59 protein-coding genes (1 of these 59 running past the window's edge) are annotated in these 57671 nt (G+C 38.1%); 25 read left to right on the top strand and 34 right to left on the bottom strand.

What is annotated here, in order from left to right; translation table 11 throughout:
• The 4 genes from WBF63_RS01870 to WBF63_RS01855 form a co-directional block, all read right to left on the bottom strand.
• Positions 1 to 1113, bottom strand: the 5' end (the start) of a protein-coding gene (locus WBF63_RS01870; protein WP_424367993.1) for a carboxypeptidase regulatory-like domain-containing protein. It extends 3210 nt beyond the left edge of the window; 1113 of the gene's 4323 nt are visible here — the first part of the coding sequence; the start codon lies at positions 1111 to 1113; its stop codon lies beyond the left edge, outside the window.
• Between the two features lie 140 nt (positions 1114 to 1253).
• Positions 1254 to 2396: a helix-turn-helix domain-containing protein gene (locus WBF63_RS01865; protein WP_424368058.1), complete on the bottom strand. Its 1143-nt coding sequence runs from the start codon at positions 2394 to 2396 to the stop codon at positions 1254 to 1256.
• A 137-nt stretch (positions 2397 to 2533) separates the two neighbouring features.
• Positions 2534 to 3049, bottom strand: a complete 516-nt coding sequence (gene purE / locus WBF63_RS01860) for a 5-(carboxyamino)imidazole ribonucleotide mutase (RefSeq protein WP_424367992.1) — start codon at positions 3047 to 3049, stop codon at positions 2534 to 2536.
• Between the two features lie 47 nt (positions 3050 to 3096).
• A complete protein-coding gene (locus WBF63_RS01855) occupies positions 3097 to 4233 on the bottom strand; it encodes a 5-(carboxyamino)imidazole ribonucleotide synthase (protein ID WP_424367991.1) in 1137 nt (378 codons plus the stop codon).
• Positions 4234 to 4335: 102 nt separating this feature from the next.
• Between WBF63_RS01855 and WBF63_RS01850 the strand changes: the two genes are divergently transcribed.
• Complete coding sequence (locus WBF63_RS01850; RefSeq protein ID WP_424367990.1) at positions 4336 to 6168, top strand: ABC transporter ATP-binding protein; 1833 nt, start codon at positions 4336 to 4338, stop codon at positions 6166 to 6168.
• A gap of 7 nt (positions 6169 to 6175) precedes the next feature.
• On the opposite strand, the gene WBF63_RS01845 is transcribed toward WBF63_RS01850, so the two are convergent.
• Positions 6176 to 6619: a hypothetical protein gene (locus WBF63_RS01845; RefSeq protein ID WP_424367989.1), complete on the bottom strand. Its 444-nt coding sequence runs from the start codon at positions 6617 to 6619 to the stop codon at positions 6176 to 6178.
• A 117-nt stretch (positions 6620 to 6736) separates the two neighbouring features.
• Between WBF63_RS01845 and queG the strand changes: the two genes are divergently transcribed.
• Positions 6737 to 7690 carry a tRNA epoxyqueuosine(34) reductase QueG gene (gene queG / locus WBF63_RS01840; RefSeq protein WP_424367988.1) on the top strand — a complete coding sequence of 318 codons (954 nt, stop codon included), beginning with the start codon at positions 6737 to 6739 and terminating at the stop codon, positions 7688 to 7690.
• A gap of 4 nt (positions 7691 to 7694) precedes the next feature.
• Positions 7695 to 8207 (top strand): hypothetical protein, encoded by a 513-nt coding sequence (locus WBF63_RS01835; RefSeq protein WP_424367987.1) that lies wholly within the window; start codon positions 7695 to 7697, stop codon positions 8205 to 8207.
• Here WBF63_RS01835 and WBF63_RS01830 read toward each other — a convergent pair.
• Positions 8204 to 9091 (bottom strand): helix-turn-helix domain-containing protein, encoded by an 888-nt coding sequence (locus WBF63_RS01830; protein ID WP_424367986.1) that lies wholly within the window; start codon positions 9089 to 9091, stop codon positions 8204 to 8206. The two genes, WBF63_RS01835 and WBF63_RS01830, sit on opposite strands and share 4 nt — an antisense overlap.
• Positions 9092 to 9277: 186 nt before the next feature.
• Here WBF63_RS01830 and hemA point away from each other — a divergent pair, with 186 nt between their 5' ends.
• The 4 genes from hemA to hemE are packed head-to-tail and all read left to right on the top strand — an operon-like array spanning position 9278 to position 13177.
• The gene (gene hemA / locus WBF63_RS01825; protein ID WP_424367985.1) at positions 9278 to 10522 is read left to right on the top strand and encodes a glutamyl-tRNA reductase; all 1245 of its coding nucleotides are present in this window, start codon (positions 9278 to 9280) and stop codon (positions 10520 to 10522) included.
• Positions 10522 to 11439, top strand: coding sequence for a hydroxymethylbilane synthase (gene hemC / locus WBF63_RS01820; protein ID WP_424367984.1), 918 nt, complete (start codon positions 10522 to 10524; stop codon positions 11437 to 11439). Before hemA ends, hemC begins: the two co-directional genes overlap by 1 nt.
• Positions 11436 to 12107, top strand: coding sequence for a uroporphyrinogen-III synthase (locus WBF63_RS01815; RefSeq protein ID WP_424367983.1), 672 nt, complete (start codon positions 11436 to 11438; stop codon positions 12105 to 12107). Before hemC ends, WBF63_RS01815 begins: the two co-directional genes overlap by 4 nt.
• A gap of 44 nt (positions 12108 to 12151) precedes the next feature.
• A complete protein-coding gene (gene hemE, locus WBF63_RS01810) occupies positions 12152 to 13177 on the top strand; it encodes a uroporphyrinogen decarboxylase (RefSeq protein ID WP_424367982.1) in 1026 nt (341 codons plus the stop codon).
• Positions 13178 to 13225: 48 nt separating this feature from the next.
• Here hemE and WBF63_RS01805 read toward each other — a convergent pair whose 3' ends face one another.
• The 7 genes from WBF63_RS01805 to WBF63_RS01775 all read right to left on the bottom strand — a co-directional run bounded on the left by WBF63_RS01805 (position 13226) and on the right by WBF63_RS01775 (position 18072).
• Complete coding sequence (locus WBF63_RS01805; protein ID WP_424367981.1) at positions 13226 to 13606, bottom strand: GreA/GreB family elongation factor; 381 nt, start codon at positions 13604 to 13606, stop codon at positions 13226 to 13228.
• Between the two features lie 226 nt (positions 13607 to 13832).
• Complete coding sequence (locus tag WBF63_RS01800) at positions 13833 to 14177, bottom strand: T9SS type A sorting domain-containing protein (protein WP_424367980.1); 345 nt, start codon at positions 14175 to 14177, stop codon at positions 13833 to 13835.
• A gap of 120 nt (positions 14178 to 14297) precedes the next feature.
• A complete protein-coding gene (gene tsf / locus WBF63_RS01795) occupies positions 14298 to 15119 on the bottom strand; it encodes a translation elongation factor Ts (RefSeq protein WP_424367979.1) in 822 nt (273 codons plus the stop codon).
• A 115-nt stretch (positions 15120 to 15234) separates the two neighbouring features.
• Entirely contained in the window at positions 15235 to 16011 is a 777-nt protein-coding gene (gene rpsB, locus WBF63_RS01790) for a 30S ribosomal protein S2 (RefSeq protein WP_424367978.1), read from the bottom strand.
• Between the two features lie 124 nt (positions 16012 to 16135).
• Positions 16136 to 16522, bottom strand: a complete 387-nt coding sequence (rpsI, locus tag WBF63_RS01785) for a 30S ribosomal protein S9 (protein WP_424367977.1) — start codon at positions 16520 to 16522, stop codon at positions 16136 to 16138.
• Between the two features lie 2 nt (positions 16523 to 16524).
• Positions 16525 to 16980, bottom strand: a complete 456-nt coding sequence (gene rplM, locus WBF63_RS01780; RefSeq protein ID WP_424368057.1) for a 50S ribosomal protein L13 — start codon at positions 16978 to 16980, stop codon at positions 16525 to 16527.
• A 165-nt stretch (positions 16981 to 17145) separates the two neighbouring features.
• The gene (locus WBF63_RS01775; protein ID WP_424367976.1) at positions 17146 to 18072 is read right to left on the bottom strand and encodes a T9SS type A sorting domain-containing protein; all 927 of its coding nucleotides are present in this window, start codon (positions 18070 to 18072) and stop codon (positions 17146 to 17148) included.
• Between the two features lie 156 nt (positions 18073 to 18228).
• Here WBF63_RS01775 and WBF63_RS01770 point away from each other — a divergent pair, with 156 nt between their 5' ends.
• From WBF63_RS01770 to WBF63_RS01760, 3 genes are all read left to right on the top strand, one after another.
• A complete protein-coding gene (locus WBF63_RS01770; RefSeq protein ID WP_424367975.1) occupies positions 18229 to 20646 on the top strand; it encodes an alpha-ketoacid dehydrogenase subunit alpha/beta in 2418 nt (805 codons plus the stop codon).
• 127 nt (positions 20647 to 20773) lie between these two features.
• Positions 20774 to 20980, top strand: coding sequence for a hypothetical protein (locus tag WBF63_RS01765; protein ID WP_424367974.1), 207 nt, complete (start codon positions 20774 to 20776; stop codon positions 20978 to 20980).
• Positions 20968 to 21291, top strand: a complete 324-nt coding sequence (locus WBF63_RS01760; RefSeq protein WP_424367973.1) for a hypothetical protein — start codon at positions 20968 to 20970, stop codon at positions 21289 to 21291. Before WBF63_RS01765 ends, WBF63_RS01760 begins: the two co-directional genes overlap by 13 nt.
• Before the next feature lie 19 nt (positions 21292 to 21310).
• On the opposite strand, the gene WBF63_RS01755 is transcribed toward WBF63_RS01760, so the two are convergent.
• A complete protein-coding gene (locus tag WBF63_RS01755; RefSeq protein WP_424367972.1) occupies positions 21311 to 22189 on the bottom strand; it encodes a cation diffusion facilitator family transporter in 879 nt (292 codons plus the stop codon).
• Between the two features lie 49 nt (positions 22190 to 22238).
• Positions 22239 to 23870 (bottom strand): L-glutamate gamma-semialdehyde dehydrogenase, encoded by a 1632-nt coding sequence (gene pruA, locus WBF63_RS01750; RefSeq protein WP_424367971.1) that lies wholly within the window; start codon positions 23868 to 23870, stop codon positions 22239 to 22241.
• A 368-nt stretch (positions 23871 to 24238) separates the two neighbouring features.
• Here pruA and WBF63_RS01745 point away from each other — a divergent pair, with 368 nt between their 5' ends.
• The 3 genes from WBF63_RS01745 (at position 24239) to WBF63_RS01735 (ending at position 27918) form a co-directional block, all read left to right on the top strand.
• Positions 24239 to 24412 (top strand): hypothetical protein, encoded by a 174-nt coding sequence (locus WBF63_RS01745; protein ID WP_424367970.1) that lies wholly within the window; start codon positions 24239 to 24241, stop codon positions 24410 to 24412.
• Positions 24413 to 24480: 68 nt separating this feature from the next.
• Complete coding sequence (locus WBF63_RS01740; RefSeq protein ID WP_424367969.1) at positions 24481 to 25269, top strand: GLPGLI family protein; 789 nt, start codon at positions 24481 to 24483, stop codon at positions 25267 to 25269.
• 21 nt (positions 25270 to 25290) lie between these two features.
• Complete coding sequence (locus tag WBF63_RS01735) at positions 25291 to 27918, top strand: hypothetical protein (protein WP_424367968.1); 2628 nt, start codon at positions 25291 to 25293, stop codon at positions 27916 to 27918.
• Here the strand turns inward: WBF63_RS01735 and WBF63_RS01730 are convergent.
• From WBF63_RS01730 to WBF63_RS01650, 17 genes are all read right to left on the bottom strand, one after another.
• Positions 27915 to 29165, bottom strand: coding sequence for a type IX secretion system plug protein domain-containing protein (locus WBF63_RS01730; RefSeq protein ID WP_424367967.1), 1251 nt, complete (start codon positions 29163 to 29165; stop codon positions 27915 to 27917). The genes WBF63_RS01735 and WBF63_RS01730 overlap by 4 nt on opposite strands.
• 87 nt (positions 29166 to 29252) lie before the next feature.
• The gene (locus WBF63_RS01725; RefSeq protein ID WP_424367966.1) at positions 29253 to 31403 is read right to left on the bottom strand and encodes a DUF7619 domain-containing protein; all 2151 of its coding nucleotides are present in this window, start codon (positions 31401 to 31403) and stop codon (positions 29253 to 29255) included.
• 54 nt (positions 31404 to 31457) lie between these two features.
• On the bottom strand, positions 31458 to 31739 hold the full coding sequence (locus tag WBF63_RS01720) for a GNAT family N-acetyltransferase (RefSeq protein ID WP_424367965.1): 282 nt from the start codon (positions 31737 to 31739) through the stop codon (positions 31458 to 31460).
• 60 nt (positions 31740 to 31799) lie between these two features.
• Positions 31800 to 32192: an OsmC family protein gene (locus WBF63_RS01715; RefSeq protein ID WP_424367964.1), complete on the bottom strand. Its 393-nt coding sequence runs from the start codon at positions 32190 to 32192 to the stop codon at positions 31800 to 31802.
• Entirely contained in the window at positions 32192 to 33088 is an 897-nt protein-coding gene (locus WBF63_RS01710) for a pirin family protein (protein WP_424367963.1), read from the bottom strand. Before WBF63_RS01710 ends, WBF63_RS01715 begins: the two co-directional genes overlap by 1 nt.
• Before the next feature lie 66 nt (positions 33089 to 33154).
• A complete protein-coding gene (locus WBF63_RS01705; RefSeq protein ID WP_424367962.1) occupies positions 33155 to 34039 on the bottom strand; it encodes a pirin family protein in 885 nt (294 codons plus the stop codon).
• Positions 34040 to 34107: 68 nt separating this feature from the next.
• Positions 34108 to 34704, bottom strand: a complete 597-nt coding sequence (locus WBF63_RS01700) for a Crp/Fnr family transcriptional regulator (RefSeq protein WP_424367961.1) — start codon at positions 34702 to 34704, stop codon at positions 34108 to 34110.
• A 120-nt stretch (positions 34705 to 34824) separates the two neighbouring features.
• Positions 34825 to 35967, bottom strand: coding sequence for an acyl-CoA dehydrogenase (locus WBF63_RS01695; protein ID WP_424367960.1), 1143 nt, complete (start codon positions 35965 to 35967; stop codon positions 34825 to 34827).
• Between the two features lie 67 nt (positions 35968 to 36034).
• Complete coding sequence (locus WBF63_RS01690; RefSeq protein WP_424367959.1) at positions 36035 to 36526, bottom strand: CvpA family protein; 492 nt, start codon at positions 36524 to 36526, stop codon at positions 36035 to 36037.
• Positions 36526 to 37683 (bottom strand): cysteine desulfurase family protein, encoded by a 1158-nt coding sequence (locus tag WBF63_RS01685; protein WP_424367958.1) that lies wholly within the window; start codon positions 37681 to 37683, stop codon positions 36526 to 36528. Before WBF63_RS01685 ends, WBF63_RS01690 begins: the two co-directional genes overlap by 1 nt.
• Positions 37684 to 37694: 11 nt before the next feature.
• Positions 37695 to 38153: a hypothetical protein gene (locus tag WBF63_RS01680; protein WP_424367957.1), complete on the bottom strand. Its 459-nt coding sequence runs from the start codon at positions 38151 to 38153 to the stop codon at positions 37695 to 37697.
• A gap of 101 nt (positions 38154 to 38254) precedes the next feature.
• Positions 38255 to 39070, bottom strand: a complete 816-nt coding sequence (locus WBF63_RS01675; protein ID WP_424367956.1) for a DUF4846 domain-containing protein — start codon at positions 39068 to 39070, stop codon at positions 38255 to 38257.
• Between the two features lie 124 nt (positions 39071 to 39194).
• Positions 39195 to 40895, bottom strand: a complete 1701-nt coding sequence (locus WBF63_RS01670; RefSeq protein ID WP_424367955.1) for a ribonucleoside-diphosphate reductase subunit alpha — start codon at positions 40893 to 40895, stop codon at positions 39195 to 39197.
• Between the two features lie 24 nt (positions 40896 to 40919).
• On the bottom strand, positions 40920 to 41894 hold the full coding sequence (locus WBF63_RS01665; protein WP_424367954.1) for a ribonucleotide-diphosphate reductase subunit beta: 975 nt from the start codon (positions 41892 to 41894) through the stop codon (positions 40920 to 40922).
• Between the two features lie 396 nt (positions 41895 to 42290).
• Positions 42291 to 43862 carry a ribonuclease Y gene (rny, locus tag WBF63_RS01660; RefSeq protein ID WP_424367953.1) on the bottom strand — a complete coding sequence of 524 codons (1572 nt, stop codon included), beginning with the start codon at positions 43860 to 43862 and terminating at the stop codon, positions 42291 to 42293.
• Between the two features lie 252 nt (positions 43863 to 44114).
• Positions 44115 to 44411, bottom strand: coding sequence for a cell division protein ZapA (locus tag WBF63_RS01655; protein ID WP_424367952.1), 297 nt, complete (start codon positions 44409 to 44411; stop codon positions 44115 to 44117).
• Positions 44408 to 44707: a hypothetical protein gene (locus WBF63_RS01650; RefSeq protein ID WP_424367951.1), complete on the bottom strand. Its 300-nt coding sequence runs from the start codon at positions 44705 to 44707 to the stop codon at positions 44408 to 44410. Before WBF63_RS01650 ends, WBF63_RS01655 begins: the two co-directional genes overlap by 4 nt.
• Positions 44708 to 44851: 144 nt before the next feature.
• Here WBF63_RS01650 and WBF63_RS01645 point away from each other — a divergent pair, with 144 nt between their 5' ends.
• The 4 genes from WBF63_RS01645 to WBF63_RS01630 are packed head-to-tail and all read left to right on the top strand — an operon-like array spanning position 44852 to position 50017.
• Positions 44852 to 46546: a M23 family metallopeptidase gene (locus WBF63_RS01645; RefSeq protein ID WP_424367950.1), complete on the top strand. Its 1695-nt coding sequence runs from the start codon at positions 44852 to 44854 to the stop codon at positions 46544 to 46546.
• Entirely contained in the window at positions 46497 to 48935 is a 2439-nt protein-coding gene (locus WBF63_RS01640; protein ID WP_424367949.1) for a TonB-dependent receptor, read from the top strand. The genes WBF63_RS01645 and WBF63_RS01640 overlap by 50 nt, the downstream gene beginning before the upstream one ends.
• 9 nt (positions 48936 to 48944) lie before the next feature.
• Positions 48945 to 49367 (top strand): hypothetical protein, encoded by a 423-nt coding sequence (locus WBF63_RS01635; RefSeq protein WP_424367948.1) that lies wholly within the window; start codon positions 48945 to 48947, stop codon positions 49365 to 49367.
• An 8-nt stretch (positions 49368 to 49375) separates the two neighbouring features.
• Positions 49376 to 50017, top strand: a complete 642-nt coding sequence (locus tag WBF63_RS01630; RefSeq protein ID WP_424367947.1) for a hypothetical protein — start codon at positions 49376 to 49378, stop codon at positions 50015 to 50017.
• A gap of 58 nt (positions 50018 to 50075) precedes the next feature.
• Here WBF63_RS01630 and WBF63_RS01625 read toward each other — a convergent pair whose 3' ends face one another.
• Complete coding sequence (locus tag WBF63_RS01625; protein WP_424367946.1) at positions 50076 to 51068, bottom strand: N(4)-(beta-N-acetylglucosaminyl)-L-asparaginase; 993 nt, start codon at positions 51066 to 51068, stop codon at positions 50076 to 50078.
• Between the two features lie 151 nt (positions 51069 to 51219).
• On the opposite strand from WBF63_RS01625, the gene WBF63_RS01620 reads away from it, so the two are divergent.
• The 8 genes from WBF63_RS01620 to WBF63_RS01585 all read left to right on the top strand — a co-directional run bounded on the left by WBF63_RS01620 (position 51220) and on the right by WBF63_RS01585 (position 57397).
• Positions 51220 to 51762: a nucleotide exchange factor GrpE gene (locus tag WBF63_RS01620; protein WP_424367945.1), complete on the top strand. Its 543-nt coding sequence runs from the start codon at positions 51220 to 51222 to the stop codon at positions 51760 to 51762.
• Positions 51763 to 51867: 105 nt separating this feature from the next.
• Positions 51868 to 52989, top strand: a complete 1122-nt coding sequence (gene dnaJ / locus WBF63_RS01615) for a molecular chaperone DnaJ (protein ID WP_424367944.1) — start codon at positions 51868 to 51870, stop codon at positions 52987 to 52989.
• Positions 52990 to 53105: 116 nt separating this feature from the next.
• On the top strand, positions 53106 to 53939 hold the full coding sequence (locus WBF63_RS01610) for a 1,4-dihydroxy-2-naphthoyl-CoA synthase (RefSeq protein ID WP_424367943.1): 834 nt from the start codon (positions 53106 to 53108) through the stop codon (positions 53937 to 53939).
• 63 nt (positions 53940 to 54002) lie between these two features.
• The gene (locus tag WBF63_RS01605) at positions 54003 to 54212 is read left to right on the top strand and encodes a DUF2683 family protein (protein WP_424367942.1); all 210 of its coding nucleotides are present in this window, start codon (positions 54003 to 54005) and stop codon (positions 54210 to 54212) included.
• On the top strand, positions 54202 to 54468 hold the full coding sequence (locus WBF63_RS01600; RefSeq protein WP_424367941.1) for a Txe/YoeB family addiction module toxin: 267 nt from the start codon (positions 54202 to 54204) through the stop codon (positions 54466 to 54468). The genes WBF63_RS01605 and WBF63_RS01600 overlap by 11 nt, the downstream gene beginning before the upstream one ends.
• Positions 54469 to 54480: 12 nt before the next feature.
• On the top strand, positions 54481 to 55731 hold the full coding sequence (locus WBF63_RS01595; protein ID WP_424367940.1) for an MFS transporter: 1251 nt from the start codon (positions 54481 to 54483) through the stop codon (positions 55729 to 55731).
• A 63-nt stretch (positions 55732 to 55794) separates the two neighbouring features.
• Positions 55795 to 56688: a 1,4-dihydroxy-2-naphthoate octaprenyltransferase gene (gene menA, locus WBF63_RS01590; protein WP_424367939.1), complete on the top strand. Its 894-nt coding sequence runs from the start codon at positions 55795 to 55797 to the stop codon at positions 56686 to 56688.
• Positions 56689 to 56716: 28 nt separating this feature from the next.
• Positions 56717 to 57397 carry a metal-dependent hydrolase gene (locus WBF63_RS01585; protein ID WP_424367938.1) on the top strand — a complete coding sequence of 227 codons (681 nt, stop codon included), beginning with the start codon at positions 56717 to 56719 and terminating at the stop codon, positions 57395 to 57397.
• Positions 57398 to 57514: 117 nt separating this feature from the next.
• Here the strand turns inward: WBF63_RS01585 and WBF63_RS01580 are convergent.
• Positions 57515 to 57671: T9SS type A sorting domain-containing protein (locus WBF63_RS01580; RefSeq protein WP_424368056.1), on the bottom strand; the 157-nt coding region annotated here is incomplete at its 5' end.

Raw genomic sequence — 57671 nt, 5'->3', positions numbered from 1 at the left:
TGTTTCCGGATGCATTTCGGCCAATGTTTCAGTTGTGTTTCCAAAAGTTCTGAGAATTTTATAACCTATCACTTCATCTTGTAAAACCCCACCATTTTCTCCATAATCTACTTCGTCCCAAGAAATCACTGTTTGCAAAGATGTATTTTGTGTGAAATTCACATTTCTTGGCGCACCCGGAGTCGTTTCATACCCGAAAAAAGTAATGGGCGTATCATAAGCCATTCCATCTCCAGAAGCATTATAAGGTAAAAAACGATGTGTATAGGAACCTTCGCCTGGAAGCGTGTCAGTATAGTTCATGCTTTGTCCAGCCGAAGAAGGAAGATCTGCAATTTGCACAAGATTCATAGGATGCGTACCGCGATAAACCTTAACTCCTGTCATATTGGAAAGTGAATTTCCTGCAACATCGATTGTGGGATTGGTCCAAGTGAAATTAGCTTTGAACTCGGTATCGATCTCGGTTTCTGCAGAGAAATCCGTAATGCTTCCAGGTGCTGTATCGACCAAATTCGGTTTGAACTCGATGTCATCTACTACAAACATAAAAGCTTGTGATACGCAATTAATCGCCAGATGTTTTGCTCCGGCAGGAATTTCAAATTCGTATTTTGTCCAAACTCCAGTAGAGGTAGTAGTAGAAATAAATGTGAAATTATTCGGATCTGAATCTGTGGTAGAATAACCTACTTTAAAAGTATCTAATCCCGCAAAAGTGGCTGTACTTTTGGCATAAAACGAAAAAGTCCCGCCCGGATGTGTTGCCAATTCATCTGAAATCAACCAGTCATTGCTGGGTCCTGTATAGGAAGAAATACTCGCAAAGTATTTTCTTCCAGAACGTGTGTCATATCCGTCAAGTGTATTCGGCGGGTCGGTTTCAGACGGAGTATAAACTATAAATCCCAGAGGCCCTCCCTTGCCAGGGAAACTCTGAAACGGACCTGCCGTGTTAAATCCGTCCAAGTCAAGAGATGTCCATCCCGTCAAACCGGTCTGAGCAAAATCGGCATGCGATTCCACATCATCTTTAAACGGTTGAAGTTGCGCTTGCAGCCATCCCGAAAGGGAAAATAGCAAGAGCAACAAAAAAATGTTTTTGTGTTTCATGTGTTTCATTTTTATAAAATTTTTAATGAAGTATTTATAAGCAACAAATTAATTGGTTTGGCGTCGTCTTCCCAAATTTTACAACTCCGTTTCGTCCCAAACGAATATGTATAATAATCATTTTATTGATTTACAATTAATTAATTCTTTAAAAACTGTTTTCTATAAACAGATGGTGTGACTCTTTCAATATCTTTAAAGAATTTGTAAAATACAGACATGGACTTAAAACCGGATTGTGTGGCAATTCCTTCGATTGAAAAATGCTGCATGTTTTCATCTGATAAAAACGTCTTACTCTCCTCGATTCGGAACTCGTTTATATAGTTATAAAATGTCTTATTTAAATTTTTGTTGAGTGCTGAAGAGATGGCGTTTCTACTTTCAGAAATTGCCGAAGCCAAATCATTTAAACTTAAATTCGGATTTCTGTATAATTTTTTTTCTTTCATCACCTTTTCAATTTTTGTTATGATTTCTTTTTCTTTCAAATCTTCATTTCCTTCCAAAGCATCTGGTTTAACTTGGGAAACAATTTCTTCCTGAACATTTAAAACAGCTACATTTTGTGACAATCCTAAAACATTTTCATTCTTTCTAAAAATTGCCGGATATTTATATATGATAAGCGTTATATAAAATAAACTGATGGCAATTACCGCATGGTAACCCATGTATAAAAGGTAAGGATTCAAAAAAGAACTTCTCATCAAAGTTGAAATTCCTCCTATGATAAAAACCACTGCAAAACTGATGTTGATCTTTTTAAACCATTCCAATTGACGGCTTTCAATATCTGAATATTCTTCTTTCAGAGATCTTTCTCTTAACTTCAGTAATTGATTGGTTTTGATAAAATAAAAAGGACCTTGGAGCGTAGCCAAATAAGCACATATTATTTTTCGCCATTTGTATAACTCATGGTTCCGCATTTCTTCAATTGAAAAATCATTGATTGCGTATAAATAAAGGGTAAAAAGGATGTATACGTAAATCGGTAAAAAATGGAGATGATCTGATTTCTGGAATTTTGGATAGTCATGAAACATATATTTCGCATAGAGAAATACAGGCGGAAATAAAGTCAAAGCCAACATAGGACCAATAAAAGTAGTTACCGTAACACTAAAAAAAGGCTTCTGGGCAATGAATGCAAAAAACCAATAACATGAAAATCCCCATGAAAAAACAAGCAGAGCCAAAATATTGTTGGAAAAAGGCTTTTGCTTTTCTTTCAACAACAAACAGATGCTAAGTATAGCTTGAGAAGCTCCAAATAACATCAATACAGAAAAATATGATTCAATAACCGATAACATAGCCAATACACTGAATGAACAGCTTTTTCTAGGTTAGGATAGGTTAGGGAAATTCTATTAAAGTTAAGCTAAATTGAGTTCAATCTCTAAAGATAGACTTTTTACTCCTCTTGATGCCGGTCAAACTCATTTTTGAATTCCCATTTGACCTTTTCAATTTTCTCTTCAACTGATTTGGTTAAATTTTGCTGGTATTCAATTAATCGATTCGAAATTTCTTCATCAAAACTTCCAATCATTTTTCCGGCAAGAATTCCCGCATTTTTGGCTGCATTCAAAGCAACTGTTGCTACCGGAATTCCGTTTGGCATCTGTAAAATCGAAAGAATAGAATCCCAGCCATCGATGGAATTGGAAGATTTAATCGGAACACCGATTACAGGAACCGAGGTCAAGGAAGCCACCATTCCGGGCAAATGAGCTGCACCGCCTGCGCCTGCAATGATCACTTTCAGTCCACGTTCCTTTGCAGATTTTGCATACTGAAACATACGCTCGGGCGTACGATGAGCCGAAACGATCGTCAGTTCATAGTCGATTCCAAATTCGTCCAAAATTTCAGCTGCCTGTTTCATAATTGGCAAATCACTGTCGCTTCCCATGATGATTCCTACCATAATTTTGTTTAAAGTTTAAAGTTCAATGTTTAAAATTGGCTGTTAACTTAGATTTTATTGCCTGCCGATTTTACCCGAACGGTTTTATTTACTTTGTCAATGTTTGATTTCAGTTTGCTTAAATCATTTCCGACCAATGTAATATGTCCCATTTTTCTTCCGGGACGGGTTTCTTCCTTAGCGTACCAATGCAAATAAACACCCGGAATTTTCAATATCTCATCGAGATTTTCAATTTCGGCCACTCCGGATTCGCCTTCAGCGCCAATCAAATTTACCATCGCCGAAGTGGAAAATAATTCGGTACTTCCCAATGGCAAATCTGCCAAAACTCTAAGCATCTGATCAAATTGCGAACTTTGCGCAGCTTCAATCGTGGAATGTCCGCTGTTGTGCACACGACAAGCCGTTTCGTTCACCCAAATAGACCCGTCTTTGTTCAGAAACATTTCCACCGCAAAAACGCCGGGCGAATTCAATTTTTCAACTACTTTTCTGGCGATTTCTTCTGCTTCTTTCGCTTTCGTTTCACTCAATTCCGAAGGCATTAATAAATAGTCCAACTGATTGTATTCCTGATTAAAAGCCAGTTCCACCACCGGATAATTCACAAGATTTCCCCTGCCGTCCGCTACGACAACCACCGCAATTTCTTTGTCTAAATCAGCTGGTGTTTCATAAATGGAAGGAACTCTTAAAATTTTCTCGGTTTCGTTTCGGGATTGCAAAAACTGCACGCCACGACCGTCATATCCACCTTTTTTGGCTTTTTGAAAAACGGGAAATTCGGTTACTACACAAATCAATTCTTTCCAGTCATCCAGTTCAAAATATGGCGCAGTCGGAATATCATTGTTCACATAAAATGCTTTCTGAACCGATTTATCCTGAATAATCGCCAAAGCTTCGGGGTCGGGAACTATCCTTTTTCCTTGCGCTTTCAGTTCGCGAAGCGCATCCACATTTACGTGTTCGATCTCAATCCCGATGGCATCCAGATCTTTTCCAAAATCAAGCACCGTCTGATAATCAGCAAAATCTCCCTGAACAAAATGATGTGCATGCTTGGAACAGGGCGCATTGGCCGAAGGATCCAGAATATGAATTTCGTAAGGATATTGCAATGCGTTTTGTAAAAACATATAACCCAATTGTCCACCGCCAAGAATTCCAATTTTCATCATATTGCGAAGTTAATTCTAATAGTTTAAAGTTTCAAGATTTACAGGTGTTGAAATTCGAATTTCGGGATTCGATTTATTACCTTTGTTCAAATTTGACCGTTAATGAGCTTGTTAAAAAGAGCAATTCAATATACCAAACCTTATCGTTCGTCTTTTTTCATTGCCATTGTATGCAATTTTATGTATGCGATTTTCAATGTTCTGGCACTCGCTTTTATGATGCCGATTCTGAACATTCTTTTCGATGAAAAATCAGAACCGATTACAGAAAAACCTGTTTATTCGGGTAAAATTCTGGAGTTGAAAGATTTCGCTTCGGATTATTCGGCTTTTTATATGCAAGAAATGGCCGATGAAAGCGGTCCGATTAAAATTCTTTTGATTTCTTGTATTGCTTTTATCATCCTTTTTTTCTTCCGAAATATTTTCAGCTATATGTCTGAATTTTTCCTGATTGATTTGCGTTCAGGTGTTTCAAGAGATTTCCGAGTGGATATTCACAATAAAATTCTGGCACTTCCTGTTTCTTATTTTACTGAAAAGAAAAAAGGCGATATGCTCGTCCGGATTTCAAGTGACGTGGGCGAAGTGGAAGGAAATATCTTGAACGGATTGGTGGAAATTATACGCAGTCCTATTATGATTATCGTATTTGTAACTTCCTTATTTATAGCAAGTTTTCAACTGACATTGTTTGCGTTGATTGTTTTCCCGATTATGGGAACTTTAATTTCATTAATCGGAAAAAGTCTGAAACGCGATGCCGGAAAAGCGCAAGTAGAATTGGGAAATATCATGTCTTATGTGGACGAAACCCTGAATTCACTCAAAATTATCAAGATTTTCAATGCCGATGGGCAAATTACCAAAAGATTTGATGCTTCGATCAATCGCTACCGGAAACTACTTCAAAAAGTAATGAAAAAACGTGCATTAGCTTCGCCTACGAGCGAATTTCTTGGCGCAATCACCATCGGGATGATTGTATTTTTCGGCGGAAAATTAAGTTTGGAAGGAAACGGATTAAAAGGTTCGGAATTCATTTTTTACATCGGAATTTTTTATACTTTACTTGATCCGATTAAACGTTTTTCGCGCTCACTTTCCGACATTCAGAAAGGACAGGTTTCTGCCGATCGGATATTTGAACTTCTGGATACTCAGGTTTTGATCAAAGACAATGAAAACGCCATTGATTTCCCGGAATTCAAAGAGAAAATTGAATTTCAGAATGTGAGTTTCGGATACGACGATAAAAATGTCATCAAAGATTTCAATCTCATTATCAAAAAAGGAGAAAATGTTGCATTGGTTGGACCTTCTGGAAGTGGAAAATCCACCATTGCCAATCTGGTAACGAGGTTTTATGATGTGCGCGAAGGAAGAATTCTGATTGATGGAATCGACATTCGCGATATAAAATTAAAAGAATACAGAAAATTATTTGGACTGGTAACCCAAGACAGCATTTTGTTCAATGATTCGGTTTATAACAATATTGCTTTGGGTGATGAAAATCCTTCCGTTGAAAAAGTGAGTTCGGCTTCTAAAATTGCCAATGCAGAAGAGTTCATCGAGAAATTACCGCAAAAATACGATGAATCGGTAGGTGAAAGCGGCGGTAAATTATCGGGCGGACAAAAACAAAGACTGAGCATTGCAAGAGCCGTTTACAAAAATCCGCCGATTATGGTTTTGGACGAAGCCACTTCTGCGCTCGATACGCAATCCGAAAAGTTAGTTCAGGACGCGCTTGACAATATGATGGCCAATCGGACTTCGATTATCATTGCGCATCGCCTTTCGACCATTGTCAATGCAGATAAAATCATCGTGATGGAAGAAGGCAAAATAAAAGAGTCCGGCTCGCATGCCGAACTCCTGGATAGAAATGGAATCTACACCAACTTAATCCGATTACAAAATCTGGATTAATTTTTAATTATTGTCGCGTGAATTCCAACACAACATTCTGACCTTCAAAGGTGGTTTCGGTCGTGAATTTATTGTTGCTTTGGAAGTTAGCGGTTGAACTATTGCTTTCGCCTGAGTTGTCAAAAGTAACTGTGTAAACATCATCGTTTTTTGACCAGGAACCTGTTTCAGCTTCTCCCGGAAGACATTCGTCCGGTACAATCCCCTCTACAAATGTGTCCACTCGTAAAGAATAATCATTCATAAAATTATATTCATTTTGCAAGGGACAATAGGCAATTTCAGAAACTTGGTCAAAAACACTTACTCCGCCCATAAATACATCAGTGACTTTCCATTTCCCTACAATTACATCGACATTATTGTCAGAAGAATCGTCATCGTTATTACACGAAAGGTTTAGAAATCCCATTAGCAGAAGAGGTAAGATCAAAAATTTCAAATTTTTCATTTTTCTAGTTTTTGGTTTAACTGTTATCATCTAATTTTTCAATCAGAATTCGATTTAGGCTATAACGATATTTTTTAATCCTATATTTCTACCTTTGCATAATTATAAGACAGTTTTGTGGAATTTTTAACAAAGTCAATTCAGCCAAAATCGAATGCAGAACGAATTAAAAAACGTGCGTTGGAATTGGGTTTTCTGGATTGTGGAATCGCCAGGGCAGATTTTCTGGAAGACGAAGCACCACGATTAGAAGCCTATTTAAAAGAAAATCGCAACGGCAAAATGTCTTATATGGAAAATCATTTTGATATGCGTTTGGACCCGAGGTTGCTCGTGGAAGGAGCCAAATCGGTGATTTCGCTGAGCTATAATTATTACCCCGAAAAGATTCAGAGACAGGATTCATACAAAATTGCCAAATACGCCTATGGAATTGATTATCACTTTGTTGTAAAAGACAAATTAAAAGAACTTTTGGATTTTATTCAAGAAGAAATCGGTGAAGTAAATGGCCGTGCTTTTGTCGATTCAGCACCTGTTTTAGAGCATGCATGGGCTCAAAAAGCCGGAATCGGCTGGGTAGGAAAAAACAGTTTAACCCTTTCCAAACAAAAAGGTTCATTTTTCTTTTTGTCCGAATTAATTCTGGATATAGAGTTGGATTATAACATCCCAACTCCTACTGACCATTGTGGTTCCTGCACCAAATGCATTGATTCCTGCCCTACGGAAGCCATTCTTCCCGATAAAAAAATTGACGGGAGTAAATGCATTTCCTATTTCACCATTGAATTAAAAGATGAAATCCCATCTGAAATGACCGGAAAGTTTGATGATTGGATTTTTGGTTGTGATGTCTGTCAGGATGTTTGTCCTTGGAATCGCTTTTCATTGCCACATAACGAAGAAAAATTTCATCCGAAAGAAGAATTATTGACTTATTCCAAATCAGATTGGCAAGAAATCACCGAAGATGTTTTCCGAAAAATTTTTCAAAAATCTCCTGTTAAAAGAACTAAATTTGAGGGTCTGAAACGGAATATCAATTTCGTTTCCGGACTTAAATCCTAAAATTATGAAGAAAATATTTCTATTGATTTTTTTTCTGTTGATCCAATATTCATTTGGACAAATTTCTACCACACGTATGAACGAAATCCGTTTACAATCTAGTTTGGCAGATATTGAGAATGCATTGGGTCAAAAACTTGATCTTTCAAAAAAATTGGAAGAATGGTTTTATTCGACAAAAGTAACGCACAAAGGCAGTGAATTTCTTTTGAATTTTTCGGAATATTCTGATGAAAATAATCAAATGAAAATTCAACTTTTCGAAATTTCAACTCAATCAGCATCCGTTAAAACCCTTTCAAATATAGGTGTAGGAAGCAGCCTTGAGGATTTATGGAAGGCTTACAAAAATTACAATATTTCGATTTGGCGTTTATGGGACGATAAATCAGAAAAGTATTCAACTACCGAGCGGGTTTTTCAACTAAATGACTATGAAGCCGGAACTGCTCTTTATTTCTACCTTAGAAATGATAAAATTTATAAGATTACACTTTCTTTTTCAGAAGGTTGTTAAACCTGCTTGGCAAACTGTTTGGGTGTAATTCCATATTTCTTTTTAAATGCAGCGATAAAATGGGATGGATTTTCATATCCGATTTCAAAGGCAATGTCTTTTACCTGAAGCTCTCCTTTTTCCAGTTTTTCTCGAGCTACTTCCAATTTTTTATCGAGTACAAAACCATAAACAGTCGTACCATAAACCTGTTTGAAACCTTCTTTCAGCTTATATTCCGTCAAACCCGAAATCTCTGAAAGTTCTTTTAAAACCGGCGGATTGTCCAATCTTTCCAATAAAATATCTTTGGCTTCTTTGAGTTTCCGCGCATCTTTTTCATTGTCCAAAAAAGGACAATTTTCTTTTTGATTGGCTTCAGATTCGGAAAAATAAAGCGTGAATAACTCATAAACTTTCCCCAAAACATAAAGATTTTCAAAATGAGAAGAAAGGTTATGATTTTCAATTTGATTTAAAACCATTCGAACCGTAGTCGAAAATGCCTGCTGATTGTAATATTTCCCGGGAGATTTACTGCTGGTCAGAAATTCTGCGCGAATGTTATGGCTGGAAAACAGATGGTGCAATTTCTCCACTGAGACAAAGACCATACAAACTTTGGAGTCCGCATTCAGACTCAGGTTCAGCGGCAATTCCATGGTGGGATTATAAATCAGAAAACTCAAACCATCGTTCAGCCCTATTTTATAATTACCATTGTTAAAATGAAAAGTCATCCCACCTTTGGTACAAAAATAAAACTGAATGAACCTTTGATCGATTTTCCGTGTCAAAGTATCGGTAAACGCAGTATGATTGTCCACATAAGCAACATAGACGCCTTCGTCCGGCCAATATTCGCTCACCTTACTTTTATAGGTATTTTCCAGTCTGTTATCCATAAATTACTTCTGAATTAATTACTTACAAAAATACAAAAAGCTTTACAGAATTAGCTTTCCTATCAAAATTCATTTCATTTGTTTAGAATTAATCTAAAAAACCCGATTTCGCCAAATAGAGGTATTTTTCACAATCGAGCGTTACTTTAACTAAGCAAAGCCCTTTATTTTTGTGTGTTGAATTTTATGATGAAGCACAATTCACAAAAGGATTTTTATGCAATTGGTGTCAGCTATGAAAAAGCAGATGCAGAAACCCGTGGTAAATTTACGTTTTTCCCGGAATCAGTCGAACCTTTTTCAGAAGAAGCCAAAACATTGGGAATAGACAACTTTTTTGTGGTTTCTACTTGTAACCGTTCTGAGTTTTATGGATTTGCAGACAGTGCAGAAACGATGATGGAACTCTATTGTGAACATACAAATGGTTCGCTCGAAGAAATGAAATCTGTGGTTTCAATTCAGAAAAATGAAGAAGCGATTGACCATTTGTTCAAGGTTTCAGCCGGATTGAAAAGTCAGATTTTAGGAGATTTCGAAATCATCGGACAAATCAAAACCTGGTTCAAACGCTTTAAAAAACACGATTCTTCCGGTGCATTTCTGGAAAGACTGATCAATACCGCCATTCAGATCAGTAAAAAAGTAAAGACCCAAACCACGCTCAGCAATGGTGCTGCGTCGGTTTCTTTTGCGGCTGTTCACTATATTTTGGCAACGCAGTCAGAAATTTCACAAAAGAACATTCTGCTGTACGGAATCGGTAAAATTGGACGAAATACTTGCACGAATTTAGTTAAACACACTCAAAATGACCATATTACGCTCATCAACCGAACCAAAGAAAAGGCGGAATTGATGACCGAAAAATATGACGTTCTGGTTAAAGATTTTTCTGAACTGAAAGATGTTCTGAAATCTACAGACATTTTGATTGTCGCTACCGGAGCGGAACAACCTACGGTCACAGAGGAAATGATTCCGTTTGACAAGGAAATGACCATCATTGATTTATCGGTGCCGGAAAACGTGGCGCACACATTGGGTTCAAGAGAAAATATTCAGCTGATCAATGTAGACGGACTTTCCAAAATGGTAGATGACACGCTGGATTCGAGAAAAAATTCAGTTCCAAAAGCTTTGGAAATCATTTCCGAATGCAAAACCGAATTTGACGAATGGCTCAAAACACGCGAATATGTTCCTGTGATTCAATCTTTTAAAGAACGATTGGAGTTTTTACAGGAATTTGAATTAAAAAACCTCCAAAAGAAAAATCCAAAAATAAACGGAACAGAAACGGAGGTTGCTCAGAAATTAGTTCAAAATCTGACCAATCAATTCGCCTCTTATTTGTTGGAAAACCGTGAAAATGCGGATGAAACCATTGCCATGATGGAAGAAATTTTCAGGTTAAAAACGGATTCATAATGAAACCCATCAGAATTGGTACACGAAAAAGTCCGCTCGCTATGTGGCAGGCAGAATGGGTACAAAGAAAATTAAATGAAAAAGATATTTCGACTGAAATCATTCCCATTTCTTCTGAAGGTGATTTAAATCTGAAACAACCCATTTATCAGCTTGGGATTACCGGTGTTTTTACCCGTTCGCTCGACATTGCGCTTCTCAATAATCAGATTGACATTGCTGTTCACAGTTTGAAAGACGTTCCGACTTTACTTCCGGACGGAATCGAGCTCAAAGGATTTATGAAACGTGGAAATCCGAATGATATTTTGGTTTATAAATCGGACGGAATTTTTGAAAAAGAAAAAAGAACCATCGCAACCGGAAGTTTACGCAGAACTTCATTTTGGCTGAATAAATTTCCACAGGATTCCGTGGTGGATTTACGGGGAAATGTACAATTGAGAATTCATAAATTGGTCGATTCTGACTGGGATGGAGCGATTTTCGCTTATGCCGGATTGGACCGAAGTGAAATTCTAAATGAACTGAAGGCAAAAGGATTGAAATACCAAATTTTGGACTGGATGATTCCTGCACCTTCACAAGGAATCGTAGGAATTACTTCGAAATCGGAGTTTGAAATGCCGGATATTTCCGATGAAAATTCAAAAATAGCTGCAACCATCGAACGTCAATTTTTAAATGTGCTGGAAGGCGGATGTACGGCTCCGATTGGAGCGTATGCCGAAATCACGGATGGATCTGTAAATTTTAAAGGTTCTATTTTGTCTTTGGACGGAAAGCAAAAGATTTCGATTGAAGAAAATTTTTCAACTTCAGCTTTTGAAAACAAAGGAAAAGAATTGGCGGAAAAATGTCTGACAAAAGGTGCCGGAGAATTGATCAAAGAAATCAAAAAACAAATTCAAAATTGAGGAAAATCCTTTTCACAAAAGAATTAGACGTCAACCAACTGAAAAAAAGTCTGGCCGAAAATCTGGATTTTGAAATTCTCCCTGCTTTGAGAATTGAAATTTATTCGAAGGAAAAATTTACACCCAAAATCAATCCAAACACCCATAAATTTATTGTTTCCAGTCAAAATTCGGTCAAAGCAATTGAGGATTTAAAGTTGGATGGCGAATTTTATGTCGTTGGAAAAAACACAGCCGGGAAATTAGAAGAATCCGGATTTAAGGTGATTCATTTTGAAAATTATGCTTCGGAATTGGCCGAATATATTCTGAAAAATGAGGAACCTCAAAGTTGGAATTTCTTTTGCGGGAACCATCGCCGGGAAACATTGTTTGAAAAACTCGTTCCAAACGGACATTCTCTGAATGAAATCATTTGTTATGATTCCATTCCGAATCCCTCAGAGATTGATTCAAATCATTTTGATGGTTTTGCTTTCTTTAGTCCTTTGGCGGTGAAAACCTTTTTTTCCAATAATACGATTCCCGTAAATTCGGTCATCTTCAGCATTGGAAATACGACCACGGAAGAGATTAAAAAGCATACAAAAAATAGGATTAAAACGGCTGAAATTCCTTTATTGGAAAAGGTTGTAAAGAAAATAAACGAATACTATATCACATCGTAAATAGTAAATACTGATTTACAATATACATTATACAATTATAAAATATGACACCGAAAAATGATTTATTGCTGAGAGCATTGCAAGGAGAAGAACTGCAAAGACCACCTGTCTGGATGATGCGCCAAGCCGGCCGCTATTTACCGGAATTCATTGCTTTGCGTGATAAATATGACTTTTTCACCCGTTGTCAAACCCCTGAACTGGCAGCAGAAATCACGGTTCAACCCATCAGAAGATTTCCGCTGGATGCCGCTATTTTATTTTCAGATATTTTGGTTATTCCGCAAGCGATGGGAATGGATTTCGAGATGAAACACAATGTGGGTCCCTGGTTGGAAAATCCAATTCGTACACCTGAACAGGTCCGAAACATTCAGGTTCCGGATGTGGACGAAACATTGGGTTATGTTTTTGAAGCGATTAAGCTTACGAAAAACGAATTGCACAACGAAATCCCATTGTTTGGTTTTGCAGGCTCCCCCTGGACGATTTTGTGCTATGCTGTAGAGGGAAAAGGATCGAAAGCATTTGACGTTGCCAAAAGTTTTTGTTTTCAGCATCCTGTTGCTGCCCATGAACTTTTACAAAAAATCACCGATACGACCATTGCTTATTTGCTGAAAAAAGTGGAGCAAGGTTGTAATGTAATTCAGGTTTTTGATAGTTGGGGCGGAATGCTTTCACCCAAAGATTATGATGAGTTTTCCTGGCCTTACATTGAGCAAATTGTCAATGCCGTAGCAGAAAAAGCACCGGTCATCGTTTTTGCCAAAGGTTGCTGGTTTGCACTTGAAAAAATGACGCAATCCAAAGCTTCTGCACTCGGTGTGGACTGGACAGTAACACCTCAAACTGCAAGGGCGCTTACGCAAAACAAAATCACGTTGCAGGGGAATTTTGATCCGTCAAGATTGCTTTCTCCGCCCGAAACCATTCAGCAAATGGTAAAGGAAATGATTGATGGATTCGGGCCGTCAAAATACATCGCAAACCTGGGACACGGAATTTTACCAAATGTTCCAGTTGAGAATGCGCGTGCTTTTATTGAAGCGGTGGTGAATTATAAATAGCCCTTCGACAAGCTCAGGGTAACAAGTATAAACTTATTGGATTTAGATCTATTCGACTAAATGTTCATTTGAAACTTTTAAAATTTTCAAAGTCATTTTGCCGCCTGGCATTTCCCACTCCACTTCGTCGTTTTCAGAGAATCCAATTAAAGCAGTTCCCAAGGGTGCGAAAATGGAAATTTTCTGGACTTTGAGATTTGATTCTTCCGGTAAAACCAATTGAATTTTCATTTTATTTTTGGTTTTGACCACTTCGAATTCAACTTCAGAACCCACGCGAATGATTTTCTTGTTCAATTCTTCTTCTTTGATTACGATGGCACGATCTAGTTCTTCTGAAAGCTGATGTCCTTCTTTTGGGTTTCTTTTAATCAGATCACGAAGTGCTTGGTATTCTGAAAGTAATATGATGGGTTTTAAATTGTTCATTTTAAATAATTTAGGGTTATACGTAAAATAAAATTTACATTCCGATGGAATGTAAAACTACGGGTAAAAAATATTGATTTCCCTCGTTTGCTTAACGAGAGACTTATATAATAAAGGCTTTGTCGTGCGCCAGCAAAACAATCCTTTCTGAACTAAAGGAATGAGTAAATGCATTTAATATGTAGGCCGAAACTGACATATCTATTAATTCAGAGTGATTTAAAAATTATTGCTTGATTAGAGTGGCAACTTCAGAAGTGTTGTCATCAAAGATAACACGAACCATGTACTTTCCTTTTTTCAGGTTTCGCACATTAAGATCAATCGCTTTGGAAGGAGAATTGTAAGACTGCGTGAAAACTTCACTTCCTATGATGCTATAGATTGAAACAGCTTTAACGTCTGCCAAGCTTCCCTGAATCGTGATTTTAATATCGGAAACAGCAGGATTGGGAGAAATTGTTAATTTTTTATCATCTACCGAATTGGAAATAGATATTCCGTCCTTGGATTGTGCGTACACATTCAAGGCGGAAAAGCTTAAAAACAATAAAAGTAGAATTCGTTTCATCTCTATTCGTACAAAATTAGATTATAATTTTCTAATTTCCAATATCTGTACCAAATTAATTTTAATAAATAAAAAATGCAGCACTAAAAGCACTGCACTTTCTATTATATGTTGAAATAATTACAAGCTGTAACGAGCATAGCCAATAACTTCCAAGTCTGGATTTACTGATTTTACATGTTCTGCAACTGAAATTTTTGCTTCTTTGATAAATGGTTGGTGAACCAAAGTGTTTTCTTTGAAGAATTTTTGCAATTTTCCTTTTGCGATGTTCTCAATCATATTTTCAGGTTTACCCTCCTGACGCAACTGATCTTTTGCAATTTCCAATTCTTTTTCAACGATATCAGAAGAAACTTCGTTTTCATTTAAAGCTACAGGATTCATAGCTGCAACCTGCATTGCTATTTCTCTTGCTACTTCTTCAGCTCCGTCAACTTTGGCTGAAAGGGTTACAACTGCTCCGATTTTATTACCTGCGTGTATATATGCGTTTACAAATGGACCTGACAGAGTTTGGAAAGTACCGATTTCGATTTTCTCTCCGATTACCCCAGTTTGTTCCGTCATCTTTTCAGAAACGCTGATTCCGTCGATATCTGCCTTCAGGAATTCTTCTTTGTCTTCGTATCCCAACGCCATATCAGCTAATTTCTGGGCCAAAGCGATGAAGTCTTCATTTTTTGCAACGAAGTCTGTTTCACAGTTCAATGAAATGATTACACCTTTTGTGTTATCTGCATTAACTTTTGCGATCACAGCCCCTTCCGTACTTTCTCTGTCAGCACGGTTTGCAGCTACTTTTTGTCCTTTTTTACGAAGGATTTCGATTGCTTTGTCAAAATCTCCACCTGCTTCTTCCAAAGCCTTTTTGGAGTCCATCATTCCGGCTCCGGTTGCATTTCGAAGTTTACTTACTTCTGCGGCAGTCGCTTTATACATCGTTTAATTTATTTTATGGTTAATATTGAATTCTAAAAATAAAAAGTAGTTCTTCCATAAGCGAAAGAACTACATTAATTTATGATTAATTCTGATGATAAATCATCTTAGAACTTTATTCAGCTTTGTTCGATTCTTCCGCTTGTTGAGCATCAGCTCCTTCAAGTTCTGCTTTTGGCTCGTCTTTGCCTTTATCCTTTTCAGCTTTTCTGGCAGACAATCCTTCTTTGATGGAATCTGTTACATGCTGCAAGATGATATCTACCGATTTTGAAGCGTCGTCGTTTGCAGGAATTGCATAATCAACTTCACGCGGATCTGTATTGGTATCAACCATTGCAAAAATCGGAATTCCTAATTTTTGAGCTTCCGCAATAGCAATGTGCTCTCTTACAGTATCAACGATGAAAACCGCAGACGGAATACGTGTCATATCTGCAATTGAACCCAAATCTTTTTCAAGTTTTGCTCTCTGACGGTCAACCTGAAGTCTTTCTTTTTTGGAAAGTGTTTCAAATGTTCCGTCTTTTTTCATACGGTCGATAGAGTTCATTTTCTTCACCGCCTTACGGATTGTAACGAAGTTTGTAAGCATACCTCCCATCCATCGTTCAGTGATGTAAGGCATTCCTACAGATTCTGCATGTTTTGCAACAACTTCTTTTGCTTGTTTTTTGGTCGCTACGAAAAGGATTTTACGCCCTGAGGAAGCAATTTTACCCAAAGCATTGGAAGCTTCTTCCAATTTCACTGCAGTTTTGTGAAGGTCGATGATGTGGATTCCGTTTTTCTCCATAAAGATATAAGGAGCCATATTTGGATTCCATTTTCTTGTCAGGTGACCGAAGTGTACTCCGGCTTCCAACAATTCTTTTACATTTGCTTTTGCCATTTTCTTTGTTTTTAGTTTACGTTCCGCCTAATCAGCAAGCAATGTTTGAGTGGTTGAGATTATCGCGCCAAAAACATTTAGATGCTAAACCAACCGGAAAATGGTTTGAATTAATTTTAAAATATTAACGTTTAGAGAATTGGAATCTCTTACGTGCTTTCTTCTGACCGAATTTTTTACGTTCAACCATACGTGGATCACGAGTCAGTAATCCTTCTGGTTTTAATTGTAATCTGAATTCAGCGTCAACATCGCAAAGTGCTCTTGAGATACCTAGACGAATGGCTTCTGCCTGTCCTGTGATACCACCACCGAATACTTTTACGTCAACGTTGTATTTTCCTTTTGTTCCGGTAATTGCCAATGGCTGTTCTACTTTATATTGTAAAACACCGGTAGTGAAATAATCTTTCAACTCACGGCCATTGATGTAGATTTCGCCGTTTCCTTCCTGCAAATAAACTCTTGCAACAGAAGTTTTTCTTCGGCCAATTTTGTGAACGATTGCCATAATTATAAATATGCGTTAATGTCTATTGATTTTGGTTTCTGACCTTGATGTGGATGCTCCTCTCCTGAGTAAACATATACATTTGACAAAATCTGCGCACCCAATTTGTTTTTTGGAAGCATTCCTTTTACCGCCTTTTCAATCAAACGGATAGGGTCTTTGTCAAATAATTGTTGAGCCGTCAAACTTCTCTGTCCTCCTGGGTAACCTGTGTGACGGATGTATAATTTCTCGTCCCATTTTTTTCCGGTCAACTGAATTTTATCGGCATTTAATACCACCACGTAATCTCCACAATCAGCATGCGGGGTAAAACTTGTTTTGTGTTTCCCTCTTGCCAATTTAGCAACTCCTGATGCCAATCTACCTAAACTTAGGCCGGCAGCATCTACCTGAATCCACTCCTTTTGTGCGGTTTCTTTGTTAGCCGATATTGTTTTATAACTCAACGTATCCACTGTATTGATTTTTAATAATTTATATATTTCTGAATGAAAATTCGGGTTGCAAATGTAGGAATTCATTTTATCTTTCACAAATGCTTTTAGTAAATTTTTCAATTTACACAAAATAAAAATGCCCTGAAGAACAGGGCATTCTATATTTAGATGAGTAAATACTAATTATTTAACAACAACTTTCTTAGTTAAAGTTTCTTTTCCAGCCTGGATTTTCACGATGTAAACACCTGATGGAAGTGCGCTCATGTTTACCTGAGTAGTAGCACTGTTAGGGCTTGATTTCAATACTTGCTGACCTGCAGTATTAAATACAGCGATGTTCGTAATGTTTGATTTAGCTGAAATGTTTACGTTGTCTTTAACTACTGTAGGGTAAACAGAAATTGTAGCACCCGAAACATCAGAAACCCCTAGAGGACCTTCATAAAATTTGATATTATCAAAATACATAGAGTTTCCGGCACTTGCAGAATAGTAGTTAAAACCGTTCAATTTGCCTTGGTAAATAGGATCATCACCAAAAGGCAAATCAGATCCTGTCCCAAATGACAACAATTCTCCATTCATATAAACTCTAACGATATCATTATCAATATCATGCTCCAAAGCTATATTGAACCATTCTTCCTCGTTATAAGGAAATTGATAAGCTGTACCTGCTGTAGTAAAAGAGAACATTCCTGGAAGTGGTGGTGTATCCGTTTGGGTAGGGTCAATACCTATATAACACTGATAAGCCCAGTTACCTGTTGTTCCTAAACTAGCCAAATCATGCTGGGCGTTGAAATATCCTGAAGCTCCAAAATCAATATAAATATCCATGCTATATGTCCATAATCCTGATGTTTTCATCCCTACATCCAAAATCGGATCTTGAATTTCATCATTTCCAATGAACCCGGACTGAACTCCAGAACTAGCTACATCATTCGAAACAATCAAATTTTCAGCACCACTAGTACCTGACCAGTTAGTCCAATGACCTCCAAAATATGATCCTAATGGATAAGTTTCAAAATCTTCTGTTAATTGCGCATTTGCGGAAAAGCCAATTACTAATGACATGGCCAAAAAATAGATTTTTTTCATATAATTCTTTTTTAAATTGTTTTTAAGTAGTGTAAAGGTATTAAAAGTTTTGAACTTACAAAACTCAATGCCGTTAAAAATTATCATTTGAAGCATCTATTTTTCAAAATTTCTTTTTCAATCATATTTAGTATTTTTGTGCACAACTTTATAGATATGCAAACAAAATCAGAAAACAGGCTTTCATTTCAAGAGTTCAGATCCCGGCTACTTAAAGATTATAAAACCGCATTACTCTCACGCGAAACAAGTCTTTTGGGCAGAAGGGAAGTTCTTACGGGAAAAGCCAAATTTGGAATTTTCGGAGATGGTAAGGAATTACCCCAAATTGCTATGGCACATGTATTTAAAAACGGAGATTTCCGTTCCGGATACTATCGCGACCAGACGTTTATGTTTGCAATCGGACAATTAAAAATTGAAGAATTTTTTGCTCAATTATATTCCAATACCAATCTGGAAAAAGAACCTGCTTCGGGCGGTCGTCAGATGACATCGCACTTCGCAACCCGCTCCCTCAATGAAGATGGTTCCTGGAAAAAATTAACCGAACAAAAAAATTCGAGCGCAGACATCTCTCCTACTTCAGGACAAATGCCTCGTTTGCTGGGACTTGCTCAAGCTTCTAAATTTTATAGAAATCATCCCGAAGCGGATACTGAAAATAATTTCTCATTGAGCGGAAACGAAATCGCTTTCGGAACCATTGGTGATGCCAGCACTTCCGAAGGCCCATTCTGGGAAACCATCAACGCTGCCGGTGTTTTACAAGTCCCAATGATTATTTCCATCTGGGATGACGGCTACGGAATTTCGGTTCCCGCCAAATACCAACGTACCAAATCCAATTTGAGTGAACTTCTTTGCGGATTTCAAAGAGATGGTGAACAACGTGGATATGAAATCATCACCGTTAAAGCATGGGATTATCCGGCTTTGATTGATGCCTATCAACGTGCCGAAAAATTAGCAAGAGAAGAACATATTCCTTGCATCGTTCACGTCAGAGAATGCACCCAACCACAAGGGCACTCTACTTCAGGTTCGCACGAACGATACAAATCAGAAGAACGTTTGGACTGGGAAAAAGAATTTGATGGAATTGTGAAATTCAAAGAATGGATTCTGAATTTTGATGCAGGCGAGGAAAAAATCGCAACGGCCGAAGAATTAGAAGCACTCGAAGCTGAAGCAAAAAAAGAAGTCAAAGAAGCGCAAAAACAAGCTTGGGAGGACTATCTGAATCCCGTGATTTCTTTGAAAAATACGGCAATTGAACTTTTAGAGAAATTGGCCAATGAAAGTTCAAACAAATCTTTCATCGAAACCGAAATCAATTCATTAAAAGCCAAACAAACACCTTTCAAAAAGGATATTTACAGTGCTATCAGAAAGGCATTCCGACTGACACGTGGCGAAACCAATTCTTCTAAAACCGAATTAAAAAATTGGTATGACGAGCGAATGAAAATTGAAGAAGATATTTATTCGTCTCATTTACACAGTCAGTCGCAATGGAGCGCGACCCATGTAGAAAAGGTAAATCCGGAGTTTTCAGATCAACTGGAAGACGGACGTGTTGTTTTGCGGGATAATTTTGACAAAATCTTTCAGAAATATTCAAATGTCTTGGTTTTTGGTGAAGACGCCGGAAACATAGGAGACGTAAACCAAGGTTTGGAAGGACTTCAGGAAAAATATGGTGAAAGCAAAGTGGCCGACACCGGAATTCGCGAAGCTACGATTTTGGGACAAGGAATCGGAATGGCAATGCGCGGACTGCGTCCAATTGCGGAAATCCAATATCTGGACTATGTTTTATATGCTTTACAATTGATGTCTGACGATCTGGCAACTGTTCAATACCGCACCAAAGGCGGACAAAAAGCACCGGTCATCATCCGTACGCGCGGACACCGTTTGGAAGGAATCTGGCATGCCGGCTCTCCAATGGGTGGAATCCTGAATCTGGTACGGGGAATTTACGTTTTGGTTCCGAGAGATTTGACCAAAGCCGCCGGATTCTACAACACTTTGTTACAATGTGACGAACCGGCCATCGTAGTGGAAAGCCTGAACGGATACCGATTGAAAGAAAAAATGCCGACGAATTTAGGCGAATTCACTACGCCAATCGGTGAGGTGGAAATCACCAAAGAAGGTTCTGATGTGACTTTGGTGACTTATGGTTCCACTTGGCGCATCGTAACGGAAGCCGCCAAAGAACTGGCCCAATTGGGAATTGATGCGGAAGTAATCGATATTCAGTCTTTATTGCCGTTTGACATCAAACACGAAATCGTGGAAAGTCTGAAAAAGACCAATCGACTGGTCGTGATTGACGAAGATGTTCCGGGAAGTGCTTCGGCTTTTATTTTGCAACAAATTCTGGAAGAACAAGACGGTTATCATCATTTGGATAGTAAGCCACTGACCATTACAGCCAAACCACACCGTCCGGCTTATGCTACCGACGGGGATTATTTCTCCAAACCATCGGTGGATGACATTGTGGAAAAGGTTTATGAATTGTTTAGAGAAGCAAAACCAAATGAATTTCCGGAATTGTTTTAGACAAATAAATTATTAGATATAAATCCGTCTTTATGGCGGATTTTTTGTTTAGAAGAAATTGTGTTGCGTGAATTTCAAATTAAAAACAAAACAGTAAATACGTATATTTGTTATAAATCATTTGGTTATGGAAATTCAGGAAAAAAAATCATTGTTACAAAAAAGGCTTGCCAATGTGGAAAACCCGGCTGTTTTGGATGAGATTGAAGAAATTCTAAACCGGAACGAGCAAAAATATTTTGATTTCGATAAGGCGTTCTCTGAAGGCTATACAGTAGAGGAATTCAGACAAGAAATTCATAAACGCATAAAATCTTGGGATTGGAAAAAGTAATCATTGAAAAATCCGTAATGGATTATTTTGACGGTTTAATTTTTAAACTTTTTGAAGAAGAATATTTTGGTTTTTTAGATGCTTCACTGAATTATGTCGACAAAATTTTAGACTTTCTTCTGAGAGATTTACCTGACACTCCCCACAAAATATCTCCATCAGAATTAGTAAGTTATGGAAGTTATTATACTTTTCACAAAGCCAATAACACCACTACTTGGTTTATATTTTTTGAAATCAAAGAAGATAAATTCGTAGTGAGAAAAATTCTTAATAACCACCAACCTGAAATCAGGTTTATGAACCTTTAAATTCAGAGTTCTCAAAACCCTAATACACCTCTACCCGATCCGGTTCGGTATGAACCAAAACATCGGCGACTTGTGGAATTTTTCGTTGGATTTCATCTTTTAAGTCGTGGGCGATTTTGTGACCTTCAATCACTGAAATATTCCCCTCTACAATCATGTGCAAATCCACATAATAATCCATTCCCATCTTTCTAACATGACATTTTTCGGTGTCAATTACACCCGGAACGGTCAGTGAAATTTCGCGGATTTTCCGGATCAAATCATCGTAAATCTGTTCATCTGAAATCTCACTCAACACTGGTTTGAAGATTTTATAGGCGTTGAAAATGATAATTCCCGAAGCCAAAAGCGCCGCCACATCATCCGCTGCTTCGTATCCTTCGCCAAGAAAAATCGCAAAGGAAATCCCGATAAAAGCCATCACCGAAGTAATTGCATCGCTTCGATGGTGCCAGGCATCGGCTTTCAACGAAGAACTATTGGTCTGTTTGCTTTTTCGGATGACGTATTGAAAGGAAAGTTCCTTGAATAGAATAATTCCGCCCAGAACATAAAGCGTGAAAACTTTGGGTCCCTCGTGCGGTGTTTTGATATTCTGAATGCTTTCGTAGGCGATCACCGTGGCAGAAACTACCAAAAATCCGATGACCGCAAAAGTGGACAAAGTTTCAAAACGACCGTGCCCATAAGGATGATTTTCATCGGCCGGTCTTGTGGAATATTTGAGTCCGACCCAGACTAAAACCGACGAAAAAACATCGGCAGTGGATTCGATCGCATCAGCAATCAAAGCATAGGAATTTCCCAAAACACCGGCAATAAATTTGACAACGGCAAAGAAAATATTGCCGACGATGCTGAAAACGGAAGTCCTGATGGCGGTTTTGGAACTCATTATAAAAAAACCTGTCAGGTTTCAGAAACCTGACAGGTTGTATTATTTGTTAGTCTTTTGCTAAAAACGGGTATCGATAATCTTTTGCCGGAACAAAAGTTTCTTTTACAGTACGAACGGAAACCCATCGCAATAAGTTCATCGCAGAACCGGCTTTATCATTGGTTCCCGAGCCTCTCGCTCCACCAAACGGTTGTTGACCTACAACGGCTCCCGTTGGTTTGTCGTTGATATAGAAATTCCCAGCAGCATTTTCCAGTGCTTTGATTCCTTGACTCAACACATAACGGTCTTTGGCAAAGATGGCTCCGGTCAATGCATAATCAGAAGTTGTATCTACCAATTCCAAAGTTTTTTCCCAGTTTTTATCTTCGAATACATAAACCGTCAAGATTGGGCCGAAGATTTCTTCCACCATACTTTCATAATGTGGGTCTGAAGCCAAAATCACGGTTGGCTCCACAAAATATCCGACTTTTTTGTCGCATTTTCCTCCGAAAATAATTTCGGCTTTTTTGGATTTTTTTGCACGGTCGATATAACCTTTACATTTATCAAATGATTTCTCGTCAATCACAGCCGTTACAAAGTTGGAAAAATCTTCAGGCGACCCCATCGTGATGGTATCCAATGCCTTTTTCATTTCTTTTTCCACTTTTGGCCATAAAGATTTTGAAATATAAGCTCTTGAAGCAGCCGAACATTTCTGTCCTTGGTATTCAAAAGCACCTCGAACCAATGCTGTCGCAACCTCCTGTGCATCGGCTGATTTATGTGCTACCACGAAGTCTTTTCCTCCGGTTTCACCAACAATTCGCGGATAAGTTTTATGTGTATCAATATTATCACCGATTTGTTTCCAAAGAGATTTGAAAACGGCAGTAGAACCTGTGAAATGCAATCCGGCAAAATCCGGGTGTTCAATTACGGTTTTGGCAGTTTCAGCACCTCCAGTCAATACCATATTGATAACGCCATCAGGCAAACCTGCTTCTCTGAAAACTTCCATTATAACTTCTGCCGAATAAATCTGTTTGTCAGATGGTTTCCAAACCACCACATTTCCCATCAAAGCCATAGAAGCCGGAAGGTTTCCGGAAATAGCTGTAAAGTTAAACGGTGTAATGGCAAAAGTAAATCCTTCCAACGGACGATATTCCACACGGTTCCAAACTCCTTCCGAAGATATTGGTTGGTCGGCATAAATCTGTGTCATGAATTCTACGTTGAAACGTAAGAAATCAATCAACTCACAAGCAGAGTCGATTTCTGCTTGAAAAGCGTTTTTGGATTGACCGATCATCGTCGCGGCATTGATTCTTGCGCGATAAGGTCCGGCCAATAAATCAGCGGCTTTCAGGAAAATGGCAGCACGGTTTTCCCAAGACATATCGGCCCAGTTTTTTCGGGCTTTCAAAGCAGCATCAATCGCATCTTTCACATCTTTTTGGGTTCCTTTGTGGAAATAACCTACGATGTGCTGATGGTCATGCGGCGGAGTAATTGGCCTTTTATCTCCTGACTTTACGATTTTACTTCCTATATATTGGGGAACTTCAATTTGTTGTTTGCACATCTTTTTATAGGTAGCAAGCAATTCTTCACGCTCGGGCGTGCCCGGCGCATAAGATTTCACTTCTTCATTGGCTACAAAGGGTACCTGATAAATTCCTTTTGGCATAACGTATTTATTTTGTTGTTTTTAAACTGATTTTTGAGATGCAAAGGTACAAAGGATTTTTGTTTACCTGTCTGACGATAGGCAAAAAGTTTCAGGTTTGAATTTTAAAGTTACCTATATCGATTAGAGTTGATTTCATATTAAAACTTTTATACGAAAATCTTGGTATTTTTAAACAAAGTCAGATTTTTCAATTCGTAAAATTTTGTCGTTTCATTTTTTTTTTTTCATTTTTAGGCAGAAGATAAAATTTAACAGGCGCCAACTTAAAATTTCACTTCACTCAAATTATTGTTAAATTTAAATTTTTTATCAAATGAAAAAAATTGATTTTACTATGTGGCTTTGGGCTACTCGGAACTTTTGCTATGGCAGGAAATGAAATGGAGAAAAATGCTGTTATTGCTGAAAATGAAGAAGTTTGTATACCTGCAAATTTATCTTGTGGAGTAACTGTTGAAGTATGTGGTTATACTACTCCAGAGATAATTGCAGCGACTTTAGCAGCAGAGAAAAAACATTGCCCTTTTGCACCACAATAAATAAGAACCTATTTAAAAGCCACATAATTATTTTAAAATCTTGAGGCTTTTAATATTAATATTATATTATGCTTAAATACGTTTTGTTTACATTTTTAATTCCTATCTCAATTTCTGCACAAAAAAGTGAGTCTTTCATATATTCCTATTATTTTCAATTAGATTCAACAGACGTAAACCATTCGGGGGAAGACGTTATGCTTTTAGAAGTAAAAGGAGAAAAATCTATTTTTCATAGCGTTTATACATTAGAAGCTAATTTGTTTTATTTTGGGAACCAAGAACAAATTATGGTAAGCGGATTAGATCTTATAAACAACCCTAAGCCTCGATTGGAGTATGCCATACACGCTAATCTGAAAAATGATTCTCTTGAGATATTTCAGGATTACATCACCTACAAGTTCCAGTATTATGAACAGAACCCTGAAATTGTATGGAAAATTGAGAATGAACAAAAGCCCTATATGGATTATACTGTTCAAAAAGCGGCCACCACATTTAAAGGCAGAAAGTATATTGCTTGGTTTACACCAGAAATACCGATATCTTCAGGACCTTATAAATTCAAAGGATTACCCGGATTAATCGTAGAAATTTATGACCCCAAAAAAACCCATCATTTTAAATTAATTGAAGTAGGCAGTAAAATAAAAATTCCGGAAGATTATTTTAGGAATTATTCTATAATAACAAAAAAAGATTTTGAGGATTTCCTTCACCGCTACAGGACAGATATATATGGTGGACTTCCTGAAGGTAGTGTTAGGTTTTCTGAAGAAGATGAAAGAAGATTAAAAGAAAATATGGAAGAACGAAATAGGAAAAGAAATAACCCTATAGAATTAGAGGATTGATTTTCTTAATCTTTTGTGATATTGAAACCATTATTCATTTTTTTTCTAATTATTTTCTCGGTAAAGTCTTTTTCCCAGGTCATTATTTCAGGACAGGTTCTTTCTAAAGATTTAGAATCTGTTTCCCACGCAAATGTCACGATTACAGATTCTGTGGGTCTGATATTGGCTTATGACATTACCGACAAAAACGGGAAATTCAGCATAGCTTTGGACTCAGAATTAGCAACTTTGAAATTAAATGTTCGAGCTCTAAACTATTCCTTTCATTCAGAAATAATGGAAAATAAATCCCAAGAATTTGAAATCCATTTATTTCCTGAAATCACTGTTTTAAACGAAGCCGTAATCAAACAAAGACCTATCAGACAGAGGGGAGATACTATTAATTACGATGTTTCCGCTTTTCAAGAACAAAAAGACCGTGTAATCGCCGATGTTCTGAAAAAAATGCCAGGAATAGAGATTGAGCCCGGCGGCAGGATTCTCTATCAGGGGAATCCTATCAATAAATATTATATAGAAGGCATGGATTTACTCGAAGGAAAATACAGACTTGCCAACGATAACCTTCCTGCAGATGCGGTTTCACGTGTACAGATTCTGGAAAATCACCAACCCATCAAAATATTGGATAGTGTAGTGCATAGCAATCAAGCTGCGCTGAATATACGGTTAAAAAAGAATATTACCACCACTGGAACAGCCGAATTAGGTGCCGGCTTTACTCCTTTGCTCTGGAAAGCAAATCTTACACCTATGTTTTTTTCAAAACAACAGCAGATGATAGCTTCCTATCAGGGAAATAACATAGGAGAAGATGTTTCTTTGCAACTTCGGACTTTGACACTGTCAGACTTAATGAACCAGAGCGAAACACAGACTCACTATAATTGGCTAAGCGTATCAAATGCGTTAACTCCACCAATTCCGGAAAAAAGATGGCTGGACAATGAAGTCCACTTGGGAACGGTTAATTTTCTGACCAAATGGAAAAACGACTATGATTTTCGGGTAAATGCCGCTTATTATAACGATTACCAAAAACAACTTTCGAATTCTAAAACCACTTATTATTTTCCTTCCGATACGATTTCGATTGTAGAAAATCGAAGAAATTCGAAGTTGACCAATCATTTGAACACTAAATTTTCATTGCTCAAAAACAACAAATCCAATTATTTTCAAAACGTCCTGGAGTTCAAAGGAAATTGGGAAAACCAACATGGAATGCTCTATAATCTGACTGATTTAATTGATCAAAAAACCTATAAACCTTCGTATTCAATTTCCAATCGTTTTAACACCATTCTTCCAGTCGGAAAACAATTTATAACAGTTTCATCCCATATTTCTTACGAATCCAAACAAGAAAACTTAAGCATCGTTCCTGGTCAGTTTACAGAAATGCTCAGTGATTTAATTGAGACGTTTGAAAATCGACAAACGGTTGATTTTGAAAGATTTTATTTGGAAAACCATGTGGGAATCACCAAACAATTGGGTTATTTTACATTGGCTCCCAAAATAGGAAGTCAATTTATTGCTCAAAATTTCGATTCTCAATTAGGAAATCAGGACGGAGCCTTGGTCGGTGAATCTTTTCAAAATGATCTGAATTGGAAGCAATTTAAAAACTATTTTGATTTGAATGTACAATTCAAAAAAAGAAATTGGAAAGTCAGTTTAGATCTTCCCGTTCAATACTATTTGTTTGCCATTTCAGACCCAAATTTGGAGAAAATTTCTACCGAGAGGTTATTGGCCCTCCCCAGCCTGTCCATCGGTTATCAACCCAATTCTTTCTGGGTTATGAATCTGAACGCCAATCTTGACAATCAATTTGGTAACATTAACAATTTCTATTTTGGGTATTTATTGCAAAATTACAGGTCCTTGGAAAGAATCAACACCAGTATTCTCCCCCATACTTTTTCTCAAAATTACAGCGTTTCAGTCAACTATAAAAACCCTATCAAATCCTTGTTTGGTAGTTTGAATTATCGTTTTTCGAATTCAAAAAACAATTTAATTTACAACCAAACGATGGATGAAAACGGAAATTCTATTTTAGTAACAGAAGAAAATGACAATTCGTCAATTAACCATTCTGTTTCCGGAAAAATAAGTAAGTACTTTAGTGATATTCGTTCTACTGTTGGTTTCAATACAAATTATACGACACAAAAACAGGCACAAGTTTTCAATGGTGAGCTTATTTATTTTCGGAATTATGGATGGATCATGGGTGCTAAAATTAACACAAATCCTTGGGATTGGTTTTCTTTTGAATATGATGGAAAAGTCTTACTGAATCAAAATCAAATCAATAAGCATCCTGCCCATAAAATAAATTCTTTTCAACATTCATTTTCCCTCAACTTCTATCCTTTTGACAATCATTTCTTCCAATTTCGGACAGATTATTATAGAAATGACTTTAATTCAGATAAGCACGAAACAATATTTTCAGATCTGAAGTATCGATTTACATTTCCAAAAACCAAGATCGATTTGGAAGCGAGATGGACCAATATTTTTAGCCAAGATTATTTTACAACTGTATCGAATTCTTCCATCTATTATTCACAGCAAACCAGCAAACTCAGGCCTTCAGAATTCTTCTTGAGCATTAAATTCTCTTTTTAATTCCTGGTGTTGACTTCACCGTAACCCATCAAAACATCATAACGAACACCCCAAGGACGGTAATAAAATAAACCCTGGTATTGATTTTCGGTTTGCCAGAAACTTCCATTTACAGAGGAATAGCTGACAGCTTGGGTCGTTTTGTCTAAAACGGCGTACTGGTAATTATAATAGCCTTGCTTTAGCAAAACCATCACTTCCCAATAATTGGAGTCGGCCAATTTCAAACGGTATTCTGGCGAAAGTTGCCAATTATTAAAAGCTCCTACTACGTACAATTCTTTGGTTCCTCCGGCATCGTCAAATTCATCCAACGCAAAATGAACCCAAGTATAATCAGCCTGAGAGCCCGATAAATTCTGGTCCGACAAATTAACATTTCGGACATAAAAAGCCCCATTTACATCGGGTTCATCAAAATAGCCGAGGTTCCATTTCTGGAAATCGGGACGTAAAACCGTATGGTATAAATTTTCATCCTGAAATATCCTTTCCGTGCTCATCGCAGGAACATTAATGTTTTTGGTGTCAAACCATAAATATTCGCTGTTTCCTTCAAAAAGATGATTCTGATCGCGATAAGTTAGCTGACTGCTTTTGATAAAAGAAGGTTTTCTAATGGTGAGATTATCTTCCCAGTTTCCATTTTTCATAATGAAAAGCGTGGCGCCGTCGGGCGTTTCGGTCAGATTTTCTTGACCACTACTGACAATCACGTTCAGTCGCTGGTTCAAATTCCCCGTTCCGATTCCTCTTTCTGCCTGCATTCCGACTGTCACTTTCCGGTCTTCATAAAGTGCAAATCTTCTGGTAAAAACAGGATTATTTTCGTCGCGTGTATAAACTTTTATGGCATAATTCCCCGGCAATTTCAATCGCATATTCTGATTGGGAATCATCAACCGATAATTTGTATAATTCTGATATGTATTAAAAGAATTTCGGTAATCCCGAATGTAATCAGAACTATATCCGTCCAGAAATTCAGATTGAAAAACCCCCGAAGGCGTCCAATCGGCATTGTAATGTTCGATTTTATAATTGTATTCCTGAAATCCAGCGTCTAAATCATCAAAAGACAAAACCAGATATTCGCCGCTCAGTCTTATAACCGGTGTCTGGTCATTGGTTTGCGGATTAAACATCTGAACGGTTTTGATGTGATCCGGTGGATTGGCTTCAGAATAAGTTTGAGCTAATCCAAAACTCGAAATGCATAAGGCGAATAGAACAATACTTGACTTCATATTTTCAAATGTAGAAAATTGATTTGAATTTAAAAACAAAAGGCAGTTTCTGATCAAAACTGCCTTTTCATTTAATTATTGTTTTTTCTATTTTTTTATCAATTTATAGGAAACCAAACCTTTCTCAGTTTGGATTTTCAAGATATACATTCCTTTTGGTAATTGTGAAATGTTTTGCGAAGATTGATTGGAATTCAATTTTGAAACCTGGATCAACCGTCCTGCTACATCGTAGATTTCAACTGAATTGATTTTGTAATCCGATTGAATCATGAATTGAGTGGTGGCAGGGTTAGGGAAAATCGAAACGGAGCTCAATTCTACTTCTTTCGTACGCATGATTTCAAATGTCGTTACGGCTTCGTTGGTCGTAATCGGATAATTGTAATCAAAATAAATATCGGCATAGCTCATTACAGAATCTCCAATCTGCAATGATTCCAACGATTTGATGGAGAATAAAATATCACCTTCTTCATTTGGACCTAAATCAATTTCTTCAAAGAAAAATTCAGCTGTATTGTCCACTACTCTTGCTTGAACTTCATGCGAAGTATTTAATAACTGGAAACTGGAAACTTCATAATCCTCAGGATTAATAGGCATCGCCACTACAACTCTTTCAGCAGGAAAATTTCCTGTATTCTCAAAACGGATACGGTAATGCAATTCTTCACCAATCATTTCCGGAGCAACAGACTCACCCTGTAAACACGCAATATCGTTAGGGTCAAAAGAACCGACTACTTCTTGATTTAACTCAAAAGAATTATCATTAGGATTTTCGTCTTCACCAATGTCGATTTGTGCAGAAAATGGTAAGTTATCGCCAATATTTACCGGAGGAGTGTCGGTTGGAGAATTGACTTCAAAACTCAATACGATCGTCCTATTTTCAAAAGGATTTAGGTTTGAAAAATTGTAATTTAATAATCCCGAAGATTGATTGTTTGGTGTAACTGTACTATTCAGAAAATCCAATTTATCTTCATCGTATTCTAAACTTATGGTTCCCGAAACGGTTTGATTTCCTTTATTTCGGTACACCAAACGGTAGGATGCTTCAAATCCTGGGCGTGCAGGCACAAGTTGAGAGAAAATAATCTCTACATCAGGGTGGTTTCCGTTGGGTGAAATACAGAAATTTTGGGTTTGTGTACTACCATCCAAAAGAGGAAAATTTAAATTTGCATTTGCTGGAGAAATGATAAAATAATCTGGATTTTCTATGATTTCAGGAGTGAGTGTAAAATTGCCTTCAGGTACATAAAAAGTATATTCTCCTTCATTATTTGCAAAAGTATGTCCGGTTTCGGTTCCATCCGAGATGTTTATTTGCAAATGAGAATTTATAAATTCACTTCCTGCTTCACAATTACCGTTATTGTTAGAATCAAATATCACAGTTCCTTCTATGATATTATTTATCCCTCCTGGAGAATAGGAACAATAGGTTGAATAAAAAGACCCTTCAGGTAATTCTCCTTCAAATTCATCTAAATCAGATTCATCTAAACATACAAAACAATTTTCAGGAATTTCGTCACCAAATGGATTATGAAGGGAATATAATGTTACATAATTGTTGCCATTTTTAATGTTAAGATAAACTAAGTCATCATTCCCATTAATATTTAATCCTTCTAAAGCATAATTATTTGATAAATCAAGGGTTACTAAATCATTCAGAGCTATATTTAAGGAACGTAGCGAAATATTATCAGAGACATCAATACTGTCAAGAGAATTTCCTCTAAAATTAACAATTTCTAAATTTGTTAAGCCCGATAAATTTACATTTATTAAACTATTTAATCCCGCATCTATTTCTACAAGATTTGTAAAACCCGATAAATCTAAATTGTAAATATTATTAAAATAACAATTTAAATGTGTTAATTCGATTAATGATATTTCCTCAATAAAATCAGAATCCAGTTGTTGATTCCCACTGCAATCCAGTTTTCTGATGTTTTCAAATGAATTAATTCCTTCTAGTGAAGAAATATTAGAATCTGGAACTCTTAAATCATATACAACTAAAGCTTCTCCATCCTGTATTTCATTATCTCCATTCACATCAATAGTAATATTATTCCCATTAACATCTTTAGCAATATTATTTGAAGGACTTGCCTCCAACAACTTCGCCTTAAAATTCGGATCTGGAATATTTATGATTTGCGCCTGAAGTGTAAAAAAGAACAAAAGAAATAGAAGAGAATAGATTTTTTTCATGAGTAAAATTTAGATGAGCAAAAATAAACATTTCTACAATTTGAAATGTTAAATCTACCCTCTCACATCCTGAATTTCAGCGACTTTATCAAAAACCGATTTAGCGAAAGGACAAAGCGGTATGATTTTTAAATGATTGGCACGAGCAAAATCCACCGCTTCCATCACCATTTTTTTACCAACTCCCCGTCCGCCGAAATCAGGATTTACTTCGGTGTGGTCAATGATAAATTTATCTGTGCCTGCCCAGCTATAGGTCATCAGTCCGGCTTGGACTTCATTGTCCATTGCTCTGAAAAAACCTTTGTTTCCGTTATTTATGCGTTCGATTTTCATAATTTTTGAATTTCTCCGTTAAAGTTAGCCAATTCATCACAAACTGAAGTCTTTTTGGCTTTATATTAATTCGGATTGAATTTCAATTTGACTGGTCAGCATCCGATGAACCGGACATTTCCCGGAAATTTCATATAATTTCTGCCTCTGGGCTTCGTCAAGATTTCCTACAAAACTGATTTTCTTGGTAAAACTGGTCTGGGTAAATTTCAAATCCCGCTCAAAATCTACTTCTACAATGGCTTCTTCCAAATCCCATCCTTTTCGGTCGGCATACATTTTCATTGTGATAGAACTGCAAGAAGCAAGTGCCGCCGCAAGTAATTCGCCCGGCGTCGGCCCTAAATCTTTTCCTCCCACAGAAATAGGCTCATCCACTATGAAATGATGTGGATCGGTTCTGATTTCCGTTCTGTAATTTTCCTGTTTTGTAACTGCAATTGTTTTGACCATTAGGCTTTGGGTTTTAAATTTTTATACGCATCGGGCATAGGAACATATCCGTCATCACCGGGAACCAAAGGAAATTTATGGTTCATCCAGTCTTGTTTGGCTTGTTCAATTCTTTCCACTCGACTCGAAACGAAATTCCAGAAAATATAACGCGGCTCCGCAAAGGGCTCACCTCCAAAAATATAAACAGTTGTACCGGGCGCCATCTCAAATTCGCAAAGCTTGGTATCTTTGGCAATCAAAATATGTTTGGGTTCGTAACGGTTTCCACTATCTTCAATACTTCCTTCCAAAATGTACAAAGCACTTTCGCCATAGAGTTCGTGACCGATTTTTACTTTCCCTCCCTGTTCCGATTTTATTTCGATGAAATATAATTTACTGTAAACCGGAACCGCGGATTTATGTCCGAGTGCTTCTCCCGCAATCAGTTTGAAGTGCATACCATCCTGCTCCCAAGCAGGGAGCTGAGAAGCATCCAAATGATGAAATTCGGGATCCATTTCTTCCAGCTCTTTGGGCAAAGCCACCCAAATCTGTAAACCGTGAAGATGCTTATCGGTCGTACGCAGATATTCGGGCGTTCTTTCTGAATGCACCACTCCTTTTCCGGCCGTCATCCAGTTCACAGCTCCCGGCTCAATGACAATGTCAGAACCGATGCTGTCCTTGTGCGTAATAGCGCCTTCAAACAAAAAAGTCAAGGTAGATAATCCAATGTGCGGATGCGGGGCTACATCCAGATTTTCATGGTCTTTCAAGGCTGCCGGTCCCATGTGGTCGATAAATGCAAAAGGCCCTACCGTTCTTTTTTCCCGAAAGGGAAGCAGTCTGCCTACGAGAAAGTTGCCAATATCCGCCGCTCTTTCTTCTATAATTAATCCAACATTAGACATTTCCAATTAAATTTTAATTCCCGATTAAATTAGTCAAAATAGCTGAATTAAACTCAATATTAAGATTTAAAATTCTTCGTCCAGATACCCAAACTTGCCTGAATTATAATCGTGAAAAGCATCCCAAATTTCCTGTCGGGTGTTCATCACAAACGGTCCGTGTGCCATGATCGGTTCGTGAAGCGGCTGTCCGCTCAAAATCAAAACCACCGAATTCTCAATTGCTTCCATTTTAAATTCCTCACCTTGATTCTTAAACAATACAAAATGATCTGCTGTCACTAATTCGGATTCATTGACTTTGATTTTTCCTTCGATTACCAATATTCCGGTGTTGAATTCCGCCGGAAAATTAAATTCTGCATTTCCTCCTTGATTCAGTTTTGCATTGAAAACATTTACCGGCGAAAATGTGCTTGCCGAACCTTTTGTTCCCTGAAATTCTCCAGCGATTATTTCTACTATTCCGAATCCGTTTTCAAGCTGAACTTTGGAAATCTGTTCATTTTTAAGCGGCTGGTATTTAGGCTTGGTCATTTTGTCTTTGCGAGGAAGATTGACCCAAAGCTGAACCATCTGAAAATCACCTCCTTGTTTCGAAAATTCTTCCTCATGAAATTCCTTGTGCAAAATCCCTGAACCGGCTGTCATCCATTGCACATCGCCCTGCCCGATTACGCCACCACCACCCGCACTGTCATTGTGGGCAATTTTACCGTGATACACAATGGTCACGGTTTCAAATCCGCGATGAGGATGAACACCTACGCCTCGGATTTTATCGGTCGGAGGGAAATTATGTTTTGAATTGTAATCCAGCACCAGAAACGGATCCATGCGTTCCATAGTCAATTCTGGAAGTCCCGGAATAAAATTATGCATTCGGAATCCATCGCCGACCATGTGAACTTCTGGCGGCGAAAAAACCCATTCTATATCTTTTGTTTCCATATCATCTGATTTTGACACAAAATTAGTTCTCCGGGAAATTCTGTGCATTGATATGTGATAAGAAGGAATTAGTCCGGGCGAAAGTTTTTACGAGCAAGTTCCTTGCGTACGCGACTGAGTGATTCGGGTGTGATACCGAGATAGGAAGCCGTCATCCATTGGGGAACACGAAGTAGAATGTCCGGATAAAGTTTAATGAAATCCATATAACGAACTTCAGCCGAAGCACTGATCAGCAAATTGATTCTTTTGTGTAAATGCCGAATGTGGTTGTTGAGCGCCAGCATATTGAACCGCTGAAAACTCGGACTCATTTCTGATAATTTTTCAAAAAATCCGGTTTCAATCAATATGATTTCCGAATCTTCTACTGCCTCAATATATTGTTCCGAAACACCATCAAAAAGAACACTCGACCGGTCTGAAATCAGCCAGTTTTCCGGTGCGAACTGTAAGATATGTTCCTTACCACCATCGTCCAGCGTGTAGGCACGAAGCAATCCTTTGGCCACAAAAAAGGTATGGTTGCAACTATCCCCGGGACTGAGGATAATTTCGTTTTTGTTTACCAACTTCCGTAGAAGTTCGGCTTCCATTAATTTTTCCATTTCGGGCGTGATTTCCACTAATTTTTCACGGAAATACTGTTTGAGTTCTTCGAGCATTCAACAAATTTAGCTTTAATTTTAGTAAGATTTTCAATCTCTCAGAATTAAATCTGAAGAATTAAAAAAACCTTGCTAATCCGAAAATCAGCAAGGTTTAAAACATTATCGCTATTTTTTTTAATCCTTCAAAACAGAACGTGAAATCACTATTTTCTGGATTTCGGAAGTTCCTTCATAAATCTGGGTAATTTTGGCATCGCGCATCAGACGTTCTACGTGATATTCTTTTACATATCCGTATCCGCCGTGAACCTGAACCGCTTCAACCGTAACATCCATCGCGGTTTTGGAAGCAAATAATTTGGCCATTGCACCTTCTTTATCGAAATTCTGACCCTGATCTTTCAACCAGGCTGCGTGCAAACAAAGATGTCTTGCTGCATCAATATTAGTTGCCATATCGGCCAGTTTGAATGCAATTGCCTGATGTTGCGAAATTTCCTTTCCGAATGCTTTTCTTTCTTTCGAATATTTCAATGCCAATTCGTAAGCACCGCTCGCAATTCCAAGCGCCTGAGAAGCAATTCCAATTCGACCGCCCGATAAAGTTTTCATCGCAAAAGTAAATCCGAATCCGTCGTCGCCGATTCTGTTTTCCTTTGGGATTTTCACATCGGTAAACATCAGCGAATGCGTATCAGAACCACGAATTCCTAATTTATTTTCTTTTGGTCCGATTTGAAATCCTTCCATTCCTTTCTCAACGATAAGACAGTTGATTCCTTTGTGTCCTTTTTCAACGTCGGTTTGTGCCATTACCAAATAAACAGAAGCAGAATTACCATTTGTAATCCAGTTTTTGGTTCCGTTCAGTAAATAATAATCGCCTTTGTCCTCAGCAGTAGTTCTTTGTGAAGTCGCGTCTGAACCAGCTTCCGGTTCCGATAAGCAAAAAGCTCCGATTTGTTCACCGGTTGCTAACTTTGTTAAATATTTCTGTTTTTGCTCTTCCGTCCCGAATTTTTCCAATCCCCAGCAAACAAGCGAGTTATTTACCGACATCACAACCGATGCTGATGCGTCCACTTTGGAAATTTCTTCCATTGCCAAAACATAGGAAATCGTGTCAAGTCCGGCTCCGCCGTATTTAGGATCGACCATCATTCCAAGAAAACCAAGTTCTCCCATTTTTTTGATTTGTTCGGCTGGAAATTTCTGATGTTCGTCACGCTCAATCACGCCCGGTAATAATTCATTTTGTGCAAAATCTCTCGCCGCCTGGCGTATCATTAATTGTTCTTCTGTTAATTGGAAATCCATTTTGTTTGTTTTAGAAGCCCAAATATAAGATTTATCCAAAAAGTAAAAAATATCGGCTGATTTTCTTTTATTTCAAAGAATCGCTAAACAAATGGAAGTTTTCTTTAAACAAAGTCACGACTTCATTCAGATAAGGGAGAATTTTACTTCCGGAAATTGTTTCTGGATCAACTAATGTCCCAAAAAAAGGTAAAATATAATAAATCAAAGCACTTAACATCAAAACGTTGAGCAACATACCGAATACAGCGCCACCTAACCGATTGAAAATACCCAGACCTATGGTATGCGTGATTCCGTGGAGAATCTTTCCAACCAGTTTTACCGCAAAATAGATCAGGACAATGGTGACGATGAGCGAAATAAAATAAATCAGTTCAGAAGGAATCGATTCAATATTTTTGACGAAAGATTCGGTAATTCCAGAGAATTTGAATCCGATCCAGATAGCAACTCCAATCGCCAGAAATCCTAAAATTGCTTTGATAAGACCTTTCTGATAACCCCAGATAATCCCGGAAGCAAGAATGAATACAAAAAACCAATCGATGTAATTCATCAGTGTGTCACCAAATGTTTTTCACTGATTTTTCTCAAAACGCCGACCAATGTGTCCACGTCTTCCTTCGTATTATAACAACTGAATGAAACACGAACCGGTGTGGTGGATTCAATCTCTTCCGGTGTAAGAATGGACTCAATCACTGCCGAAACTTTCGAAGCACCCGAGCTACAGGCACTTCCCTGCGAAACGGCAATTCCTTTCAATTCGAGTTCAAATCCAATCAAGGCATCTTTAAACGGAAGCCGGATGTTCAATACGGTATATAAACTTTTGTCGAGATCTGCTGAAAGTCCATTGAAATCAACTCCGGGAATATTTTCGCGAAGCTGCTCAATGGTATATTTTTTTAAATCTTCAATATGAATTTTATGTTTATCCAGATCCTGAATGGCCATTTCAAATGCTTTGGACAAACCTACCACTCCATAAACATTTTCAGTCCCTGAGCGCAATCCACGTTCTTGTCCACCACCTGTAATTTGTGGTCGCAATCCTGTTGATTTTTTAATAAACGCAAAACCAATTCCCTTGGGACCATGCAATTTATGTGCGCTGCAAGAGGCAAAATCAACTTTAAGTTCAGTAAGATCCATCGGATAATGCCCTAAAGTCTGAACCGTGTCTGTATGAAACAAAGCTCCTGCTTCTTCGCATAATTCCTGAATTCGCTGAACGTCAAGTAAGTTTCCGATTTCATTGTTTGCATGCATCAGCGTCACAAGCGTTTTTTTGTCGGACGATTTTAATTTCTCTTCAAAATCTTCATAATCGATTGAACCATTTTTATCCGTATTGACCTTGACAATTTCAACTTTGCGGCACTCGCCCATTTCTGCGCTGGTTTCTTTTACGCATTTGTGCTCAAGATCAGATGTAATAATTCTTCTAACGCCTAGATAATCAACACAAGAACGGATGATAAGGTTATTGGATTCGGTTCCGCAGGAAGTAAAGACAATTTCAGAAGGTGCAACATTCAGAGCTCCAGCAATTTTTTTCCTGGAAAGCTCCATCCTGGCTTTGGCTTCGCGTCCAAACACATGAGTGGAAGAAGGGTTTCCGTAAATATTTTTCATACAATCGGCCATTTCATCAATGACTTCGGGGTGCATGGGCGTGGTTGCCGCATTATCCAAATATACTTTTCGCATCTTCTGTGTTGTTATTTTTTCGTTTTAAATTCAACAACCGGACTTTCCGTTTTCTTCACCACCACAATCATCAAAGGACTGGTAATGGCCATGGTTGCCATACCTTCCGGTGCCGTTGCTGTATAGAAAATTTCCGTTTTATTGCCGGATTGATCAACTGAAGTAATCTCATAAGTTGCCCCGCCACTGTTTTGGCTTCTGAAATGTTGAACTACAACCATTTTGGATGAGAAATCAACTTCAGGAACTATTGTGAAATCTGAATATAAATTGACCGCTTCGTTCCAGAATTTTTTAAATCCTTCCAAATCTGTAATAACTTCGGTTTTTTCCTCACCGCTTCCGCCATATTCAGAAAGATACAAGACTTCAAAATCCTTCATTTTATCTGTATTTGAGGAAGTTACTTGAGAGTTATTACAGGAGATTGCCAACAGCAAAGATCCAAAACAAAAAACCAGATTTTTCATTTTGACTAATTTTAATTCAAATTTAAAGAAATAATTTGGGACGAAATCAGAATCTCACAAAAATCATCTGTGAAGTAACTCTGAAGACATATTTTAAAGAATTAATCCTGAAGAAATTTAAAACGCATCAAATCGGAAGTCATAAAGCGCCATTCAGGTGTAAGGAGCTCGCCTTCTTTCAAATGATACCAAGGACTTATGTCTTCACGATTGGGATTTGCCAAAATTTGAATTTCCTGAGCAGGTTGAAATCCTTGCGCCAATAAAAACAATTTTTCACCTCTGATATTTTGTACCAAATCCACTACAATTACGGCATGTCCGTTGGGTTGTGTATTCTGAACAAAAATATCACCCACCTTGATTTCGTCTAATTTTACAGGTTTCAAATCGGCACAAAAACTTGGAGTAGAAACTCTTTCCATTACAAAATCCATGTACTGATTAAATTTCGCACGTGAATGATCTCCATTTGCAAAATCTGTAAAACTTAATTTTTGTTTATCAGCATGAAAGACTATTTTTTCATAATCTTTCATTTGAAATAAATATTCAGAAATCAGGCGCATTACCGAATCGGTAGAGGTTTGAAGGTTTTTGTCGGAAATAGGCATATCCACGACAGAGACATAAACATTGTTGTTGGGTTTGGTTTTTCCGTTGTAAAACTGAACAAGTGTTCCTTCAGGTTTTAAAGATAAGGTTCTAAGATAATCCCCAAAAGTATTGGATGAAACAGCTACTCTACTGTATCCCAAAGGTGCGTCAAACCTCTCCAACACCGTCTTTCCATAATCATTGATCAGCGGACTACCTTCAACCAAACCCATGGAGTTCGAATAAAGTACACTTTCTTGATTCAACGTATTACATGAAATGATTGATAGTAAAGTAAATATAAAAATACCCTTTTTCATCTGTGAATGTTTCCGATTCGCTTATGGAACACAAACAGAGCAAAAACTATTCCAACCTGCGTTCTTACAATAGAAAAGGCCGTAACGTTTTGAGATTACGGCCTTTTGATTTAAAATGGAGGATTTACGACTCGCAGCTGCTACAGGAAACCAAATTGGTTACCATTTCTTTTGACACACTTTGGCTGCGTTGATAATACAATGTTTTTACGCCTAATTTCCAAGCTTCAATCATCAGATTATTTACATCTTTGATAGGCAGTTCAGACGGAATGTTCAGGTTCAAGCTTTGTGCCTGATCTACAAATTTCTGACGTATGGACGCCTGCTGTATGATTTCCAACTGACTGATTTCACGGAAGGTTTTAAATACTGCTTTTTCATGATCCGTAAGTCCATTAAGTCCTTGAACGCTTCCCTGGTTCAGCATGATGTTTCTCCAAGTATCTTCATTGTCCATACCTTTTTCTTCGAGAAGTTTCGCCAAGTATTTGTTCTTACGCATAAAGTTTCCTTTGGACAATCCGGCTTTATAATAATTGGACGCAAATGGCTCAATTCCGGGCGAAGTCTGACCTAAAATCGCTGAAGATGAAGTCGTTGGAGCAATGGCCATTGTCGTCGTATTTCTGATTCCATATTCTTTCAGTAATTCCGGCTCACCATAAATTCTGGCAAGATCCTGGGTCGCTTTATCAGCTTTTTCTTTGATGTTTTTAAATATTTCAGAAGTCAGCATTTTGGCTTCCAATCCCTCAAATGGAATCATATTTTTCTGCAAATAAGAATGCCATCCCAAAACGCCCAATCCTAGCGCACGGTGACGTTTCGCAAAACGGTTGGCTGAAGCTAAATAATGGTTTCCTTCTGTTTTTTCAATAAATTCCTGAAGTACGGCATCCAAAAAGAATATGGCAAGCTTAACCGCTTCGGTGTCTTTCCATTCATCGTATAATTCTAAGTTCATGGAAGACAAACAGCAAATGAAAGATTCGTCTTCACTCGATGGAAGCATGATTTCCGAGCAAAGATTACTTCCATAAATTCGCATATTTAAATCTTTGTAAACCTGGGGTTTGTTGCGGTTGATATTGTCTGAGAAGAAAATATAAGGCAAGCCTTTTTGTTGACGGCTTTCCAGCACTTTTGCCCAAACCTGACGTTTTTCCACATCTCCGTCAATCATTTCCTGCATCCAGTAATCCGGCACACAAACACCTGTAAAAAGGTTTTGAATGGGGTTTCCGATATTTTTAATTTTTAGGAATTCTTCAATATCGGCATGGTCAATATCAAGATAAGCAGCAAAAGCACCTCTTCTTACGCCTCCCTGTGAGATAGTGTCCATCGCCGTATCAAACAACTTCATAAAACTTACGGCTCCACTACTTTTCCCATTGTCGGTCACTGCACTTCCACGCTCTCTCAGCGAACCGAAATAGCCGGAAGTTCCACCACCGATTTTGGTTTGCATGATTACTTCGCCAAGTTTGTGGGTGATTCCTTCGATGCTGTCGGGAATGAAAACATTGAAACAAGAGATAGGCAAACCTCGCTGGGTTCCCATATTGGCCCATATCGGAGAACTCAAACTCATCCATCCGCGTTCGATCATTTCTTTAAATGGTTCGATCAGTTCGGGTTTATACAAACGTTTGGCTGCTGCCGTTGCTACGCGTTCGATGGCTCCTTCTACGGTTTCCCCTTTCAGAAGGTATCCGCGGTTCAGAATTTGCTCACTTTCCTCATTTTTCCACCAGAGTTTTTCCATCATCTCTGGTTGCAATGACGTTTGCATAGGGAGTTCGTTGTTGTTTGCTTCCATATTTCTTGATATTTAGTAAATTAATTAGAATAAATCGTTTGCCGTAATGGGCTTGTCGTGTTTGGTGTAGTCTGTAGGACGTTTTGCAAAGAAATCGTCCATACTATTGGCAAAAACTTCTTCTTCAAACCAAGCCATCGGTTTGAAATATTCGTCGGTAACGTCATAAATCGTTTTCAATCCGATTTTTTTCATGCTGTCATCCACTCTGAATTTCATAAAATTCAACAAGTCCTTTTTGTTTACCGTTTCAATTTCGCCTTCACTGAAAATCCAATCCAGTATTTTTCCTTCGATTTCAATTGAATGTTCAACGGTTTCACGAATGTACTGAGTGGTTTCTTCGTCAAAGAAATCAGGGAATTCTTCACGGATTTTGTTTACGATATAAATTCCGGCGTTTGCGTGAATTTGTTCGTCAATTGAGGTCCAGGCAATGATGTTGCTCACATTTTTCATGTATCCTTTGAATTTTGTAAAGGACAAAATGATGGCAAACTGACTGAACAAGGATACGTTTTCGATTAAAATTGAGAACAAAATCAGAGATACCACATATTTCTTACGATCCTGCGAACGGGCATCTTTCAAAGCTGCCGACAGATAATCAATTCGCTCACGGACAACCGGTACATCCAATAATTTTTCAAACTCGTCATTATAACCCAGAACCTCAAGAAGCCTTGAATAGGCTTCTGAATGACGGAACTCACATTCGGCAAATGTAGCGCCCAGTCCGTTGAATTCCGGTTTAGGAAAATGTTCATAGATATCTCCCCAAAAGGTTTTAACCGCAACTTCGATTTGTGCAATAGCAAGCAAACTGTTTTTGATAGCAGTCCTTTCCGCAGCATTCAAGTGGGAATGAAAATCCTGGGTATCGGCTGTAAAGTCAACTTCACTATGAACCCAAAAAGATTTATTGATCGCATCTGTAAACTGAAAAATGCCGGGATATTCAAACGGCTTGTAATTGATTCTTCTGTCAAATATAGACATAAGGCAAACAAATTTTAGTGTTAATTAAACCTACTCTCTTTTCCAAATCGCCTTCAAAATTGAAGTGTCGAATTTATAGATTCAGTTATCAAAAACTGAATCACTTCACATTCAAAACCTTAACTAATTTTGCTTAGGGCACTTTGGTATTTTCAAAATTATAATTTACAAATTATGAAACCACAGGGTTTAGCGAAAAGTAATTAAAAGGTTATCAACATGGAATTAAGTAAATGATAATCAAGCTATTAACGCGAGAGGTTTTTATTGAAATTTTGACCAAAAATCGGCTAAAACTTTTTACAGCAAAGCGTTACAAGCTGACTTTCGTCATGCAAAATCCCGGACACTTCGAGTACCTCAGTGTCCGGGATTTTGTGAATAAGTTTCTCTTATTTATCTGGCTACATTTACTGCTCTTGTTTCGCGAATTACGGTAACGCGAACTTGCCCCGGATAAGTTAATTCGTTTTGAATTTTATCGGTAATAAGGAATGAAAGTTCCGAAGCTTTTGCATCATCAACTTTATCACTTTCAACCATCACACGTAATTCACGTCCCGCCTGAATGGCAAAAGCTTTTTCTACTCCGTCAAAACTCAAAGCGGTTGTCTCCAAATCTTTCAAACGCTGAATATAAGATTCCACAACCTGCCTTCTGGCACCTGGTCTGGCACCACTGATGGCATCTGCAACCTGAACGATGGGTGAAATCAAAGAAGTCATTTCAATCTCATCGTGGTGCGCTCCAATTGCATTGATAACATCCGGGTGCTCACCATATTTCTCAGCCCATTGCATCCCCAGAATCGCGTGAGGCAATTCTGATTCCTGATCCGGAACTTTCCCTATGTCGTGCAACAACCCCGCACGTTTGGCGAGTTTGGGATTTAGCCCAAGTTCAGCTGCTAAAGTTCCCGCCAGATGCGCCACTTCACGTGAGTGCTGCAAAAGGTTTTGTCCGTAAGAAGAACGGTACTTCATTCGCCCGACAATTTTTACCAAATCTTTGTGCAATCCGTGGATTCCTAAATCCAATATTGTTTTCTTACCTACTTCGAGTATTTCATCTTCAATCTGTTTGGTCGTTTTGGCTACCACTTCTTCGATTCTCGCCGGATGAATTCGTCCGTCGGTTACCAATCTGTGCAACGACAATCTCGCGATTTCACGACGAACCGGATCAAAGCATGAAAGAATAATAGCTTCCGGCGTATCATCCACAATAACCTCAACGCCCGTTGCTGCCTCAATGGCACGAATGTTACGCCCTTCACGGCCTATGATTCTTCCTTTTACCTCATCTGACTCAATATTGAAAACAGAAACCGCATTTTCCACTGCTTGTTCTGTACCAATTCTCTGAATCGATTGAATGATGATTTTACGTGCTTCGTTTTTGGCGTTAAGCTCTGCCTCGGTCATTATTTCCTGAATGTGGGACTGCGCTTTGCTTCTTGCTTCATCTTTCAGCGTTTCCATAAGTTCTGCCTTGGCTTCATCTGCGGTATAATTTGCCACCTTTTCCAAAACCTCAACTTGTTTTTTATGCATTGCATCCACTTCCTTTTGCCTCAGATTGAGCTTATCCTGACGTGACTGAAGGTTACTGGATTCATTTTTCAATAAATCTCTTTGTCGTTGTAATTCAGAAAGATCCAATTTTAACTTTTCTTCTCTTTCTTTAAGTCTGGATTCAGACTCTGTAAATTTTCTTTCTCTTTGGTTGATTGCTTCTTCGTGAGCAGATTTCAGTTCAAGGAATTTTTCTTTGGCTTGAAAGATTTTTTCTTTCTTGATAGCTTCCCCTTCTTTTTCCGCGTCACTTACTAGTTCATCGGCTTTTCGTTTGGCATTGTCCACCAAAATCTGGTTTTCCTTGTCAACAGATTTTTTAGCCAGAAAATAACTTATCACCGCTCCTATAGCGAGCCCCGCAATTCCAACAATTATAGTCGTAGTATCCATTTTATATCAATTTTAGGTCATAAAAAATCCCACATTAGTTAAAGTAAGTTTTGAGTAAACTCCTGAAAAACAGGATTTGGGCTATTTCGCCAGTCAATAATCCGCTGTCAAATAAATTTGAACAACTTGCGTTGTTGCGGCCCGCTTTCCGGACAACTTTCACCCGGTAACAAAACTAGTGTTGAGTTTACCAAAATGTTAGAACTAATGTGGGATAATATTTTTACTGCATTTAAGCAGCTGAACGTCTTTCTATTGTATTTTATCCAATTCTTTATCTATGAATTCTGTTAATTGAGCCAGCTTATCATTCATCTCAGCATCGTTTCCTGAGCCGGCTTGTTTCATCAAATTATACTTGGAAGCCATTTGCAGAGCTACCATTGAGATAGCGTCCTGTTTGTCGGTAACCGCATAGCGTTCCTCAAATTCCTGAATCAGCTTATTAATTTCTTTTCCGGCATTTCGCACCGCTTCTTCCTCATCTGCATTGATTGATAAAGGATACTGTCTTCCTGCTATGTTTATTTTCACCTTCAGCGTACTCATCCTTTTTCGTTTTTAACCTGAGCAATACAAACATCCAGTTCTTTTATAAGTTTGTTTACCCTGAGTTTCATCAATCTTCTGTGTTCATCATCTCCCAGCATCGCATTTGCTACTTTTAACCTATCATTATCATCTTTTAATTTTAATGCTTCTGAACGTGATAATTTCAGGTTTTCTTTCAATGCTCCTACTTCTTCTTCCAGCGACTCCTTTTCTTTTTTAATATCTTTATAAGCACCTACCAGTTGATAGAGCTTTTGTTCAAGTTTTATGAAATTTGATTCATTTTGATTCATTTGATAAGAGAACTTTGTCCTAACTTATTTAACGCAAAGGTAACTTTTTTTACATTAGTTTAAAAGTGAATTGGACTTTAATTTCAGCTTCTCTCCAAATTTACTTTACTTTAAATTTATATTTTTGTCCAAAATTTAATCTGAATGAAGAAGTTAAATGCTCTGTTGTGTGGTTTAATTTTTTTTAGTGCCTGCGCCCAAGACCTGCCTAAACAAAACACTCCCAAAGTCGAATATCCAAAAGGTGAATTTCGCAATCCGCTCGGAATCACAAATTATCTTTCGGGGAATTTTGCCGAACTCCGTAACAATCATTTCCATAGCGGAATCGACATCAAAACCAACCAAAAAGAAGGCTATAATATTTACGCTGTAGGCGAAGGATACATTTCCCGGATCAATGTTTCACCACGCGGATACGGAAATGCACTTTACATTGACCATCCAAACGGTTATACCACCGTTTATGCCCATTTGCAGAAATTTAATTCGGAAATCGAAGCTTACGTAAGGGATTATCAGTACAAAAATGAAACTTTTGCTGTGGAAATTTATCCCAAAAAAAATGAACTAAAAGTTTCAAAAGACGACATCATTGCGCTTTCCGGTAATTCCGGTGGATCTGGTGGCCCGCACCTTCATTTTGAAATTCGTGATACCAAAACCGAAGAACCGCTTAATCCTTTTTTGTTTGGATTTGACATTCCCGACACCAGCGCACCGATGATCAACGGCACTTATATTTATCCGATTAATGGAAATGTGAACGGCAAAACTTCTCGTCAGGTTGTTTCTTCCGGAACCACAGTTTCCGCTTCAGGAAAGGTCGGACTGGGAATCAAAGCCTACGACAAACACAACGGAGCTGAAAACATGAACGGAATTTTTCAAATCAATGTTTTCGTCGATGAACAACCCTATTATACTTATACCGCCGAAAGACTGAATTTTGACTGGACCCGCGCCATTAATTGTCTTGTGGATTATGAAGACCGGGTAAAAAACAACAGTTGGGTTTATCAGTTATTCCGAAAAGACGGTGACCCGATTCAGATGTATTCCAATGTTCAGAATAACGGCATCATCAATCTGGAAGAAGGAAAAACCTATGACATCCGAATTGAAGTTCGGGATTATGCGGGCAATAAAAGAGAATCCAAATTCAAAATTGCGGGAAAAACTCCTCCGGCCGAAAAACCGGTCGATGAAAACGCGATCCTATTTAATTGGGACAAAGAAAATTATTTTAAAGCAGAAGGAATTGAAATCTCAATGCCCAAAGGCGTGATTTATGAAGATTTGAATTTCAAGTACAGAAAATCTGACAACGGCAAACATTGGGTTCACGACTGGAATATTCCGGTTCATAAATATTATACAATTGCCCTCGAACCGGTGGGTGTTCCTACGGCTCAGCTCGACAAAGCGATTATCATCCGCGAATACCAATACCGTGGCGCCTGGAGAAAAGAATTTATCACTGCCGAATACCGAAACGGAAAAGTGATAGGCGAAACCAGAGATTTCGGTGTTTTTTCTGTAGGGATTGACAATACGAAACCTTCAATAAATCCCGTTAATATCAAAGAAAATAGTACATTTACAGGCTCCAAAGGAGTAATCCGTTTTACCATAAGCGACTCGGAGTCAGGAATTGAAGACTTTGCGGCTTATGTGAACGGAAAATGGATTCTGACAAATTATGACCAGAAAACAAAATCTCTGACCATTGATTTAAACAAAGAAGGAATCGCCAACGGAAAACATCAATTAGAATTAAAAGTTTGGGATGAAAAAAACAACACTGCAACCTACACCGTCAATTTCAATAAGAATTAATTTTCTTGTAATTTTCTTATTAATTGCCGGGTTTACCTATGCCCAACAGGCTACTTTCAAAGGAAAAGTTTTTGACGAATATCAACTTCCGCTGATGGATGTTTCGGTTTCTGACGGAACACAAACCGTTTATACAGATGGCGATGGAAATTTCTCCATCGAAATTACAGCCGGAACCAATGTTTCCATTCAATTTGAACAGGAAGGCAAATCAACCTTTACCGAAACCGTTAATATTTCGGAAGGCGAAACCTTGGAAAAATACATCATTCTCGCTACAAGTGTTCAACTAGAAGGCGCCGTGATTTTCCAGCGAGTGACCGAAAAGCCATTGAACAGTATTTCGCTTGATCCGGCGGCAATGGAAACTTCCATCGGGATGACAGGTGGTGTTGCAGAGATGTTGGGAAGCTTACCTTCGGTAAGTATCGGATCGGAATTGACTTCTCAATACCGCGTTCGGGGTGGAAACTTTGACGAAAACTTGATTTATGTAAACGGAATCGAAATCTACAAACCTCAACTCATTCGTTCGGGCGAACAAGAAGGTTTGGGATTTGTAAATCCGGCTATGACCGATGCCGTGAATTTCTCAGCCGGAGGTTGGGAAGCCAAATACGGCGATAAAATGTCGAGCGTTCTGGACATTATTTACAAACGTCCGAAAGAATTCGAAGCGACTTTGGAAGCGAGTTTAATGGGCGGAAGCCTGACTTTGGGAACCGGCTCGAAAGACCGTAAATTCTCAGGAATTGTAGGCGCACGTTATCAAAATAGAAATTTAGTACTCAATACATTGGACGGAGAAAGTGATTTCAATCCGGTTTATTATGATGTTCAGGCGAATTTGAATTATAAATTTAATTCGAAATGGGAAGTTTCCTTTTTGGGAGCGATGACCGAAAGTAAATTTGAACTTGTACCGAAAAATCGTGATACCAAATTCGGAACTTTGGATACTCCGATGAGCCTTACCGTTTTCTATGACGGAAACGAAGAAGACCGTTTTGCAACCGAATCGGCTTCACTTACCTTACGTCATACACCGAATTCCAAACTGGATTTGATTGTGGACGCTTTTGCTTTTCATTCCAAAGAGCGTGAATATTTTGACATTCACGGCGCTTATTTGTTGAACGAATTGGACGGCGAAGGAAATGTAATGACCACTTATGACATCGGGAGTCAAATTGATCACGCACGAAACAATTTTGATGCTTTGGTCATCGGTGCGCAACATCGAGGGCGATATAAATTGGACGTTAATACGGACATAGAATGGGGCGTGAAATACCAACGCGAGGACATTCGGGATTTATTGAGCGAATGGCAATACCTGGATTCTACGGGATATTCCATCCCCAATAATTATTATCCCGGAGTTTTAGATGAATCAGATTTGATGCTCAACTATCAAGTTAACGCCAGAAATGAATTGGCCTCCAATCGTTTTTCGGGTTATGCGCAATACACCAAAAAGTTTTTCTGGGGCGGCTCAAAAGTTCTCGTAAACGGTGGCGTTCGGGCGACGTATTGGGATTTCAATGAAGAATTCAATATTTCACCCAGAGCCCAGATCGCGGTTAAACCGGATTGGGATTCAGAAATGACCTTCAGATTCAACACCGGACTTTATTATCAACCGCCTTTCTATCGTGAGGTACGAAGACTGGACGGTTCTTTGAACAACGAAGTAAAAGCCCAGCAATCCATTCATTTTATATTGGGACATGATTACGAATTCAAAATGTGGAACAGTCCGTTTAAACTGACCACAGAAGCTTATTATAAAATGTTCAACGATCTGAATCCTTATTTTGTGGACAATGTTCGCATCCGTTACACGGCTGACAACAATGCCAAAGGTTATGGCTACGGAGTCGATATGCGCCTGTTCGGCGAATTTGTTCCCGGCGTGGATTCCTGGTTGAGTTTGTCCTATGCGAGAGCGTTTCAAAACATAGACGACCGAGGAAACATTCCATTGCCAACCGATCCGCGATTCAAAGCTTCGATTTTCTTCCAGGATTATATGCCGATTTTACCTTCATTCAAGGTCAATGTAAATCTGGTGTACGCTTCGGGATTGCCAAACGGAGCACCGCCTTTGACCGATCCTTATGATTATCAAAATTATCTGACGGATTACAAACGTGTGGACATTGGCTTCATCAAAGAATTCATCAATCAAAACGAATTGAAAGCAAGCGGAGATTTCTGGAGAAATTTCAAAGAATTGTCCTTGGGTATAGATTTGTTCAATATTTTTGACATCCGAAACGAAATCTCCAATACTTGGGTGCGCGACGTAAACAGCTCGATGATTTATGGCGTTCCCAACCGATTGACCGGAAGGTTTATCAATGCAAAGATTCGTATGAAATTTTAATTTAATCCAATGAATTTTAAGTATTCTATTTGTTTCCCGGATCAAAAAGAAATTCAATATTTCAATGAACCCATTACCCGGAAAGAGGTTTTGGAGATTGCTAAAAATTATCCTTGGTTAGAGCAAATTCATCAGGCAGATGCGATGGATCAGAACAAAGTTCATTACAGTCCATCCATTGATTTTACAAATTTACAAGATAAAAGAAGTTTTTGTTTGACAGCGGATTTGGATGATAATAAAAATCTTAGCTTCTCGCTTTGGTACAATCGTCCAAAAAAAGTAAAAGTTCTTTTCGGTTTGTTTGGAGAAAAAGAAACAATGATTGTTGATGATGTTTGGAATTATAATTTTAATCAGGCTATTCAATTTCTTGAGCATTTTGTTAATCAGAATTATCAAATAATTGAAGAATTATATTCACATAGATAAATTTCAATTTGAATAGAGCTTTTAGCATATTAGTATTTATATCTTTTTGTTTTCTAAATTCTTTCTGCAAAAAAGAAAAAGCAGATTCGGATTCCAATGCCGATATTTCTCATCCAAAATTTGAATATTATTTCCCGGTTCAAACCGATAGCTTGGATAATAAATACGACCAAGAAGGAAAACTACATCCTTTAGTTAATGATTGGTATTCATCTCATCTGAAAAGTTTGGAAGAACCTATCCTTTATAACAAAAAAGATTCGAGTTATATTATTCGTTATACAAACTTAGGCACTTGGGACAGACCATTTTGTTATAGAATTCAAAAATTCAATTCAGGAATATCAATCACTCATAAAGAAACAAATAGGCAAGGAGGTTATGAACCAGGAAAGAAAACTCTCGACAGTACTATTTTTCTCAATTTTGAAAAATTCCAAAAATTAGAGAGACAAATTAATGATTTTGATTTTTGGAGAAAGCCCTCTTTTAATGAGAGAGGATTTGACGGAGCTGAATGGATTTTGGAAATATACAAAAACGGAAAATATAAATTTATCACTCGTTGGTCACCCAGACGAGAGAACGAAGCAGAATTTATAGATATTTGTGCTATGATTGAAGAAATTTATAATGAAAAATCCCATTAATTATTTCTCTCAAATTCTCAATTCAACATTTAAAATAATCATTCAAAATAATCCCAGCTCATTTTCCGTCCAAATAAAACCCCGGCTTGATGTTTTCATTTTTCCCGTTTTGGTAAAGCTGATAACTAAATCCTTTGTGGATCGAATAAGCCCCAATTTCCCCTTTTTTATTGACAGCAATATAACCCACCTGAAAATCCTGTCTGTTCGGTTGTTTTTTCATAATTCGATTCACCGCTTCCTCACAAGCTTGCTGTGGACTTCTTCCTTGTCGCATCAGTTCCACAATCAGAAAAGAACCTACGGTTTTCAATACTTCTTCACCCAAACCCGTTGCCGTAGCGGCTCCTACTTCATTGTCCACAAAAAGTCCTGAACCAATAATCGGCGAATCTCCAACCCGACCGTGCATTTTATAAGCAAGCCCGCTCGTGGTACATCCGCCGGAAAGATTTCCATCCTTGTCCATGGCGAGCATCCCGATGGTGTCATGATTTTCAATATTGATAATCGGTTTGTATTCCGATTTGATTTTCCATTCTTCCCAATCTTTTTTGGCAGAATCTGTCAATAAATTCATGCGTTTAAATCCTTGGGAAACCGCAAATTCTTCTGCGCCTTTTCCGGCCAACAACACATGCGGTGTTTCTTCCATCACTTTTCTCGCCACCGAAATCGCATGGACAATATTCTGCATAAAAACCACCGAACCGTAATTCCCTTTATCATCCATCAAACAAGCATCCAGCGTGACATGACCATCGCGGTCGGGCCGACCACCGTATCCCACCGAATTATTGGCCAGATCTTCCTCTTCGGCATTGCAACCCTTTTCCACCGCATCCAATGCAGAACCGCCGTTTTCCAAAGTTTCCCAGGCTTTTTTTGTGGCATTGGGAACATGCCAAGTGGCAATCACAAGCGGATAATTATCGGGATTCATATCCATGTTTTGATTATCAGGTTTTAAGTCATTGGCAAGAGCGGTTGCTCCCACCGAAAGGCCTAAACCTGAAAGAGCAGTATTTTGTAAAAACTTTCTGCGGTTCATATTTTCTTTTTAATCATTGAGAATTACATTAAAAGTAAAATTTAAAATTCATCCTTCAAAATTTTTAATGTTTTCACATTCTGCCAAACTGTCACAATCACATCCGTTGGCAATGTTTTTGACTATTCAAACTGAAAAAAAATTCAATCGAATGTCAGAGCAAAATATAAATGAAGAATTGAATCAGGAAGTCGCTGATAATCAGAATGAGACTGAAATTCAGGAAGAAAATTTAACCGAAAAATCGGAAGTTGAAATTCTCAAAGAAGAATTACAAAAAGAAAAAGACCAGTTTTTACGACTTTTTGCAGAGTTTGACAATTACAAAAAAAGAACGACAAAGGAACGTTTTGACATATTCAAAACTGCTAATTCAGAAACAATTACGGCACTTTTGCCGGTCCTTGACGATTTCGAAAGAGGAATCAAACAAATTGAACTGGCAGAGGACAATGAACTTTTAAAAGGTGTTTTGTTGATTCAGAACAAACTGATTGAAATCCTCAGAGGAAAAGGATTGAAAGCCATGGAAATAAATCAGGGAGATGAATTTAACACCGACCAGATGGAAGCCATCACTCAGATTCCGGCTCCTTCAGAAGATTTGAAAGGGAAAGTGGTGGATGTGGTGGAAACAGGTTATACGCTGAACGAAAAAGTTATCCGATATGCCAAAGTGGTTACCGGGCAATAATTTAGAATGCGTAAAATGTATAATGTAAAAAGTAGATTGAATTCAAAGAATTAAAGAAATCATGTACACTATACTTTATACAATTATACTTTATACATAAGAAATATGGCAAAAAGAGATTATTACGAAATATTGGAAGTTTCCAAATCAGCTACTGCAGAGGAAATCAAAAAAGCTTACCGCAAACAGGCCATAAAATATCACCCTGACAAAAATCCGGGCGATAAAGAAGCCGAAGAAAAGTTTAAAGAAGCGGCCGAAGCTTATGAGGTTTTGAGTGATCCACAGAAAAAAGCTCGCTATGACCAATACGGTCACGCAGGCGTAGGCGGTGCCGGCGGATTTGGCGGTGGTGGTGGAATGAATATGGAAGATATTTTCTCTCATTTCGGCGATATTTTTGGAGGTGGATTCGGAGGTGGATTTGGAAGTGGATTCGGTCAGCAACGCGGTCCGCGTAGAATGAAAGGTTCTGATTTGCGCATTCGCGTAAAGCTGAATCTGGAAGAAATGATGAACGGAACAACCAAAAAAGTCAAAGTCAAACGTTTTAAACAAGCGCAAGGCGTTACATTCAAAACCTGTCCGACTTGTGGCGGATCGGGGTATCAGACCAAAGTTACCAATACTTTTCTTGGCCAAATGCAGACTACTGTACCTTGTGGAAGCTGTTCGGGAATTGGTAAAATTGCGGATCATATTCCTCCGGGAGCCAATAATCAGGGATTGAATAAAGTAGAAGAAACGGTTGAAATTCAGATTCCGGCAGGAGTCCGTGAAGGAATTCAGTTACAAGTCGCGGGCAAAGGAAATGATGCGCCTTTTGACGGAGTTCCGGGGGATTTGCTGGTTGTCATTGACGAAGAAGCACACAGCGAATTAAAACGTGACGGCAATAATCTTCACTATGATTTATACATCTCCATTCCTGAAGCCATTTTGGGAACTTCAAAGGAAATTCCGGCGGTAAATAACAAAGTCCGTATTAAAATTGACAAAGGAACCCAATCTGGAAAAGTTTTACGACTGAAAGGCCAGGGACTTCCAAGCCTCAACGGATATGGAAACGGAGATTTGTTTGTTCATATCAACGTTTGGACACCTGATAAATTATCAAAAGAACAGGAAGCTTATTTCGAAAAAATGAAAGATGACGAGAATTTTTCTCCACATCCGGGCAAAAATGAAAAGTCCTTTTTTGACCGCGTGAAGGAAATGTTTAACTAATGCTTTCCTACCTTTCAAAGACAGAGAAAAATTAAGATATATGATAACCCTGAAGTTTTTCGGGGTTTTCTGTTTCTATCAATTATCATTGGCTATTTTTACAAAAATTTCAGAAAATGGAGAAAATCAATTGGCAAACAATAAAAGAATACGAGGATATAACCTTTAAAAAATCAGAAGGCGTTGCAAGAATTGCTTTCAATCGTCCCGAAGTTCGAAACGCATTTCGTCCGAAAACCGTTTTTGAACTGCTCGATGCGTTTACCATCGCAGAAGAAGACCGAGAGGTCGGTGTGATTTTACTGACCGGCGAAGGACCTTCTCCCAAAGACGGCGGATGGGCATTTTGTTCCGGTGGCGATCAAAGAGTGCGCGGAAAAAAAGGTTACGAAGGAAGCGATAAAGTCGGAAGACTCAACATTTTGGAAGTTCAGCGACTGATTCGTTTTTCAACAAAAGTGGTCATTGCCGTGGTCAATGGCTGGGCTGTAGGTGGCGGACATTCACTTCATGTGGTTTGCGATATGACGATTGCGTCCAAAGAACATGCGATTTTTAAACAAACCGATGCCGATGTGGCGAGTTTTGACGGCGGATTTGGATCGGCTTATCTGGCAAGACAAGTCGGACAAAAACGGGCAAGAGAAATTTTCTTTTTAGGAGCAAATTATTCGGCACAAGAAGCTTTTGAAATGGGAATGGTAAACAAAGTTGTGCCACATGAGGAATTGGAACAAGTGGCTTTTGATTGGGCACAGGAAATTTTGACCAAATCACCAACGGCCATCAAAATGTTGAAGTTTGCTTTTAATTTAATTGACGATGGATTAGTCGGACAACAAGTTTTTGCAGGCGAAGCAACAAGACTTGCCTACGGAACCGATGAAGCCGAAGAAGGAAGAAATGCATTTCTGGAAAAGAGAAAACGGAATTTTGATAAGTTTCGGTAGAATTTGATGTTTTAATATTTCTGATAAATATATTTAGTTAATTCAAATCCTTAAATTTGTGCTATGGAATCCATTATCATTCATCCGAAAAGCAAAAAACAAAGGGAAGCGCTTCAAAACTTTTTAGAAGCCTTTAATATTCCTTTTGAACCCAGTCCTTACAATCCTGAATTTGTGGCTAAGATTAAAGAATCTGAGCAGCAAATCAAAGATGGAAAAAGCACAAAAATTAAAACAAAAGAAGAATTAAAAGCTTTTTTAAATGCTTTATGAGCTAGAATTTTCGGAACGGGCTAAAAGAGATTTGCTTGAATTGAAAAAAAGCGATATTTCTTCTTATAAAAAAGTTGCAAAATTACTCGAAGAATTACAGGAACATCCTACCACAGGAACAGGAAAGCCCGAACAATTAAAGCATGAGCTCAGTGGAAAATGGTCTCGGAGAATCAACAAAAAAGATCGTTTGGTTTATCAGATTGATGAAGAACCCAAAACAGTCCATATTCTTTCCGCTTTAGGGCATTACTAAAGTTCAATCAAAATGCAGGAAAACCCAGAAATTCCATCGGTTTGGAAAAACAAGGAATTCGTCGCCTTTATTTTTCTCAGATTTTCATTGATTTTCGCTTTGTTCATTCAAAGTACTTCTGTGGCTTTTGAAATCTTCCGAATTACCCAAAAAGAAATATATCTGGGGTTAATCGGATTATTTGAATTCGCCCCGATTTTGTTCACCGCTTTTTATGCCGGACAGCTCGTGGATCGACTCGACAAACGAAAGGTTATCGTTCGGACAATCGGATCTTTCATGCTGGCCTCTTTCGTTCTGATGATTGTCAATTTTCCCGGCATTCAGGAAAAAATTGGAACCACCATTTATCTGGCACTTTGTTATTTCGCCTTTTTCATTTTGGGACTTACAAGAGCTTTCAGTGGACCGGCAGTTTTCTCGCTTTTGGCACAAGTCGTGCGAAAAGAAAACTACGAAAAGGCAATCCCGCTGAGCTCATCGGCTTTTATGATTGGTTCCGTATTAGGTCCGCTTGCGGGTGGTTTGATTTTGGCTGCTTTTGGAATCGAAGCCGCTGTAGGAACTGCTTTCGCTTTGATGTGTGTTTCCATGATTATGATATTGAGAATTTCGCCCAAACCTGTTCCCGAAGAAGATTTGGGAACCGGCGAAACTTCCATGCAAAGGATCAAGGAAGGATTTAAATTCATTCTGGCAACGCCTATTATTCTTGCCGTTTTGACACTCGATATGTTTGCGGTTTTCTTTGGCGGAGCCGAATCGCTGTTGCCAGCCGTGGTGGAAAAAGTTCTGAATGCGGGTTCCATCGAATTTGGATGGCTGCGTTCGGCTCACGGAATCGGATCGCTCGTGATGCTCTTTTTCCTTTCTTCTCTTCCACTTCTGAAAAGCCGGGTCGGGTTCAAATTACTTGGAAGCGTAGCTATGTTTGGAGTTTGCATCATCATATTCGGACTTTCAAAAAATATTTATCTTTCCTTTGGTATATTGATGATTGGTGGCGCTTTTGATGCAGTTTCCATGGTCATTCGCCAAAGTATTTTACAATTCAAAACACCTGAACATCTCAAAGGAAGAGTTTCTTCGGTGAACAGTATTTTCGTGAGCAGTTCCAACGAGTTGGGTGCTTTCGAAAGTGGTGTAGCAGCGAGTTTATTGGGACTTGTTCCCGCGATTTTATTTGGGGGAACCATGACGATTATTACGGTAATTGTGATTGCCATTTCGATTAAAGCCATCCGTCGGGTTAAATTGGAATAAAATTTAGTTCTAAAAGGGTTTGAAACCCTATTAGGGCTAAGGAAATATGTATCTTTGTAACTTATGAAAAAATGGATTGCAGCCGCACGACTTCGGACTTTACCCTTGTCCATCAGCGGGATTATTCTGGGATCGCTGATTGCTTTATCGGAAGGGCATTGGAACTGGGGGATCTTCATTCTTGCATTTCTGACGACTTTGTTTTTACAGGTTTTATCGAATTATGCCAATGATTATGGCGATGGAATTCGGGGAACGGATGCAGAAAGAATCGGAGAAAAACGAGCGGTGGCTTCGGGGGAAATTTCGGCGAAGCAAATGAAAAACGCGGTTGTGATTTTCAGTATTTTATCGGCAGTCACTGCTTTTCTCTTGATATTCATTTCGTTTCGGGAGAATTTCGGGTGGGCACTGCTTTTTATTTTTCTGACTTTTGCCTGTGTTTGGGCTGCGATTCGATATACCGTGGGTAAAAGCGCATACGGCTATGCCGGAATGGGTGATATTTTTGTGTTTATTTTCTTCGGAATCATTTCAGTATGGGGAACTTATACTTTGTATCAACATCAAACCATTGAAATCTCTATCTTTTTACCTGCCGCAGCCATCGGCTTTTTGAGTACAGCTGTCTTAAATTTGAACAATATGCGGGATATTGAAACCGATCGCAAAGCCGGAAAACTCACTTTGCCGCTTCGAATGGGTTTTGAAACAGCAAAAATTTATCAAACAGTCTTACTTATTTTACCTTTTATTTTAGGTAGTATTTATTTATTCGAAATTGATAAAACCCAATGGTTCCGATTTCTGTTTTTGATTTTATTGATTCCGGACATTCTTTTGGTCAAAACGATTTTCAATACTTCCGAACCTCGCTTACTTGACAAAGAATTAAAGAAAGTAGCTTTGTTGACGCTGGCTTTTTCATTAATTTTAGGATTTGGTTTGATTTTTTAAGAATTAGAATTAATTAAAAATTTGAAAAATGAAAGTTACTTATTTAGGACATGCCAGTCTGGGAATTGAAGCAAACGGAAAACATATAATTGTAGATCCTTTTATTTCGGCTAATGAATTAGCGAAGCATATAAATATTGACACCTTAAAAGCAGATTATATTTTATTGACCCATGCGCATCAGGATCATGTTTTGGATGTGGAAGCCATTGCCTGGCGAACTGGTGCAAAAATCATCTGCAATGCGGAAATGTCTTATTATTACGGCAACAAAGGCCTCAATGTGGTAGGAATGAATACGGGCGGAAAGGCCGAATTTGACGGAATTTTGATTAAATCCACGATTGCTTTTCATTCGAGCTCGTTTTCTGACGGCACTTATGGCGGAAACCCGAACGGATATGTTTTGGAAGCAAACGAAAAGCGAATTTACATTGCAGGCGATACTTCTCTGACTTATGAGATGAAATTGATCCCGGAAACCATTGGAAAACTTGATTTGGCTGTTTTCCCGGTTGGTGATCATTTCACGATGGGGTTTGAAGATGCTTGCCTTGCAAGTGATTTTGTACAGTGTGATAAAGTTTTGGGTTATCATTTTGATACTTTTCCACCGATTAAAATCGATCATGAAAATGCGAAATCTTTTTTCTCATCAAAAGGAAAAGAATTGATTTTACTGGAAATCGGAAAATCAATGGAAGTTTAATTTGAACAGTTTTTATAAAGCCAAGTCCCGAATATAAATTCGGGACTTTTTTATTTTAGTTAAACTCATAAAAAAAGCCCCGAAAATCCGGGGCTTAGTATTTAATAATTCAGTGAATTACTTTTTAACAATTTTAAAGGTTTCAATTTGACCTCCTTCTAATGTCACGCGGAATACATAAGTTCCAGGCGTCAAAGAATTAACATCAATCTGACCATTCGATACTTTTGCATCTTTGATCACTTGCTGACCTGCAAGATTGAATGCCGATACT

The organism is Moheibacter sp., from assembly GCF_049672845.1.
Lineage (GTDB): Bacteria > Bacteroidota > Bacteroidia > Flavobacteriales > Weeksellaceae > Moheibacter.
This window is presented reverse-complemented; position numbering and strand designations above follow the sequence as displayed.

Bases quoted from the DNA above. Each gene is read 5' to 3' on its own strand.
- WBF63_RS01755 (WP_424367972.1), bottom strand. From the start codon at position 22,189: ATGAGTTCCAAAACCGCCATCAGGACTTCCGTTTTCAGCATCGTCGGC.
- WBF63_RS01625 (WP_424367946.1), bottom strand. From the start codon at position 51,068: ATGAACCGCAGAAAGTTTTTACAAAATACTGCTCTTTCAGGTTTAGGC.
- WBF63_RS01655 (WP_424367952.1), bottom strand. From the start codon at position 44,411: ATGAGTACGCTGAAGGTGAAAATAAACATAGCAGGAAGACAGTATCCT.
- WBF63_RS01675 (WP_424367956.1), bottom strand. From the start codon at position 39,070: ATGAAAAAGGGTATTTTTATATTTACTTTACTATCAATCATTTCATGT.
- WBF63_RS01610 (WP_424367943.1), top strand. From the start codon at position 53,106: ATGGAGAAAATCAATTGGCAAACAATAAAAGAATACGAGGATATAACC.
- WBF63_RS01705 (WP_424367962.1), bottom strand. From the start codon at position 34,039: ATGGAAACAAAAGATATAGAATGGGTTTTTTCGCCGCCAGAAGTTCAC.
- WBF63_RS01715 (WP_424367964.1), bottom strand. From the start codon at position 32,192: ATGGTCAAAACAATTGCAGTTACAAAACAGGAAAATTACAGAACGGAA.
- WBF63_RS01830 (WP_424367986.1), bottom strand. From the start codon at position 9,091: ATGGATAACAGACTGGAAAATACCTATAAAAGTAAGGTGAGCGAATAT.
- WBF63_RS01775 (WP_424367976.1), bottom strand. From the start codon at position 18,072: ATGAAAAAAATCTATTTTTTGGCCATGTCATTAGTAATTGGCTTTTCC.
- WBF63_RS01605 (WP_424367942.1), top strand. From the start codon at position 54,003: ATGGAATCCATTATCATTCATCCGAAAAGCAAAAAACAAAGGGAAGCG.
- WBF63_RS01730 (WP_424367967.1), bottom strand. From the start codon at position 29,165: ATGAAGTCAAGTATTGTTCTATTCGCCTTATGCATTTCGAGTTTTGGA.
- WBF63_RS01855 (WP_424367991.1), bottom strand. From the start codon at position 4,233: ATGATGAAAATTGGAATTCTTGGCGGTGGACAATTGGGTTATATGTTT.
- WBF63_RS01670 (WP_424367955.1), bottom strand. From the start codon at position 40,895: ATGGAAGCAAACAACAACGAACTCCCTATGCAAACGTCATTGCAACCA.
- WBF63_RS01600 (WP_424367941.1), top strand. From the start codon at position 54,202: ATGCTTTATGAGCTAGAATTTTCGGAACGGGCTAAAAGAGATTTGCTT.
- WBF63_RS01720 (WP_424367965.1), bottom strand. From the start codon at position 31,739: ATGAAAATCGAACGCATAAATAACGGAAACAAAGGTTTTTTCAGAGCA.
- WBF63_RS01765 (WP_424367974.1), top strand. From the start codon at position 20,774: ATGGAAATTCAGGAAAAAAAATCATTGTTACAAAAAAGGCTTGCCAAT.
- purE (WP_424367992.1), bottom strand. From the start codon at position 3,049: ATGGTAGGAATCATCATGGGAAGCGACAGTGATTTGCCAATTATGAAA.
- WBF63_RS01700 (WP_424367961.1), bottom strand. From the start codon at position 34,704: ATGCTCGAAGAACTCAAACAGTATTTCCGTGAAAAATTAGTGGAAATC.
- WBF63_RS01585 (WP_424367938.1), top strand. From the start codon at position 56,717: ATGAAAGTTACTTATTTAGGACATGCCAGTCTGGGAATTGAAGCAAAC.
- rpsI (WP_424367977.1), bottom strand. From the start codon at position 16,522: ATGGCAATCGTTCACAAAATTGGCCGAAGAAAAACTTCTGTTGCAAGA.
- WBF63_RS01835 (WP_424367987.1), top strand. From the start codon at position 7,695: ATGAAGAAAATATTTCTATTGATTTTTTTTCTGTTGATCCAATATTCA.
- WBF63_RS01640 (WP_424367949.1), top strand. From the start codon at position 46,497: ATGAAAAAAACAACACTGCAACCTACACCGTCAATTTCAATAAGAATT.
- pruA (WP_424367971.1), bottom strand. From the start codon at position 23,870: ATGCCAAAAGGAATTTATCAGGTACCCTTTGTAGCCAATGAAGAAGTG.
- WBF63_RS01595 (WP_424367940.1), top strand. From the start codon at position 54,481: ATGCAGGAAAACCCAGAAATTCCATCGGTTTGGAAAAACAAGGAATTC.
- WBF63_RS01865 (WP_424368058.1), bottom strand. From the start codon at position 2,396: ATGTTATTTGGAGCTTCTCAAGCTATACTTAGCATCTGTTTGTTGTTG.
- menA (WP_424367939.1), top strand. From the start codon at position 55,795: ATGAAAAAATGGATTGCAGCCGCACGACTTCGGACTTTACCCTTGTCC.
- WBF63_RS01770 (WP_424367975.1), top strand. From the start codon at position 18,229: ATGCAAACAAAATCAGAAAACAGGCTTTCATTTCAAGAGTTCAGATCC.
- WBF63_RS01845 (WP_424367989.1), bottom strand. From the start codon at position 6,619: ATGAAAAATTTGAAATTTTTGATCTTACCTCTTCTGCTAATGGGATTT.
- rpsB (WP_424367978.1), bottom strand. From the start codon at position 16,011: ATGGCAAAAGCAAATGTAAAAGAATTGTTGGAAGCCGGAGTACACTTC.
- WBF63_RS01745 (WP_424367970.1), top strand. From the start codon at position 24,239: ATGGCAGGAAATGAAATGGAGAAAAATGCTGTTATTGCTGAAAATGAA.
- WBF63_RS01695 (WP_424367960.1), bottom strand. From the start codon at position 35,967: ATGGATTTCCAATTAACAGAAGAACAATTAATGATACGCCAGGCGGCG.
- WBF63_RS01805 (WP_424367981.1), bottom strand. From the start codon at position 13,606: ATGAACAATTTAAAACCCATCATATTACTTTCAGAATACCAAGCACTT.
- rny (WP_424367953.1), bottom strand. From the start codon at position 43,862: ATGGATACTACGACTATAATTGTTGGAATTGCGGGGCTCGCTATAGGA.
- WBF63_RS01685 (WP_424367958.1), bottom strand. From the start codon at position 37,683: ATGCGAAAAGTATATTTGGATAATGCGGCAACCACGCCCATGCACCCC.
- WBF63_RS01680 (WP_424367957.1), bottom strand. From the start codon at position 38,153: ATGAAAAATCTGGTTTTTTGTTTTGGATCTTTGCTGTTGGCAATCTCC.
- dnaJ (WP_424367944.1), top strand. From the start codon at position 51,868: ATGGCAAAAAGAGATTATTACGAAATATTGGAAGTTTCCAAATCAGCT.
- WBF63_RS01645 (WP_424367950.1), top strand. From the start codon at position 44,852: ATGAAGAAGTTAAATGCTCTGTTGTGTGGTTTAATTTTTTTTAGTGCC.
- hemE (WP_424367982.1), top strand. From the start codon at position 12,152: ATGACACCGAAAAATGATTTATTGCTGAGAGCATTGCAAGGAGAAGAA.
- hemA (WP_424367985.1), top strand. From the start codon at position 9,278: ATGATGAAGCACAATTCACAAAAGGATTTTTATGCAATTGGTGTCAGC.
- WBF63_RS01635 (WP_424367948.1), top strand. From the start codon at position 48,945: ATGAATTTTAAGTATTCTATTTGTTTCCCGGATCAAAAAGAAATTCAA.
- tsf (WP_424367979.1), bottom strand. From the start codon at position 15,119: ATGTATAAAGCGACTGCCGCAGAAGTAAGTAAACTTCGAAATGCAACC.
- WBF63_RS01800 (WP_424367980.1), bottom strand. From the start codon at position 14,177: ATGAAACGAATTCTACTTTTATTGTTTTTAAGCTTTTCCGCCTTGAAT.
- WBF63_RS01690 (WP_424367959.1), bottom strand. From the start codon at position 36,526: ATGAATTACATCGATTGGTTTTTTGTATTCATTCTTGCTTCCGGGATT.
- WBF63_RS01725 (WP_424367966.1), bottom strand. From the start codon at position 31,403: ATGAAAAAAATCTATTCTCTTCTATTTCTTTTGTTCTTTTTTACACTT.
- WBF63_RS01665 (WP_424367954.1), bottom strand. From the start codon at position 41,894: ATGTCTATATTTGACAGAAGAATCAATTACAAGCCGTTTGAATATCCC.
- WBF63_RS01710 (WP_424367963.1), bottom strand. From the start codon at position 33,088: ATGTCTAATGTTGGATTAATTATAGAAGAAAGAGCGGCGGATATTGGC.
- WBF63_RS01850 (WP_424367990.1), top strand. From the start codon at position 4,336: ATGAGCTTGTTAAAAAGAGCAATTCAATATACCAAACCTTATCGTTCG.
- hemC (WP_424367984.1), top strand. From the start codon at position 10,522: ATGAAACCCATCAGAATTGGTACACGAAAAAGTCCGCTCGCTATGTGG.
- WBF63_RS01620 (WP_424367945.1), top strand. From the start codon at position 51,220: ATGTCAGAGCAAAATATAAATGAAGAATTGAATCAGGAAGTCGCTGAT.
- WBF63_RS01650 (WP_424367951.1), bottom strand. From the start codon at position 44,707: ATGAATCAAAATGAATCAAATTTCATAAAACTTGAACAAAAGCTCTAT.
- WBF63_RS01740 (WP_424367969.1), top strand. From the start codon at position 24,481: ATGCTTAAATACGTTTTGTTTACATTTTTAATTCCTATCTCAATTTCT.